49 protein-coding genes and 1 pseudogene (1 of these 50 cut by a window edge) are annotated in these 57,671 nt (G+C 36.6%); 25 read left to right on the top strand and 25 right to left on the bottom strand.

The features are described 5' to 3' along the window. Positions 1–99 precede the first annotated feature (99 nt). Positions 100–1,914, top strand: coding sequence for a pyruvate oxidase (spxB, locus tag LDX54_RS09535; protein WP_265667274.1), 1,815 nt, complete (start codon positions 100–102; stop codon positions 1,912–1,914). Positions 1,915–1,959: 45 nt separating this feature from the next. Here the strand turns inward: spxB and LDX54_RS09530 are convergent, their stop codons facing one another. Next, the gene (locus LDX54_RS09530) at positions 1,960–2,640 is read right to left on the bottom strand and encodes a GntR family transcriptional regulator (protein WP_265667275.1); all 681 of its coding nucleotides are present in this window, start codon (positions 2,638–2,640) and stop codon (positions 1,960–1,962) included. A gap of 116 nt (positions 2,641–2,756) precedes the next feature. Here LDX54_RS09530 and LDX54_RS09525 point away from each other — a divergent pair, with 116 nt between their 5' ends. The 6 genes from LDX54_RS09525 to LDX54_RS09500 all read left to right on the top strand — a co-directional run bounded on the left by LDX54_RS09525 (position 2,757) and on the right by LDX54_RS09500 (position 11,244). Beyond that, positions 2,757–4,067 carry a PTS sugar transporter subunit IIC gene (locus tag LDX54_RS09525; protein WP_265667276.1) on the top strand — a complete coding sequence of 437 codons (1,311 nt, stop codon included), beginning with the start codon at positions 2,757–2,759 and terminating at the stop codon, positions 4,065–4,067. A gap of 49 nt (positions 4,068–4,116) precedes the next feature. Then, positions 4,117–5,562 (top strand): glycoside hydrolase family 1 protein, encoded by a 1,446-nt coding sequence (locus tag LDX54_RS09520; protein WP_265667638.1) that lies wholly within the window; start codon positions 4,117–4,119, stop codon positions 5,560–5,562. Continuing rightward, positions 5,559–6,626, top strand: coding sequence for a mannonate dehydratase (locus LDX54_RS09515; protein WP_265667277.1), 1,068 nt, complete (start codon positions 5,559–5,561; stop codon positions 6,624–6,626). The genes LDX54_RS09520 and LDX54_RS09515 overlap by 4 nt, the downstream gene beginning before the upstream one ends. Positions 6,627–6,629: 3 nt before the next feature. Then, positions 6,630–8,084 carry a gluconokinase gene (locus LDX54_RS09510; RefSeq protein WP_265667278.1) on the top strand — a complete coding sequence of 485 codons (1,455 nt, stop codon included), beginning with the start codon at positions 6,630–6,632 and terminating at the stop codon, positions 8,082–8,084. 126 nt (positions 8,085–8,210) lie between these two features. Next, a complete protein-coding gene (gndA, locus tag LDX54_RS09505) occupies positions 8,211–9,596 on the top strand; it encodes an NADP-dependent phosphogluconate dehydrogenase (RefSeq protein WP_265667279.1) in 1,386 nt (461 codons plus the stop codon). A 91-nt stretch (positions 9,597–9,687) separates the two neighbouring features. Further along, positions 9,688–11,244 carry a ClC family H(+)/Cl(-) exchange transporter gene (locus LDX54_RS09500; protein WP_265667280.1) on the top strand — a complete coding sequence of 519 codons (1,557 nt, stop codon included), beginning with the start codon at positions 9,688–9,690 and terminating at the stop codon, positions 11,242–11,244. A gap of 234 nt (positions 11,245–11,478) precedes the next feature. Here LDX54_RS09500 and LDX54_RS09495 read toward each other — a convergent pair whose 3' ends face one another. From LDX54_RS09495 to LDX54_RS09465, 7 genes and pseudogenes are all read right to left on the bottom strand, one after another. Continuing rightward, complete coding sequence (locus tag LDX54_RS09495; RefSeq protein WP_265667281.1) at positions 11,479–12,111, bottom strand: ABC transporter ATP-binding protein; 633 nt, start codon at positions 12,109–12,111, stop codon at positions 11,479–11,481. After that, entirely contained in the window at positions 12,108–14,201 is a 2,094-nt protein-coding gene (locus tag LDX54_RS09490; RefSeq protein WP_265667282.1) for a hypothetical protein, read from the bottom strand. The genes LDX54_RS09495 and LDX54_RS09490 overlap by 4 nt, the downstream gene beginning before the upstream one ends. A 333-nt stretch (positions 14,202–14,534) precedes the next feature. Then, a pseudogene (locus tag LDX54_RS09485) lies at positions 14,535–15,795 on the bottom strand (MFS transporter). Between the two features lie 223 nt (positions 15,796–16,018). Continuing rightward, positions 16,019–16,309 carry a hypothetical protein gene (locus LDX54_RS09480; protein ID WP_265667283.1) on the bottom strand — a complete coding sequence of 97 codons (291 nt, stop codon included), beginning with the start codon at positions 16,307–16,309 and terminating at the stop codon, positions 16,019–16,021. 147 nt (positions 16,310–16,456) lie between these two features. Beyond that, positions 16,457–17,767 (bottom strand): NCS2 family permease, encoded by a 1,311-nt coding sequence (locus LDX54_RS09475; RefSeq protein ID WP_046325743.1) that lies wholly within the window; start codon positions 17,765–17,767, stop codon positions 16,457–16,459. A 138-nt stretch (positions 17,768–17,905) separates the two neighbouring features. Then, entirely contained in the window at positions 17,906–19,351 is a 1,446-nt protein-coding gene (locus LDX54_RS09470) for a DASS family sodium-coupled anion symporter (protein WP_265667284.1), read from the bottom strand. Between the two features lie 101 nt (positions 19,352–19,452). Next, on the bottom strand, positions 19,453–20,760 hold the full coding sequence (locus LDX54_RS09465) for an NCS2 family permease (RefSeq protein ID WP_110446840.1): 1,308 nt from the start codon (positions 20,758–20,760) through the stop codon (positions 19,453–19,455). A 225-nt stretch (positions 20,761–20,985) separates the two neighbouring features. Between LDX54_RS09465 and LDX54_RS09460 the strand changes: the two genes are divergently transcribed. Next, on the top strand, positions 20,986–21,777 hold the full coding sequence (locus tag LDX54_RS09460) for a Cof-type HAD-IIB family hydrolase (protein WP_265667285.1): 792 nt from the start codon (positions 20,986–20,988) through the stop codon (positions 21,775–21,777). 6 nt (positions 21,778–21,783) lie between these two features. Here the strand turns inward: LDX54_RS09460 and LDX54_RS09455 are convergent, their stop codons facing one another. From LDX54_RS09455 to LDX54_RS09435, 5 genes are all read right to left on the bottom strand, one after another. Next, the gene (locus tag LDX54_RS09455) at positions 21,784–22,635 is read right to left on the bottom strand and encodes an amino acid ABC transporter substrate-binding protein (RefSeq protein ID WP_265667286.1); all 852 of its coding nucleotides are present in this window, start codon (positions 22,633–22,635) and stop codon (positions 21,784–21,786) included. Then, the gene (locus LDX54_RS09450; protein ID WP_265667287.1) at positions 22,636–23,289 is read right to left on the bottom strand and encodes an amino acid ABC transporter ATP-binding protein; all 654 of its coding nucleotides are present in this window, start codon (positions 23,287–23,289) and stop codon (positions 22,636–22,638) included. 15 nt (positions 23,290–23,304) lie between these two features. Beyond that, positions 23,305–23,946, bottom strand: a complete 642-nt coding sequence (locus LDX54_RS09445) for an amino acid ABC transporter permease (protein ID WP_265667288.1) — start codon at positions 23,944–23,946, stop codon at positions 23,305–23,307. A 307-nt stretch (positions 23,947–24,253) separates the two neighbouring features. Further along, positions 24,254–24,937, bottom strand: a complete 684-nt coding sequence (locus tag LDX54_RS09440; RefSeq protein ID WP_265667289.1) for a deoxynucleoside kinase — start codon at positions 24,935–24,937, stop codon at positions 24,254–24,256. Between the two features lie 12 nt (positions 24,938–24,949). Beyond that, positions 24,950–25,600 carry a deoxynucleoside kinase gene (locus LDX54_RS09435; protein ID WP_265667290.1) on the bottom strand — a complete coding sequence of 217 codons (651 nt, stop codon included), beginning with the start codon at positions 25,598–25,600 and terminating at the stop codon, positions 24,950–24,952. A 693-nt stretch (positions 25,601–26,293) separates the two neighbouring features. Here LDX54_RS09435 and LDX54_RS09430 point away from each other — a divergent pair. Continuing rightward, positions 26,294–27,934, top strand: coding sequence for an ABC transporter ATP-binding protein (locus tag LDX54_RS09430; RefSeq protein WP_265667291.1), 1,641 nt, complete (start codon positions 26,294–26,296; stop codon positions 27,932–27,934). A 94-nt stretch (positions 27,935–28,028) separates the two neighbouring features. Further along, positions 28,029–28,445: a hypothetical protein gene (locus LDX54_RS09425; RefSeq protein ID WP_143444032.1), complete on the top strand. Its 417-nt coding sequence runs from the start codon at positions 28,029–28,031 to the stop codon at positions 28,443–28,445. Positions 28,446–29,198: 753 nt separating this feature from the next. Here the strand turns inward: LDX54_RS09425 and LDX54_RS09420 are convergent. The 6 genes from LDX54_RS09420 to LDX54_RS09395 form a co-directional block, all read right to left on the bottom strand. Continuing rightward, positions 29,199–29,720, bottom strand: a complete 522-nt coding sequence (locus LDX54_RS09420) for an Asp23/Gls24 family envelope stress response protein (protein ID WP_265667292.1) — start codon at positions 29,718–29,720, stop codon at positions 29,199–29,201. Positions 29,721–29,743: 23 nt separating this feature from the next. Beyond that, positions 29,744–29,926 carry a DUF2273 domain-containing protein gene (locus LDX54_RS09415; protein ID WP_265667293.1) on the bottom strand — a complete coding sequence of 61 codons (183 nt, stop codon included), beginning with the start codon at positions 29,924–29,926 and terminating at the stop codon, positions 29,744–29,746. Between the two features lie 11 nt (positions 29,927–29,937). Further along, on the bottom strand, positions 29,938–30,492 hold the full coding sequence (gene amaP / locus LDX54_RS09410; RefSeq protein WP_147444118.1) for an alkaline shock response membrane anchor protein AmaP: 555 nt from the start codon (positions 30,490–30,492) through the stop codon (positions 29,938–29,940). Positions 30,493–30,649: 157 nt separating this feature from the next. After that, a complete protein-coding gene (locus LDX54_RS09405; protein WP_265667294.1) occupies positions 30,650–31,375 on the bottom strand; it encodes a glucosamine-6-phosphate deaminase in 726 nt (241 codons plus the stop codon). A gap of 163 nt (positions 31,376–31,538) precedes the next feature. Next, positions 31,539–33,884 (bottom strand): ABC transporter ATP-binding protein/permease, encoded by a 2,346-nt coding sequence (locus tag LDX54_RS09400; protein ID WP_265667295.1) that lies wholly within the window; start codon positions 33,882–33,884, stop codon positions 31,539–31,541. A gap of 85 nt (positions 33,885–33,969) precedes the next feature. Further along, complete coding sequence (locus tag LDX54_RS09395; protein WP_265667296.1) at positions 33,970–35,058, bottom strand: YdcF family protein; 1,089 nt, start codon at positions 35,056–35,058, stop codon at positions 33,970–33,972. A gap of 230 nt (positions 35,059–35,288) precedes the next feature. Between LDX54_RS09395 and LDX54_RS09390 the strand changes: the two genes are divergently transcribed. Beyond that, entirely contained in the window at positions 35,289–35,966 is a 678-nt protein-coding gene (locus LDX54_RS09390) for a type II CAAX endopeptidase family protein (protein WP_046325727.1), read from the top strand. A 69-nt stretch (positions 35,967–36,035) separates the two neighbouring features. On the opposite strand, the gene LDX54_RS09385 is transcribed toward LDX54_RS09390, so the two are convergent. From LDX54_RS09385 to cbpB, 3 genes are all read right to left on the bottom strand, one after another. Beyond that, positions 36,036–37,916 (bottom strand): heavy metal translocating P-type ATPase, encoded by a 1,881-nt coding sequence (locus LDX54_RS09385; RefSeq protein WP_265667297.1) that lies wholly within the window; start codon positions 37,914–37,916, stop codon positions 36,036–36,038. A 118-nt stretch (positions 37,917–38,034) separates the two neighbouring features. Then, the gene (locus LDX54_RS09380) at positions 38,035–38,607 is read right to left on the bottom strand and encodes a hypothetical protein (protein ID WP_265667298.1); all 573 of its coding nucleotides are present in this window, start codon (positions 38,605–38,607) and stop codon (positions 38,035–38,037) included. 283 nt (positions 38,608–38,890) lie between these two features. After that, on the bottom strand, positions 38,891–39,376 hold the full coding sequence (gene cbpB, locus LDX54_RS09375) for a cyclic-di-AMP-binding protein CbpB (RefSeq protein ID WP_122038201.1): 486 nt from the start codon (positions 39,374–39,376) through the stop codon (positions 38,891–38,893). A gap of 568 nt (positions 39,377–39,944) precedes the next feature. On the opposite strand from cbpB, the gene LDX54_RS09370 reads away from it, so the two are divergent. The 8 genes from LDX54_RS09370 to LDX54_RS09335 all read left to right on the top strand — a co-directional run bounded on the left by LDX54_RS09370 (position 39,945) and on the right by LDX54_RS09335 (position 46,800). Further along, the gene (locus LDX54_RS09370) at positions 39,945–40,265 is read left to right on the top strand and encodes a hypothetical protein (protein WP_265667299.1); all 321 of its coding nucleotides are present in this window, start codon (positions 39,945–39,947) and stop codon (positions 40,263–40,265) included. Between the two features lie 122 nt (positions 40,266–40,387). Continuing rightward, entirely contained in the window at positions 40,388–40,540 is a 153-nt protein-coding gene (locus LDX54_RS09365) for a teichoic acid D-Ala incorporation-associated protein DltX (protein ID WP_046325722.1), read from the top strand. 13 nt (positions 40,541–40,553) lie between these two features. Then, positions 40,554–42,068 carry a D-alanine--poly(phosphoribitol) ligase subunit DltA gene (gene dltA / locus LDX54_RS09360; RefSeq protein WP_265667300.1) on the top strand — a complete coding sequence of 505 codons (1,515 nt, stop codon included), beginning with the start codon at positions 40,554–40,556 and terminating at the stop codon, positions 42,066–42,068. Then, the gene (gene dltB / locus LDX54_RS09355) at positions 42,068–43,312 is read left to right on the top strand and encodes a D-alanyl-lipoteichoic acid biosynthesis protein DltB (protein WP_122026675.1); all 1,245 of its coding nucleotides are present in this window, start codon (positions 42,068–42,070) and stop codon (positions 43,310–43,312) included. The genes dltA and dltB overlap by 1 nt, the downstream gene beginning before the upstream one ends. Positions 43,313–43,342: 30 nt before the next feature. Next, on the top strand, positions 43,343–43,582 hold the full coding sequence (gene dltC, locus LDX54_RS09350) for a D-alanine--poly(phosphoribitol) ligase subunit DltC (RefSeq protein WP_046325719.1): 240 nt from the start codon (positions 43,343–43,345) through the stop codon (positions 43,580–43,582). Then, entirely contained in the window at positions 43,575–44,882 is a 1,308-nt protein-coding gene (dltD, locus tag LDX54_RS09345) for a D-alanyl-lipoteichoic acid biosynthesis protein DltD (protein WP_122026674.1), read from the top strand. The genes dltC and dltD overlap by 8 nt, the downstream gene beginning before the upstream one ends. Then, the gene (locus tag LDX54_RS09340; protein WP_122026673.1) at positions 44,882–45,856 is read left to right on the top strand and encodes a serine hydrolase domain-containing protein; all 975 of its coding nucleotides are present in this window, start codon (positions 44,882–44,884) and stop codon (positions 45,854–45,856) included. The genes dltD and LDX54_RS09340 overlap by 1 nt, the downstream gene beginning before the upstream one ends. 236 nt (positions 45,857–46,092) lie before the next feature. Further along, the gene (locus LDX54_RS09335) at positions 46,093–46,800 is read left to right on the top strand and encodes a DUF975 family protein (protein WP_110446821.1); all 708 of its coding nucleotides are present in this window, start codon (positions 46,093–46,095) and stop codon (positions 46,798–46,800) included. Positions 46,801–46,866: 66 nt separating this feature from the next. On the opposite strand, the gene LDX54_RS09330 is transcribed toward LDX54_RS09335, so the two are convergent. Next, positions 46,867–47,100 carry a hypothetical protein gene (locus LDX54_RS09330; RefSeq protein ID WP_046325715.1) on the bottom strand — a complete coding sequence of 78 codons (234 nt, stop codon included), beginning with the start codon at positions 47,098–47,100 and terminating at the stop codon, positions 46,867–46,869. A 147-nt stretch (positions 47,101–47,247) separates the two neighbouring features. Here LDX54_RS09330 and LDX54_RS09325 point away from each other — a divergent pair, with 147 nt between their 5' ends. From LDX54_RS09325 to LDX54_RS09305, 5 genes are all read left to right on the top strand, one after another. Then, positions 47,248–48,543 carry a PTS sugar transporter subunit IIC gene (locus LDX54_RS09325; protein WP_122026723.1) on the top strand — a complete coding sequence of 432 codons (1,296 nt, stop codon included), beginning with the start codon at positions 47,248–47,250 and terminating at the stop codon, positions 48,541–48,543. Between the two features lie 3 nt (positions 48,544–48,546). After that, complete coding sequence (locus LDX54_RS09320) at positions 48,547–49,413, top strand: alpha/beta hydrolase (RefSeq protein ID WP_046325713.1); 867 nt, start codon at positions 48,547–48,549, stop codon at positions 49,411–49,413. Continuing rightward, positions 49,413–51,944: an AAA family ATPase gene (locus tag LDX54_RS09315; RefSeq protein ID WP_122026672.1), complete on the top strand. Its 2,532-nt coding sequence runs from the start codon at positions 49,413–49,415 to the stop codon at positions 51,942–51,944. The genes LDX54_RS09320 and LDX54_RS09315 overlap by 1 nt, the downstream gene beginning before the upstream one ends. A gap of 204 nt (positions 51,945–52,148) precedes the next feature. Beyond that, the gene (locus LDX54_RS09310) at positions 52,149–54,245 is read left to right on the top strand and encodes an ATP-dependent Clp protease ATP-binding subunit (RefSeq protein WP_122026671.1); all 2,097 of its coding nucleotides are present in this window, start codon (positions 52,149–52,151) and stop codon (positions 54,243–54,245) included. A 306-nt stretch (positions 54,246–54,551) separates the two neighbouring features. After that, complete coding sequence (locus LDX54_RS09305; RefSeq protein WP_265667302.1) at positions 54,552–55,574, top strand: branched-chain amino acid aminotransferase; 1,023 nt, start codon at positions 54,552–54,554, stop codon at positions 55,572–55,574. Between the two features lie 267 nt (positions 55,575–55,841). Here the strand turns inward: LDX54_RS09305 and LDX54_RS09300 are convergent, their stop codons facing one another. Together LDX54_RS09300 and LDX54_RS09295 are read right to left on the bottom strand one after the other, a co-directional pair. After that, positions 55,842–56,450: a hypothetical protein gene (locus LDX54_RS09300; protein WP_265667303.1), complete on the bottom strand. Its 609-nt coding sequence runs from the start codon at positions 56,448–56,450 to the stop codon at positions 55,842–55,844. Between the two features lie 65 nt (positions 56,451–56,515). Further along, on the bottom strand, positions 56,516–57,073 hold the full coding sequence (locus LDX54_RS09295; RefSeq protein WP_265667304.1) for a TetR/AcrR family transcriptional regulator: 558 nt from the start codon (positions 57,071–57,073) through the stop codon (positions 56,516–56,518). Between the two features lie 99 nt (positions 57,074–57,172). Here LDX54_RS09295 and LDX54_RS09290 point away from each other — a divergent pair, with 99 nt between their 5' ends. Then, positions 57,173–57,671: the 5' portion of a sulfite exporter TauE/SafE family protein gene (locus LDX54_RS09290; RefSeq protein ID WP_265667305.1), read on the top strand. 251 nt of this gene lie beyond the right edge of the window; only the first 499 of its 750 coding nucleotides appear in the window; the start codon lies at positions 57,173–57,175; the stop codon falls past the right edge of the window.

The raw sequence follows: 57,671 nt of genomic DNA, 5'->3' as shown, positions 1-57,671 counted from the left end.
TGTTGTGCTAATAACTAATTTTGCTTACTTGAAATTGTGAAATTATATGTTTTAATACAATATGTAAGTAAACATGTATTTAAGGAGATGCACTTTAAAATGGCAAAAATTAATGGCGCAAATGCCATGCTCCAAGTTTTGTTGGACTGGCATATTGATCATATTTATGGTTTTCCGGGTGGCTCATTTGACTCAACAATGAACGCTATCCACGACTTTAAGGGTAAGTTGAAGTATATTGAAGTTCGGCACGAAGAGGCTGGTGCTTTGGCTGCTTCAGCTGAATATAAATATACTGGCAAGGTCGGTGTATGCTTCGGTTCAGCCGGCCCTGGTGCTGTTCACTTGATGAACGGCTTGTACGATGCAAAATACGACAAAGTTCCTATGGTAGCTATTGTAGCTAACGTTCCAACTGGTCGTCAGGATATGGACTTCTTCCAAGCTTTTGACGAGAAGCCTTGGTTTGATCCGGTTGCTGTTTGGAACCACCAAATTAAGCGTGCAGAGCAAATCCCTTCAATGATGGATGAAGCAATTCGCCAAGCTTATGCTAAGAAGGGTCCAGCTGTCTTAATTCTTCCTAAGGATTTTGGCTGGGACAAGATTGATGACAATTACCGTGTAAATTACAATGCAATGAAAGCTGTTCCAAACTATGCAGCTCCTAAGAAAGATGAAGTTGAAGCAGCTGTTAAGCTTCTTGAAGAAGCAAAGAACCCGGTTGTTTACTTTGGTCTAGGTATGAAGGGTCATGGCGATGTCTTAGAAAAATTCGCTGAAAAATTCAAGACCCCATTGATGTCCTCAGTTATGGCTAAAGGTGTTGTTGAAGATAAATGCCCAGCTTACATGGGTTCAATTGGTCGTGTTGCACCTAAGCCAAGTGATGATATCCAAACTCATGCTGATGCAGTTATCTGGGTTGGTAATGACTCACCATTCTCATTATTCTTCTTTGATCCTAAGGCTAAAGTTGTCCAAATTGATGTTGACTCAGAAAAATTAGGCAAGCGTCACGCTGTTGATGTTCCAATTTTGGCTGATGGTGCTAAGACTTTACAAGCTATGATTGACGCAGGTCAAGCTCGTGAAGAATCACCACTTTACAAGGCTGCTATTGCTGACCGTCAAAACTGGGAAGAATGGGAACACAGCTTTGATGATTCAGACGAAATGCCAATTCGCCGTGAACCAATCTTTGACATTATCAATAAATATGCTGATGATGATGCACAATTTGCTATTGATGTTGGTAACATTAACATTGACTTCCAACGTTTAGTAAACTTGCATGATGACCAAACTTGGGCAACTTCAGGCTTGTACGCAACTATGGGCTTTGGTTCACCAGCTGCACTTGCTGCAGCAACTGCTCACCCAGAGCGTGAAGTTTGGAACTTAAGTGGTGACGGTGGCTTTGCCATGATGAACCAAGAGTTGTTGACTCAAGCTCGTTACAATATGCACATTATGAACGTTGTCTTCACTAATGATACTTTAGGTTACATTGAAGCTGAACAAGTTGATGAATCACACCAACCATTATCAGGTGTTATTCTGCCAAACAACGACTGGGCTAAAGTTGCTGAAGGTATGAATGTAAAAGGTGTAACTGTACGTACTAAGAAAGAATTCGAAGACGCAGTTAAAGAATTCAAGGAAATGGATGGACCAATGTTAGTTGACATTAAGTTCACTCATGATATGCCTTACTCAACTGAATTGAATACTCTTGATGACCCAGAATTTGTTAAGAAGTATCAAGCTGAAGGCTTGAAACCATTTAGTTACTTTGCTGACAAGTATGGCTTAGTAGAAGATGCTGCTTCAGGTGCTTCAGAAGCTGAAGAAGAACCTGAGCCAGAGCCTGAACCAGAACCTGACACAACTTCAGGTGCTTCAGCTCACTAATTAAGTGTAAAACCTTAAAAAAGAACGTCCAATAGGGCGTTCTTTTTATTTGGTCAAATTTGTAAAATAGTCAGGATAAGCACTGATAAGCTCTTCTTCTTCTTTAAACATCATACTAAGATGATTTTCAATTTCATGAGTACCTAAAGGAATATCTTTATTAATAACTGTATTAAAAATTGATTCATGTTGCTCAATTATAGTAGACCATTGTAGATCCTCAACTGATAAACGTAAATATCTGAATCTTTCTAGTTGAACATTTAGAGTTTGCATCCAATTCCAAATGTCTTCTTTATCAACGGCAGTATAAAAAGATTTATGAAATTCATTATCAAAATGAAAAAAATTTCTTTTGTCTTGCTGATTTTCTTTTACTTTAGCGAAATCCAATATTTTAGCTAGTTTATTTTTAAGATCGTCATCGTCTTTATTAATTGCCATAGCGACTATTTTCTTTTCAATAAGTTTTCTAACAAACATTGCATCTTCAGCTTGTTTCAGATCTATTTTAGAGATATAAGTTCCACTCTGAGGTATAACTTTAACTAAATTTTGATCTTTAAACTTGATAATTGCTTCACGAATGGGAGTCCTACCAATACCTAAAGTATCAATAATCTTATTTAAAGTTATTTTTTCTCCTGGCTTTAATTCCAATGTGACAATCATTTCTTTTAATTTATCATATGCGATTGTTTGCATGTTTCTAATATCTGGCAACATATTTTTCTCCTTAAAGCATATATATTAGTATACAACTTCTGTTGACTTTTACGAAAGCTGCATACTATAATGAAAGCGTAATCAAATATACTAATATATCAGTTGGAGGGAGTAAAATGAAAAAAGGACAAAAATTTGTCTCATCAATGAATAAATTTGCTGCTGTCATAAATGGCAACAAATATATATCATCCATAAAAGATGCATTCTATTCATTGATTCCGATTATTATTACTGGCGCGTTTGCAACTTTATTTTCCAGTATGGTCTTTGATGATAAACAAGGCTTGGCTCAAATAAATGGACTGCACTGGCTGGTTAATTTGCAACCCATTGCGAATGGTATTAATTATGCCACATTAAGTTTCTTTACAATTTATGCTGTATTCATTATCGGTATTGAAATGGGTAAGAAAAACAATTTAAAGGGCTATTTCCCGGGGATCATTGCTTTAATGAGCTATGTTTCAGTTAATCCTAGTGTTTATAATTTTATTACGGCTAAGAAACAGACGATTCAGGTAACAGATGTTTTTGCGAAACAGTATACTGATACAAAAGGATTGTTTTTAGGAATGTTAATTGCAATCCTTTCTGTACAACTTTATGCTTGGTTGAGTAAGCAAAAAGCACTGCAATTGAAAATGCCGGATAGTGTACCATCTAATGTTTCCAGAAGCTTTTCTGCTTTATTCCCAACAATGATTACAGTAGCTATAATTTCTGCTGTTGGAGTAATAATTACCCTAATCACACATATGTCTTTGTTTGATATTATTTACAGTTTGGTACAAAAGCCATTGCAAAATGTAGTTCAGGGACTACCCGGTATCCTACTGTTAATGCTAGTGGCACAGTTATTCTGGATAATAGGTATTCATGGTAATCAAATGATTAAACCGATTCGTGAACCGCTATTAATTGCCGCAATTGCAGCTAATACAGAAGCACATGCAGCTGGTAAACCATTGCCTAATATTATTACTATGCCATTTTGGGATATGTATATGAGCATGGGTGGCTCAGGTGTCACAATTGGTTTATTGATAGCCATATTTTTAGTCACAAAGAAAAGGGCTGATATTAAAGCTATTGCGAAATTGTCATTAGCACCTGGTATTTTTAATATTAATGAACCAGTTATCTTTGGCTTGCCGATTGTACTAAATCCTATCCTTGCTATTCCATTTATTGTTACTCCATTAGTAACTGGTACAATTGGCTATTTCGCAACGGCAACGGGCTTTGCTGCTAGAGCATATGTTTATACTCCATGGCCAACACCACCATTAATTAGCGGGTTTTTGGCAACTGGTGGTAATTGGGGCGCAGTGATTACCCAAGCTGTATGTATTGTTGTTGCAGTTTTAATTTACTTACCATTTGTTAAAATTTCTGAAACCCAAAAACCTTCAGTAGAAAATTAATTTGTTGAAAGGTTGAATAATTATTCAGCCTTTTTTGTATTAAAGGAGTATAAAAATGAAAATACCTGAAAATTTTAATTTAGGTGCAGCCTCATCTGCTTGGCAAACAGAAGGATGGAGTGGAAAAAAAGATGGCCAGGACTCATACCTTGATGATTGGTTTAAAAACGAATACTTCGTTTGGCATGATGGCAAAGGACCGGATGTAGCAACTGATTTTATGAATCGTTATCAAGAAGACATAGATTTAATGAAAAAAATCGGCTTAAATTCATACAGAACTTCGGTTAATTGGTCAAGGTTCTTTACAGATTATGACAATCTTACTGTTGATGAAGAATATGCTAAACATATTGACGATGTAATAAATGCTTTGATAAAAGCTAACGTTAGGCCGATGATAGCTATTGAGCACTATGATGTACCCCAATATTTACAGAATAAGTACGGTGGCTGGAATTCACGAAAAGTCGTAGATCTATATGTAAAATATGCCAAAATTTTGTTTGAACGATATGGTGATCGAGTAAAAGACTGGTTTACTTTCAACGAGCCGATAGTACCCCAAACCAGGATTTATTTAGATGCTGTGAGATACCCACATATAGTTGATCCTCAGCAATGGATGCAGTGGAATTATCATAAGGTGCTTGCTACGGCGAAAACAGTAGCAATTTATCATCAAATGAACCAAGGTGGCAAGATCGGTGTTATTCATAATTGGGAATTTGCATACCCAAGATCAAAAACATATGATCCAGATGTTTTAGCAGCACACAGGTTTGATTTGCTTAATAACAGAATTTTTGTAGATCCATTAGTTAAGGGTAGTTATTCTCAAGAATTAATAGCACTTTTAAAAGAAAATAATATTATGTTTAGATATCATTCAGAGGATCAGCAACTCATTAAAAATAATACTATTGACTATATTGGCTTAAATCTGTATAAACCAGCCAGGGTCAAGCAGCGCGAATACGAGTGGAATAATAATTCACCATTTAGTATTAAAAAATATTACAGTGATTTCGATCTACCGGGTAGAAAATATAACGCTTCTCGGGGATGGGAAATCTATCCTCCGATGATGTACGATCTTGCAATGATCATGAAAACGGATTACCACAATTTTCCATGGTTTATTAGTGAAAATGGAATGGGGATAGAAAATGAGCAAAAATATAAGAACTCTGATGGAATAATTCAAGATGACTATAGAATTAATTACATCCGGGAAAATCTTTATTGGCTAATAAAAGCGGTTAATGATGGCGCAAACTGTCAAGGATATATGTTGTGGGCATTTACAGATAATGTATCTCCTATGAATGCGTTTAAAAACAGGTATGGTTTAGTAGAAATTGATCTAGAAAATAATCTAAAAAGAAGAATGAAAAAGTCGGGATATTGGTATGCAGATCTTATTTCAAAGAGGACGTTGCCTGATGATAGCGCATATTATTATAAATCAACCTTTGAGGAGAATAAACAATGAAATTAAGCTTTAGATGGTTTGGTACAAACGCTGATTCAGTAAGCCTAAAGCAAATACGACAAATTCCAGGAGTTCACCAAGTGGTTGCCACGCTTTATGATATTCCTGTTGGAGAAACTTGGCCTCTATCAAAAATTTTAAATTTAAAAAAAGAAATAATTGCTGCGGGATTAAAAATGGACGTGATCGAGTCAGTTAATGTACATGAAGACATAAAACTGGGATTACCTTCAAGAGCAAAATATATCAAAAATTATCAAGAAACAATTCGTAATCTGGCAAAAGCTGGTGTTAAAGTTATTTGCTATAACTTTATGCCAATATTTGACTGGACAAGGACTTCTTTAGATTATAAACTGCCAGATGGATCGACTGCTTTAGCTTTTCAAAGAGAATTAGTTCAAGAAAATCCACAGGAACTGATTAAAAAAGTGGAGTCCAATAATAACGGCTTTGTGATGCCAGGATGGGAACCAGAAAGGCTGGCAAAAATAAAAGAATTGTTTTCTGCATATGCTGGCAAAACAAGTGCTGACTTGGCAGATAATCTGAAATATTTTTTGCAGCAAATTATTCCAGTGTGTGAAGAAGTAGGAATAAAAATGGCAATTCATCCAGATGATCCAGCCCAGGATATTTTTGGTTTACCTAGAATTTGTAAAAGCGAAAATGATTTGGAACGAATTGTTTCAATGGTCGATAGTCCGGCGAATGCTTTAACTATTTGTTGTGGCAGCTTGGCCTCTAATCCTCAAAATAACGTACCACATATTTTAGAAAAATTTGTTAGAAAAAATAGAGTAGCCTTTGTTCATGCTCGCAATATTAAATTTACTTCTAAGTACGATTTTCATGAAACATCTCATTTATCAGAAGATGGTGACTTAGATATGTATAAGTTGATGAAAATATTAGTTGATAATAATTTTACCGGCTACATCAGGCCGGATCATGGGCGAGCAATCTGGGATGAGAAAGCTATGCCAGGTTACGGCTTATTTGACCGAGCATTAGCTGAAGAATATTTATACGGATTAATAGAAGGGATCAAGAAGAGTAAGTAAAAAATGTCCATTGTAATAGGTGTAGATATTGGGACAACAAGTACAAAAACCATCGCTTTTGATGAACTGGGTCATATAATTTATCAAACTAGCTATGATTATCCATTGATTACTGAAGAAACAGGTCAGGCGGAGGAAAGACCTCAAGATATTTTAAGAGCGGTTAAGCTGGGCTTAACAGAGGTACAAAGTAAAATTGCTATTGTTGAACTTAAAGGGATAGGCTTTTCCTCTGCTATGCATACTTTAATTTTAATTGATAAAAATAATCATCCTCTGACTAATGTCTATACTTGGGCAGATAATAGAGCAACGGATACTTTTAAAAAAGATATTATCAAAGACGACTTGTTTGATCTGACAAAAAATACCGGTGCACCATTACATCCTATGCTCCCTTTAGGTAAATTGTTATGGCTTAAAGAAAAGAATAAAAAGTTATGGGAGAAGACTGCTTTTATTGTTGATATTAAAAGCTATATTTTGTATCAGTTTTCGCAGCACTACTATGTTGACTTTGCAACTGCGAATTCCTCGGGGCTTTTTAATACCTATACTAAAAATTGGGATGATAATATCCTGCAATATTTAAATATAAAAAAGGAACAGCTCCCTCAGTTAGTAGACACAACTTTTCAAGTGCCCAATTTTGAAAGTAGCATTAAAGTACCCCTTGTAATTGGCGGTTCTGATGGGACTCTGGCAAATTTAAGCAATCCGCAAATTGACGAACGATTTTATACGGTTAGCTGTGGGACTTCTGCGGCCGTCAGAACTAATATTGATAGATTGAAGCTTTGTCAAAATCGTAAATTATTTACATATTATCAGTATCAAAATAATTGGGTGGTTGGTGCACCCACTAATAATGCTGGGGATGTGTGGCAGTGGCTAAAAGACAAGATTTTTAATTTAGCTACTTTTGAGGAACTAAATGATTTAGCCGAAAAAAGCCCTGTGGGTGCTAAAGGGCTATTCTTTGTGCCTTATATTTTTGGTGAACGTGCACCAATTTGGAATCCTGATGCTTCTGGCGGCTTTATGGGATTAACTGCAATTCATACAAATAAAGATTTAGCCAGAGCAGTATTGGAAGGGGAGCTTTATAATATAAATTTGATCATAAAGGAACTCAATCAATTTAATGGGCAAAAGCCTGATGCTCTGGTATTAGTCGGAGGGATGGCTAAAAATCAATTCTTTGATCAGTTATTGGCAGACATAACGGGATACAAAGTTTATGTGCCCGAATCAGTTGAGGCATCTGCTTTAGGGGCTGCCATCTTGGCGATGATAAGCTTAAAAATAATTGCTTCACCACTAATGATTCAAAAAGAATTGAAAATAGCAAAAGTTTTTCACGTTAATTCCCATAATCATGGCATTTATGTGGCCTTAGAAAAGAAGTGGAACAAAGTGAGGCAATTAATGACAGAAGAATGGTTAGCGGTTGAATGACCATTAAATTTACAGTTTTTGGTAAAAGATGATATTAGGTCTGGTAAATGAAGCAAGTTGTGCGCAAACACGCTAAAACAGGTATACTAGTAATTAAGAAAAAATTTAAATGATGGAGGACTATAAATGCAACAGTTCGGTGTTATAGGCTTATCAGTAATGGGTAAGAACCTTGCTTTGAATGTGAGAAATAACGGCTTTTCCGTTTCCGGTTTTTCAATTGATAAGCCGGAAGTAGATGCTTTTGCTAAATATGAAGATGATAAATTAAAGCCAACATACTCTTGGGAAGAATTTGTTGATTCTTTAGAGAAGCCACGAAAGATTTTAATTCAAATTGCGGCTGGTAAACCGGTTGATGAAACTTTACAAAAATTACTGCCACTACTAGATAAAGGCGACATTTTGCTTGATGGTGGTAATTCGAACTTTCATGACACTAATCGGCGCTATCATGAAATGGAACAACACGGTATTCACTTTATTGGTATGGGTGTTTCTGGTGGAGAAGAGGGTGCTTTAAAAGGTCCCGCATTGATGCCAGGCGGTGATGAAGATGCCTATAAAAAGGTTGCACCAATATTAGAAGCAATTGCAGCTAAGAATTCCGCAGGCCATCCATGTGTCAGCTTTATTGGACCTGAAGGCAGTGGTCACTATGTCAAGATGGTCCACAATGGTATCGAATACGGCATTATGCAGGAATTTTCCGAAGTTTACGATATTTTGCGTAAGGTTGCGGGCAAAACAAATGATGAAATGTCAGCCATTTTCGCACACTGGAATGAAGGAGTAGTTCAAGCTTATTTAAGTGAGATTACCGCTGAAGTGCTAAAGCAAAAGGATAATTTGACCCCTGACCATGTAATTGATCATATCTTAAACGTTGCTTCTTATAAAGGTACTGGTAACTGGATGCTTGAAGATGGTGTACATCTGGGTGCTCCAATCAGCGTTATTGCAGAAGCTGTAATTAGCCGTTTTATGTCTAAAGCGACTACGCGCGAGGGTAAAGAAATAACATGGAGTGGTGATGTACCAGCAGATTTGATTGATAATCTTGGTCAAGCTTTACAACTAAGCCAAGCTGTAGCTTATGCTCAAGGTTTCCAACAACTGAAAATGGCCGCTGATGCCTATAACTGGGACTTGCGCTATCCAGCAATTGCTCAATCATGGGAAGCAGGTTGTATTATTCGCTCAGCAATGTTAAAAGACATTGAAAAGGCATTTTCTGAAGGTAAGAAACTTGATAACATGTTCCAAGATCCATATTTCAAGGACTTAATGAATAAGAATATCGCTGCTTTGCGTGCAGTGATTGAACTCGCCACTAGAGCAGGTATTCCTACTCCGACATTGAGCGCATCACTGAATTACTTGGAATCAATTTTTAATCCAAGTTTACCAGCAAACTTAATTCAAGGACAACGTGATTACTTTGGCGCTCATACTTACTTTAGAAATGACCGTGAAGGCGTTTATCACACTGAATGGTATGAGGAAAAATAAGTTGTTACACGTGTAACACTAAAAACCAGTTAAAGTTAAAACTTAACTGGTTTTTTAGTAGTGCTAATTATATTGAAAAAGTAGAGGTATTATGAGGGATAAAAAAGTACAAATAAAGCTGTTGCTGGAAGCAATGCTAGTAGGTCTTGCAAGCGGGATTGTAGTGGGCTTTTTTCGCTTTGGTATTCAAAAAATGACAGAATTATGGCTTAGACTGTTTCACGTGGCACATCAAAATGCATTATGGTTTATCCCAATCATTTTGGGACTCATTTTAGTAGGCTTAATTGCTGGTTATTTTGTTAAGCAATATCCTCATGTTGGCGGCTCTGGTATACCGGAAGTAAAACTACAACTGGAAGGAAATCTAACTCTAAAGTGGTGGCCTACATTATGGCGCAAAGTTATTGGTGGTATTTTAGTTATCAGTACGGGCCTGTTTTTAGGACCTGAGGGGCCTTCTTTGCAGATCGGTTCAACTATCGGTCAAGGTGTTGGCGAGGGCACTAAAGAGTCAAAAACGAATGCTCGGGTACTGTTAGCTACTGGAGCGGCCAGCGGTTTAGCCGCAGCCTTTGGAGCGCCATTAAGTGGTGCATTATTTGTGCTTGAAGAAGTCTTTCATAACTTTTCACCACGGGTGTGGTTAAATGCACTTGCAGGTGCTCTAGTTTCAGATTTTGTAGTTTCAAATATTTTTGGTCAAAAGCCAGCACTATCTCTGGTTTATCGTCATACTTTTCCCGTTAGGCTGTATGGCTATCTGCTCATCTTGGGCTTAATTTTGGGCTTACTAGGTCATTTTTATAAAACTGGCTTATTTAAAGTGAAAAAGTTATATGCGAAAATTACTTTTTTACCAAGTTGGTTATACGGACTAATACCTCTTACTTTATTAATACCAATCGCTTATTTTTACCCTTTAATTACTGGCCCGGGTAATCGCTTAATATTAGCGTTACCGCAGATTATTAAACAAAGCAGTTGGAAAATAGTTGGGTTACTCTTATTTTTCTTTGTTGTTAGAATTGTGTTTTCTATTATCTCTTACGATTCAGGACTACCAAGTGGTATTTTCTTACCGATATTGACAATGGGTGCAGTAATTGGTGCCAGCTACGGTCTTGTTTTGGTGCAATTACATTTATTGCCAGCAAAATTTGTAATCAATCTGGTTATTTTCGCAATGGCTGGCTATTTCGCCGCCGTAATTAGGGCTCCTTTTACCGCCATCATCCTTATTACGGAAATGGTTGGGTCTTTGCTTCATTTAATGCCGCTAGCTGTGGTAGCTTTTGTTGCATTACTGGTTGATGAACTGCTCAATGGTGATCCCATTTACGGTACGCTTGCTCGCGCAATGTCTGTAAAAAATAAAAAACATTCAGCGGTAGTTTCCGGCAAAACTGACCAGCTAACTGTGCCCATTTATGAAGACAGCCAGCTTGCAGGAAAAGAAATCATGCAGATCAAGTGGCCTAAGCATACTTTAGTTAAAGCAATATATCGTGATGGCAAGTATGTAATTCCTAACGGTCAATCGGTAATTAAAGCCGGTGATTCTCTGGTTCTAACTCTTGATGCAGGCCGTCGCGGTCAGGTATTTAGTCAAATCAAGCAAATGCAAAGAGTCCGATATGATGGCTAGCAAGTTGTTTTAACCGTATTCTGTATTACTTATAATTTAAAAAAGCTAATAAATCACAAAAATACCCCAAATTTGTCCTAAATTTGGGGGTCATATTATTTTTTGTGATTTGTCTGCTTTTGGCATTTTGGCCCTATATTTTGTGTCAATATTAGCAATCTCAACCAATATAATTTGATAAACAGTTCTAAAAAGGGCGAAATAAGATTCTAGTTAGTGTGTACTTGCGATTGTCTAGCCTAAGCTGATTATGCGGTGGCATTTCTGTGCCACACGCTTATCATGAGTAACAATCACTACGGTCTTGCCTGCATCATTGAGTTCGCCCAACAGCTTGATAATTTCATCTCTATTTTGATCATCTAAAGACCCCGTAGGCTCATCGGCCAAAACCAGTTCGCTAGGTTTAACCACAGCGCGCGCAATAGCTACACGCTGTTGCTGGCCGCCTGATAGTTCATAAATTTTGTTATGCAGACTGTTTCCAAGGCCCACCTTTTGCAAGGCTGCGGCGATTAGGTTCTGTTTAGCAGTCTTAGTTTGGTGAACGTATTTGAGCGCAAGCAACAAGTTTTCTGCAACAGTGGCTTCCTCAACTAAAGCAAAATTTTGAAAGAGATAGCTGATTTTCATCCGGATGATTTTCTGAGCTAATGCACTGTTGGGTTTGACGTTAACCTTATCCTCAAAATGGTATTCTCCGCTATCAACTGCATCAATCAAGCCCAGTATGTTAAGCAGCGTGCTCTTGCCCGCCCCGCTGGGCCCTACAACAGCAATCATCTCGCCTTTTTGGATGGTCATGTTAAAGTGCTCAAAAATCACCTTAGAGCCAAATTTCTTGGTCACATCCTTTAATTCAATCATGATAGTCCCCCCTTAAGCAAAAATGGCAAATCATGTCCTTCGGTTTTCCTGACAATCACATTAAGGACTGCCAGTTCAGTCAGAATTAACACCAGTGCTAGTAGCAAGATTGGCCAGGCAACCTGGGTAATCATTAACGCACCTAATTCGCCTAAGCTCAGCATTGTAAAAAGTAATATCTCTGTCTGGTAGCGGTCAAACATGTGGTAGCCCAATAGACGCTCAACTGCATGTTTCTTCTGCCGACTAGAGATAACATAAAGACATAGGAAAGTTGCTGCAAATAAGTTAATCACGAAAGCAAATAGCAGGATAAGAATGATTGATCGCAATCCCCGATAGGTTGCATCCAAGCTCGTTGCCAGAATCTTATTCATGGTGACAAACTTCAACCGTAATCTTTTCACTTCTGGGCTACGGGCTAGCTGCCGCATTTGCGTCCTAGATTGTTCATTATTTTCTATTTTGATTGGGCTCGCCTTGTCAGTATTACCCAGTGCCAGCGCTTGCCCCTCGTTTAGGTGCTTTTCTTGTACAACTTCGATAATGGGATTTACAAATCGTTTTTGCTGGCGGACATTATACGTAATCGGCTGCAGATGTTCACTATAATATTCGATGTTGATTTTTATCTGCTCAGGTTTAAGCTTTTTTTGCTGCTTGCTGGATAAGTCATTGTAGCGGTAACTCTGTAGCAAGTATTTCATTTCTTTAGCATGTCGTTGGTACCCAACCGGTACCAAAAAATCTGGTGAAGTTTCCAGATGCTTTTGCACCTGGGGTAGTTTAGCATTAATAAAATTACGGTTAACCGCCATCAGTTCGTATTTTTCATTGTTCAATTGAGGCGAATGCACTGGCAGAATGTCTTTAGCAGCATAAACGTCACTATTAACATAATATACGCCCTTGTTCTGCGCCATTTTGCTAAACCATTTAGTCAGGCTGCTAGTAGCCTGACGCTCATTACTAGTAAATTGCGTGCTAACGGATTCAAGTGTTAGCAAATTACCTTCTTTGGACCAATCCTGTTGCAATTGGTAGTCAGCTATAGCATTAGTTAAAGCACCCGATATATTAATCAGCAGGATTACCGAGACAACGGTTAGCAACACTTTCAATCCGAGTGCCCAGATAACCCCCGCACCTAAGTGCAACTTGCCTTTTAAAAGGTCTGCGATCGACAAGTGTTTGATCATGACATAGGTGAAAATATTGACTACCAAATATAAAACAGTAATAATCGTCTGTCCAACAATACAACTGGCTAAAAAGCCTTGTGGCAGATAGGAAAAAAATACCAAGCTAAGAAGATCCAAAAGGATGGCAGTAATTACGATCGTAACCAATCCAGGTCTAATCAGATCCGTCAAAATATCACCGTTTTTCCACCCATTCAATTTCTTGACACCAATTGTGCCTGCTTGAGCCACTGGATAATACGAATTGACAAGAACGAAAACCACTCCCACGAAAATAAGGAGCACCCCCATAATCATTAGTCCTCTGGTTAAGTACTCAATCTTCATTCCCGCTGTTGGTGTGAGTAATTTGGAGCGTGACACACCGTAAAATTGTGCCAGTTTCTCAATTACCGTAGCCTTAGACGATTTTCCCGGTATAATCGTATAAACCCCATCAACAACTTGCTTGCCCTTGAAGTAACGTTCCATATCCTGCACGATCACCCGATTATTCTTTGTGAATACCGGAATACGTCCTCTTTGGTGTACATCATGAGTTTCATAGCTTGCATAAAAATCTAATCGGTTACCAAAACTTAGGTGACTGAGACGAAAAGAACTAGCAGGAAAAGTTGAACTACTAGCGATCAAAGATTTTTCTACGGTATTATTTTCGCCCTTGCTTGTCAAAATTATTGACAGATCATCGTGTCGTGCTAAATACCTGAAAAAGGCTAATTGATCATTTGGAGCAACCGGACTGTTTTGCAGGTACACCTGGAAAGAATTACCGGTCTGTCCCATTCGTGCGACCTGATCATAGTCCTTTGATTGATAAAAATTGACAATCATTAAGTAAGCCAGGCAGGTAATAATGGCTAAGCAGGTCGTTACCGTCTTCTTCATGGCTAACCCCTCTATTAATAAAAAAGGTGTAGTCAATTTTCACTAACTACACCAAAAATTATGTTACTAAACTAAACTAGTATACTTTCCACCAATAAGCTCACACATTTTTGTTAACTTATGGGACTTTATTATACCTATAATATACATTAAATTAATCATCTATGCAAGCGCTATCAAAAATAATGCTATTTTCTTTACACACTCTAAAGGGCAAAAATTATGCAAAGATTGTAATAACAAAAAAGAACGGGAGAATTAATCATTCTGGCTGGTTATATTTTTTGCAGTCAAAGGTAACGCCAAATGATATTTATGAGATTATTGCCCAGTTTATTTTATTTTCTTTTGGTATTTTGGCGCAGTTTCTGGCGCCCAAATTAGGCAAATGAAGAAAGCGGCGAGAAGAACACATGCGCAAACCAGCATTGCTAAAGCAGGACCCCCGCTTTCTGTTAGAATTGGCAATAAAAATGTACCAGCGGCTGCATCAATACGACTGATTGTGATACAGGTTCCTACGCCACTAGCCTGTACTTTAGTATCAAATAATTCGGTAGGATAGGGGTAATCAAGTACTAGGCCGGAGGACAAAATCACTGCAAAAATTGAAAAGATCACTATTTTAACTACGGAAGAAACATGTGGCATTAATGCTAAAGTACCTATTAATATTGCAGATAATAAAAAAATTACTGATTAAAAAGAAGCGACGGCTGAGATGGTTAAACAAGTAAATTCCCAAGAATATTCCAACCAGCATGCTGATATTGTATAGATCTCCTGAAATTTTAGGATTACTGATGTTCATGCTTTGTAATAAAATAGGCAAGAAAATACTAATCCCAAAAAACGCAAAGGTTTGGTACGCGTAAAAGCTGCCCCCTACTAAAGTGCTGCGTAAATATTTTTTACTGAAAAGAATGGTCCATGAAGTTTGCCCAGATTTTTTAGGACGTTTAAAGTGGCGAGAAACACCCCATTTACGGCCTAGTATTCTGCCGATTAGTCTATTAGCTGCTTTAATTTTACCTTTACTGGCTAACCATCCAGGAGATGGTGGTAATGGAAATAAGCTGCGAAAAAGTGCAGTAAATAATGCCGGGACAGCGCCTGCTGCTAAAATGATTTGCCAGGTGTGGGCGCCATAGCCTTCAAGATAAGTCCCAATTAAATACGAAGCAATAAACCCTAAAACCCAGTAGACTAATAAGTGACTCTGGCGCTTGCTATTATCTTCACCTTTAGGTAGCCATTCTGTTAATAGAGCATTTCCAGCTGTATAATCAATTGCCATCATTAGCCCGATACCGATTCTAATTAAAAATGTTAAAGAAAGGCTGGTTGTCAGCGGATGAAGAAGCGAAAGAACGGCTAGCACATACATATTGCTCATCAGTAATTGACTGCGGCCGATTTTATCAGATATACGACCAATAAGGGCACTGCTAGAAAGGCCAATCAAGCCGCCAGCTCCAATTAATCCAGTCCACATGTCACTAATTTGAATGTACTTGGCAGCGTTACTCATAGCCACACCCGTTATTCCTAGTGCAAAGCCACAGGTAAATTGGCCTAGGGCAATTGATGTCATTACACGCAAGTGCACTTTTGAAAGAGGCGCTTTTTATAATCTTTTTTAATTAATTTTTTCTTTTTTTCTTTCATAATAATAGACTGAAAATTCATTCTCCAATCTATTTAACTACTTCTTTTCACTACTTAAGGGAATAACCGCTACTTAACATAACAAATTTTGCTGGTTCGTGCAAAAAAGGCCAGGTAAAATGATTAAAGAAGAAATTGATAGCTAAAATTTATTTTTGAAAAAACACGCTGAATAGTACCAAAACCAAGGCTGCTAAAAGCCAGATACTGGAATTTACTGCTGCTTTTGCTATGCCTTTATTTTCGACATTAATATGATTGATCAAATATTCAAAGGCAAAAATTAAGAGACTGAATGTGACTAGCCACAAAATGGCGCAGAGCCTGCCAGTAATGGAATAAGGGAAAAAGCCAGAATTAAAGCTAGTTAGTAAAGCAATAAAAAAGAAAGTAATAGTACCAGTGTAATGATTGATTGATTTTTCTTTAGTATTATGCAAAATAATTCCCTCCCATTAGTGGTAATTTAAAATTTTATTTTCGAATTCTAGTATTAAATAACTAAAAAGTAAAGTGGGATTTATGAATGATTGCAAACAAAAAATCACCTCAAACTGAGGTGATCTTTTGTAATTAAACTAATATCTTTACATATTTGTAATCAAGAAAAAGATAACAAATATTACTAATAGGATATACATCATTGGTGAAACTTTTTTGGCTTGTTTAGAAGCAATCATGGTAATTGGGTAGGCTATCATGCCGAGTGCCAAGCCGTCAGAAATACTGTAAGTCAATGGCATACCAACTACTGTTAAAAATGCTGGGAAAGCAATCTCAAATTTGTCCCAATTGATTTTTTTCAGATTTCCGGCCATGAGTACGCCAACGATAATTAGTGCTGGTGCAGTAACAGTGGTGGGAATAACCGCCAGAAGTGGACTGAAAATCATTGATATTAGGAAGAAAATTCCTACGAAAATTGCCGTTAAACCAGTACGTCCGCCCATGGCAATTCCTGCACTTGATTCTACAGAAGTTCCCAGTGGCGCAGTACCTAAGACGGCCCCCTCGACCATTGCTAAAGAGTCGGAAACGAAAGCTTTTCCAATTCGTGGAATCTTACCATTTTGATCTACCATGCCTGCTTGTTCAGTCATTCCAATCAATGTACCTGCTGTATCAAAGAACGTAACAAGTAGGAACGTTAAAACTACCATGAATAGTTGTGGGGTATTAATATCTTTTAAGTGAAATACAGCTTGACCAAATGTCGGAGCAATACTTGGAGCACTCGCAATAATACCTTTTGGCACAGCAACTTGGCCAATAATAACCCCAAAGACAGCTGTAATGACCATACCAATAAAAATTGATCCGGGTACATTCATTGCCATTAAGATTACGGTGAGGGTCAAGCCAAAAAGAGTAATCCAGACAGCTGGTGAATTAAACTTGCCTAAAGTAACTAAATTGGAATCACTATTGACAATTAACTTACCATTTTGCAGGCCGATAAAGGCGATAAATAAGCCGATACCAGCAGAAATAGCATATTTCAGATCTTGTGGAATAGCATCAACTACTATTTCACGCAGCTTCAAAACTGTTATTAAAATAAATAAAATAGATGCAACTAAAACAGCAGCTAAGGCAGTTTGCCAGTTAATATGCATTCCTCCGCAGACATTGTAAGCGAAAAAGGCTGCGCTACCTAATGTTGGGGCTAGAGCAACGGGGTAATTAGCTACTAGACCCATAATGAAGCAGCCAATTGCAATCGAAATTGCAGTAACTGTAAATGCTGCCCCTTTATCAATACCGGCTGCGTGCAAAATGTTTGGGTTAACAAAAAGGATGTAGGAGAGACTGACAAACGTGGTTAATGCAGCTATTAATTCACGTTTAACAGTGGTATGAGCATCGTTTAAATGAAAGACTTTATCTAGTGTCGTCATTTTTCCTCCTAAAAATATTAAAATTATAAAGAACTAATATATCTAGTATATAACTTATTGGGAGTAAATGGACCATGTAATGCAAAATTATTTCCCAGGAAATAAAAAAGCAAACCTATCAAGATTTGCTTTGCATAATTACCACATACCGATTAGTTTCATCCAAGCTAATCCGATAATGCCATAAATTAAGATATAAAAAATACCAAATATAAAACTCAATTTCCACCACTCATCTTGTTTTACATAACCAGAAGAAGCTAAGACTGATGCAGCAGGACTGGAATAATGGGTAGTAGAGCCCATGATTGCAGAAAATTGAGCTAAAAATTGTGCTGCCAGTAATTTAGGTGCACCGGCAGAAATTGCTACAGTTAATAATGGCAGATACATTGCTGAATTATGAGCTGTAGCACTGGCAAATAAGTAGTGGGTATAGAACAAGACCAATGCTAGAACTACTAAAACTATTAACCAGTTGAGGCCTTTCATTGCACTAGAAATGCTACTTGATATCCAGCCAATCAAGCCAAACTGAGTAAGCTTTTCAGCCATGAATACTAAAATTGACAGCCAAATCAAGATATTCCAGGCACCAGTTTCACTTAGCAAGTCTTTAGGTGTTAATACACCAGTAAGTAACAAAAGGGAAACGGAAATGAAGGCAATTAATGTAGCATCAATTCCTAAAGTGCTGGAAAGCATCCAGAGCACTAAAGTGATTGCAAAAATAGCTGCCATTAATTTTTCAGATAACGTAAGCTTTCCCATTTTTGCTAATTCCCCGTCGGCCCATTCTTTGGCGTTAGGAGTTTCTTTAATTTCCGGTGGATAAAGTTTGTAAACAAAATATGGCACCACAATTAGACAAATTGCTGCAGGTACAATGCTGGCCATAAGCCACGGCATCCAGCTAAGAGTTACGCCGGCCTTACCGGCTAGTGCAACGGCGATTAAGTTAGGCGCACATGCGGTCATAAATAATGACGAAGTTATGATATTAACTTGAAATTCCGTAAAAGTTAGGTAAGCTCCCATCTTTCTACGTGAAGGATCATTAGGTTTTGATCCAAAAGTATTGGCTAAAGATTGAATTAATGGATATACTACACCACCTGCTCTTGCACCATTTGAAGGAGTTGCAGGGGATACTATTAAATCGATAGCTCCTATTGCGTAACCTAAACCTAGGGACTTATGACCAAACCACTTAACAAAATACAAAGCAATTCTTTGCCCCAAGCCGGTTTTTACGATACCTCGCGAAATCATAAAAGCCATAACTATAAGCCAGGCAGATGAATTAGCAAATGCATTAATGGCTCCTTTTTCGATTACTTTTCCGTTAACAATTTTGTCTGCAAGTGGTGCAAGCCCAAGACAAATGGTTAAAGTAAAGCCAATTAAAGTGACGCCACTGATTGCTATTGGCAATGTGATACAGCCGATAATTGTTCCAATAAATATTGCCAGCATATGCCAGGCTTGAACTGATACTCCGGCTGGACGAATTGGCGTCGTAAACCAGAATATAAGGCCAAACAATAGTGGCAATATAAATTTTTTGTAATCTATTGTTTTCATAAAAACCTCTTTCAAAATAAAAAAGCAAATATATGAGTGCGATTTACATCAATATATTTGCTTAGTTTATCATATTATATTTTTTTAACAATTAGTAAGTCTTAAAAATTTAAAACCCATAAGAAAACAATAAAGACGAAGAAAAGAATCCACATCATTGGTGTAACTTCTTTAACCCTCTTAGCAGCAACCATGCATATAGGATAGGTTATTAAGCCTAAAGCCAAACCGTCGGATATTGAATAGGTTAAAGGCATACCAATTAAAATTAGAAAAGCAGGAACTGCAATTTCCATCTTGTCCCATTGAATATGTGCTGTGTTTTGTGCCATCAGAACACCAACAATAATTAAGGCTGGCGCTGTAACATGTGTAGTAAACAAGCCTAACAGGGGACTGAATATCATTGATATTAAGAAGAAAATAGCCACAAAGACAGCAGTTAAACCAGTCCGGCCGCCAACAGCAATACCGGCACTTGATTCAACAAAAGCACCGACTGGTGAAGTTCCTAAAACGGAGCCAACCATCATAGCAGTTGAATCTGATGCCAGAGCTTTACCTACGCGGGGCATTTTGTTGTCTTTCATAAAGCCAGCTTGTTGGGCTAAGCCAATTAAAGTACCGGCAGTGTCAAAGAAAGTTACTAAAAGGAAGGTAAGTACCACAACCCACATTTGTAGAGTGTTAATATCTTTAACATGGAAAATTGCTTGGCCAAATGATGGGGCAATACTTGGTGCTACTGAAACTATTTTAGTTGGTAAAGGGATTTGTCCTGTAACTACACCAAAAATAGCTGCCAGGATCATACCAATAAAAATAGCTCCCGGTACATTTAAAATCATTAAAACAACAGTAACAATAAGGCCGAAAATGGTAATCCAGACAGCCGGATCATGAAGTGAACCCAAGCCGACCAGTGTTGATTTGTTTGCTACAATTAAACCACCATCTTGCATTCCCAAAAATGCGATGAACAGGCCGATTCCGGAAGAAATAGCGAATTTTAAGTCAGCAGGGATAGCATTGATAATCTTTTCCCTTAACTTAAACATAGTAATTAAAATGAAGATAATAGAGGCCACAAAGACAGCGGCTAAGGCTGTTTCCCATGAAACATGCATACCTACACAAACGGTATAAGCAAAAAACGCATTAATACCAAGGGCAGGAGCCTCTCCAATAGGATAGTTAGCAACGATCCCCATAATAGCAGTACCTAAAGCACTGGCTAAAGCAGTGGCTGTAAAAACTGCCCCTTTATCCATGCCACTGGCTCCCAAGACACTTGGGTTAACAAATAAAATGTATGACATGCTGATAAAAGTTGTTAACCCAGCAAGAAATTCAATTTTAACATTGGTTTTGTATTTATCGAGTTGAAAATAACTCTTTATAAAATTCATCTAACCTCTCCCAAATATATTGTTCGTGTTTTAAATCAAACTAACGACTATTCTAGTTTACCATTCATTTAAAATAATGCAAACACGAATAATACTAGCTATAATTAGGCAAAATAAGCATAATTTATTAATAGTTACATTTATGAACAAATTGACCTGTTAATACTTTAATCGGTAAAATGAGGGTAAAACTGTATTAATTTATGAAACTCGATAGGAGAAAAAATGGGAAATTTAATTTTTTCAGATATAGATGGTACTTTAATTAACTCAAAACAAGAAGTTACACCTAAAACTAAAATGGCTATTCGGAAGCAAATTATTAAGGGTAATGTTTTTGTGCCAGTTTCTGCCCGCATGCCCAAGGCAATTATGTCAGTTGTCGGTGAAATTACTAAAGCATGTCCAATGGTTGCATATAATGGAGCTTTGGTTTTGGATGAAATGGGTCACACGCTTGATTCACGTTCCATGCCTTCTGCAAAAGCTGCAGAAATATGCACCTATATTGAACATAAAAATAATGGTGTGGTTTGGAATGTCTACAGCGGTAACAACTGGTATTATTTCCCAGGTAATAATGATGAATTAGTTAAGAACGAGGAAAAAATAGTTAAATTCAAGGCACAGCCAAGTTCAATTGCTGAAATCAACCAACTTGAAAATGTTCATAAAATTTTGCTGATGGGCACGCCCGATTTATTAGATGCTACGCAAAAAGACTTACAACAACTTTATCCCGAATTTTACATCGTAAAATCAGCTGCAAATTTATTGGAAGTTGTTGTTAAGGGCGTTTCTAAGGGTCAGGGTGTAAAAGTAATTGCTCAGGCCTTGGGCGCAGACTTAAAAGAATGCTGGGCATTTGGCGACAATTATAATGATGAAAAAATGCTGCAATCAGTGGGTCACCCTGTAGTAATGGGGAATGCACCGGAGGACCTAAAGAGAAAATTTACAACTACTTTAGACAACAATCATGATGGCATAGCAGCAGTCCTTGACAAAATAAATTAATAGAGCTTAGTTCGTTTCAAGCAAGGGAGATCGTGCTTTATTACCGAACCATTTGTGATTAATTCTTGTGAGAGTACCGTTTCGTGCCAGTTTTTCTAGTGCTTGATTGATTTTGCGCTTCATGGTTACGTCACTTTTTCTCATGCCGACACCAAATTCTTCTTTAGGGAAGGGACTATCGATTTCGGTAAAATTTTCCGGATGCTTTTGCTTAGAAATGTAATAGTCTGCATAAGAACTGTCGATTAAAAGACCGTCAATCCTGCCAGCAGTTAAATCTATAAAAGCATTGGTAAAGGAATCATAGAGAATTGGCTCATGATTTTTAATATGGTTTTTAAAAACTTTAGGGTATTTCATTACATCGTTATAGCCAGAAGAGCCGGTTTGAACTCCTAAAGTCTTATTTTTCATTGCAGCAATAGTATTAATTTTATTCTTTTTGAGGCTTACTAACACTTGTGAAGTATACAAATAAGTTTTACTAAAATTAACTTTGGCCTTACGTTCTGGATTCTTGCTAAAACCATTCCATATCAGATCGATTGTGCCGTTTTTAAGCTCTGTAGTATTCATAGACCAGTCAATAGTTTGAAAGCTGACATTGATGCCATATTGCTTAAATACTGCATTAGCTAGATCAACGTCATAACCAATTAACTGACCATTTTTTTGCCTAAAATCCATGGGCACAAAAGTATCATCTACACCAACTGTAACATACCCACGCTGCTTGATATGGGACCAATTATCAACTTCGTTAGCTTTTCTATTAATTGACACACCACTGCAGCCAGAAACAAAGAAGATAGAACAGACGAGCGTTATTGCAAGAATTAAGAGGCGCTTAGTTTTCACTTATATTACCTTCTTATCATCTAGGGCTTGGACTTTGAATACTTGATCAGCAACTTGACTGGCGAATTCCATGTCATGGGTCACAATAATTTGCGTCATTTTGTTATTGCTTTTAAGTTTTAAAATTATTTCTCCGACTTTTGTTCTTAAATCTGGGTCCAAAGCAGAGGTGGGCTCATCATAACATAAAATATGGGGTTCCATTGCCAGTGCCCGTACAATAGCTACCCTTTGCTGTTGGCCGCCAGAAAGCTGATAGGGATAAAGATCCTCTTTACCAGTTAAATCCAGTTGCTGCAATAACTTTTGTGCGTGAGTTTGCGCCTGCTCTGCGTTTTCTTTTAAAACTAAAGTTGGTGCCAAAGTAATGTTTTCAATTACAGTTAAATTAGGAAAAAGTTCGTAGTTTTGAAAAACGACTCCAATAATATGACTTTTGCTATCAGGAGCAGCTGGGTCGAATTTTTGCCCATCCCATAAGAATTCACCTGCATCAATTTTTTCCAAACCACTTAAGCAGCGCAATAAAGTGGTTTTTCCCGCTCCCGAAGGTCCTACAATGGCTAAAATCTGTTGGTCAGGAATAGTGAGGTTTAATTTGTTTAAGATAGTGCGTGAGCCAAATTTTTTGGTAATGTTTTTAAGTTCTAGCATATTGTTTCCTTTAATTTACTTCCACTTTGCAAAATTGCGTTCAATTTTCTTTAGCAAAAATGATGCTATACCAGTCAATAGTAAATAGATTATCCCAACTATTACTAAAGGAATCAGTGTTACGTCTCTGGCAGTAGCAACATTGCCGGCACGTAAAAGTTCACCTAGACCGATGACATAAACAAGCGAAGTATCCTTAACCAGGTTGATAACTTCGTTTCCGATTGAGGGTATGACAATTTTACTAACTTGCGGAATTATAATATGTGTCAAAGTTTGCCAGTAATTTAGCCTCAAAACCCGTGCGCTTTCATATTGTCCTACTGGAATTGACTGAAAGCCCCCACGGAAAATTTCTGCGAAATAGGCTGTGTAGTTTAAGACAAAAGCAAAAAGCGCTGCATCGTAGCGTTGAAAAATTATTCCGACTATGGGTAAGCCATAAAAAATAAAAATTAATTGTAACAAGAGTGGGGTACCCCGCATAATCCAGATATAAAATTTTAGAATTAACCGTAGAGGCTTAAAATGTGACAGTAAGCCTAAACTAACTATGACTCCTAAGGGAATCGAAGCAATTAAAGTCCAAAAGAATAAAATTAGTGTCATTTTTGCGCCTGCAAAGAGAGAGGGCATAATTGAAAGGATATAATTCATTTTTCTCCTTCTTACAAAGTTAATTTAATAGGGCGGGTAAAATTAGCACAAGTGGAGCTAATAAAAACTATATAAATTAATTAAATAAATATGTGAAAAATATATGATTCAATAATAACATAGTTTTTTGATTTTTTATTTGAGTAAGTAACAAATTATTTAAATTGTCATCCAGCTATCTAATTGCTAGAGCTCACTGTTAAAGCTTTTACTATAAATTAAACAGTACTTTAAAATAGCAATAGGCAACATAAAAAGGCCATTAACACATAGTTCTAATGACCTTTTGATAATAATTTATTTATTGTTAATCTATTTGAATATTTGTAGGCTTATCCCATGATTCAGGTAATTTACCCATTTCTTTTAATTTGGCAACAATTTGATCAAGTACAACTTCTCTTGCCTGCTTATCAGTCATAAAGTCTAGTTTGTCACCATCTATCTCCATTTTGGGTGAGTAGTCATACTTTTCATACCAAGGTTTATAGTAGCGTAAAAGCCGCTTATAATAATCTTCCAGTGTTGCATCATAGCTCAATTGTTCATAAGGTCGACCACGTTTTTGAATTCTTTTAATCATGGTATCGTATGAAACTTTAATATGAACCAGCAAGTCTGGATTTTTCTTAGGCATATGTTTGAGCTCACTCATCATATTATTAAGCAGTTCGTAATAGGTAGCTACTTCTTCTTTGGTGGCCCGACCAATATCTGCGTTCATCTGAAAGAAAAGGGCGTCTTCATAGATTGAACGATCAAGAACGTTGTTATCATCAGTCAATGCATCCTTGATACTACGAAAACGAGTGTTTAGGAAAAATACCTGAAGTAAAAATGCATACTTTTTAGGATCGGCATAAAAAAGTGGCAATACAGGATTGTTATCGACACTCTCATAAAATGGTTTGGTTCCTAAATACTTAGCTAAAATACTGGTTAAACTGGATTTACCGGCTCCAATTGGCCCGCTTAAAACAATAACTGTCATCACGTTCCTTCTCTATTCTAAATTGCCTATTGCGTGCAACTTATTATCAATTTGACTTAAAACTTCTTTTTTGGCATCTTCATCGCAGATAAAATCGTATTTATCTCCATCAATTTCAATTTTAGGAGAGGCATCATATTTTTCATACCACGGTTCATAATACTTAATTAGCCGTGCGTAGTAGTCTTTTAAACTGGGATCTGTGCTGATTTGTTCAAATGAACGGCCCCGCTTTTTAATGCGTTTAAGCATTGTATCAAGGGAAACATGAATGTAAATTAGTAAATCTGGCTTTTTGCTGGGATTACCTGGGGTATCTTCCATCATGTTTTCGAGTAAGCTGTCGTATATCTTAAATTCAGTAGGGTCAGCTACTTTACTGTCCGCGTTCATTTTGAAAAAGAGTGCATCTTCATAAATTGAACGGTCTGATACACTATTTTTTTCACGAATTGCCTGGTTGATTTGTGCTAAACGGTGGTTAAGCAGATAGATATTAAGCAAAAAAGTATAACGCTTCATGTCTTGGTAATATAAAGGAAGAACAGGATTATTATCAACTCCCTCATAAAAGGCTTGTGTACCTAAGTGCTCAGCTAAAATACTGGTTAAACTGGATTTACCGGCTCCAATTGGCCCACTTAAAACAATAACTTGGATCACGTTCTTTCATAAATACAATATATAGATTCTTATTTAGTTTAATACGAGATATAGTGGTATACAAGCAAAAAGTAAATTAAAATTTTAATCAAAAAGTCAAGTGATTTTGTATAATACAGAATAAAAAATTAAGTATTCAAGTAAATAATTTATTACAAAATTAGATGTTACACGTGAAACCAAAAAATCTGACTGATAAATCTTAATTAATTATTTTACTGAGGATTGATGCCGATATCATTCGGTGTTAAGCCCTTTTATTCTGTACTTTGATTCTTTCGATTCTGTGATAAATAAAGTAGTCAATAATTGCTCGTTTTGATTGCATTAAGTATAATAAGTGATTTTGCAATTATAGAACGAATTATTTTTTAAAAGCTCGAAAAAGTTGCAGTTGATATTTATATACTGCTGCTATGTGAAAATTCTAAGAATGAAAATTAAAAAGAAATTGTTTTAATGTTAAAAAAGATATAAGATAGTAATTAAATTATAAAATTATTAGTAAATGATGGAAGTAAGAGGGCATAACTGATATCTTGAAAAGATTTTTATCTTTAGATAGTACAACTCCTGCTGTAAGTACCAGTTAAGAGTCTTTTGAAGAAGTAATGCAAAAACCATATTATTCTATTAAACCAAAATCATTTTAGTATTAACTCTAAAAATAGGGATTTAGACAGGAAGTAAATCATGGACGATACTATAACAAAATTTTCGCTTTGGACCTACATTAAACGTAATTCAGGCATGTATGTCATTCTAGCCATTTTCTATTTTGGCCGGAATTTAGCACAAACTGCTGCCAGCATTTTTAAAGGTAATGCACTTACTGCTTTGACTCAGCATAATTTAAACGGCTTTATTGTTGATACAGGTTTAAACTTGCTTAGCTGGGGCTTTTTTCTGATTTTCTTTTTTTGTAGTTCACGGTATTCTGCTGTAATCATCAAGGCCGTCGATAATTCCATTAGGAACGCATTAGCCCATATAATTGGTCGCCAAGAGTATGAAGATTTCAACAAGCACACGGAAGCTGACTATGTTTCCTGGTTTACTAACGATATTAATCAAATTAATCATGATGGCTTTTTCAGTTTAGAGCAAACATTTAGCAGTGCACTCTTAGGCATTATTGCCAGTGTCATCCTGTTTTCTTACCATCCACTCTTATTTGTAACCACTTTGGTTTTTGCTGTTGTTATGATTTTATTTCCCCGTCTTTTTAAGAAAAAGTTGGAACAACTGTCGCAAAAACAAAGCAGGCAAAATGAAGTATTAACGGCAAAAGCAACCGATGCTCTTGAAGGTTTTGTCAATCTGCTCACGCTTGGTCAGCAAAAATTGCTCAATAAAATAGTTCTTGCGGCATCAGATAAGACTGGACAGGCTCGGGTTAATTACATTACGGAAATGTCATTCTCTAATTCACTGATTAACCTGATAAGTATATCTGCTCAAACTATTTTAACCGTTGAATCCGGATATCTAGCCTTTCACAACCAACTTCCTATCGGTGCTATTTTAGTTGTTGGTTCAATGTCCGGTAACGTTTTTGGCAGCTTGACAGAAATCAGTATTGAGCTAACTTCAATTCGGGCAGTTCAACCTATTTTTGACAAATATAATAAATTAGCTAATATGCAGGAAAAAACAGGGGACAAGGATGTTGCTCCTTTGACCCAGCAAATTGCATTTAGCGATCTTTCGTTCAGCTACCCCAATAGTGATAGACCGATTTTAACGAATGTTGCCGGCAGCATTAAGCGAGGCGAACGGGTAGCTATTGTTGGTCCATCAGGCTGCGGTAAGTCGACCCTGGTAAAATTAATTGGTGGTTTATTAACCGGCTACCAAGGATCACTTACCTGGGATGACAATGAATACCGTGAGCTTAGTCTGCGGTCGCTACATAAACAGATCGCTTATATTGACCAGTCAGCCTATATTTTTGATGGCAGCCTGCGTTATAACATCACTTTAGATCGTGAGACAACTGAAGAAGAGCTGAAGACTGCGATTAAACGTGCAGATTTGGAAAAATTTGTCGCTGACAGCGCCAGCGGGCTTGACACTGTTTTAAAACACGCCGGTAACAATATTTCAGGTGGGCAAAAGCAGCGAATTGCACTGGCAAGGCAGCTGCTGGGTAACCCGCAGGTTATTTTGGCCGATGAAATTACTTCCGCAATTGATGAAAAGGACGGACAAAAAATCGAACAGAGCTTGCTCAATTTGAACGATATCACTCTAGTCTACATTTCCCATCACTTGCGACCTGAAATTAAAAGGCAGTTTGATCAAGTAATCGAATTAGGAAAAATAGAATGTTGAGTATTTTATTGAACAATTAAATAAGCGGCAAAATTGATGGCTTCTTAGGAGATATAATGTTTCCAAGCACCGCCTTTTAAATGGAATGATAAAAATGAATGATGAACAATTTTTTAAGTTAAGAAAGATACTAGATCTTTTTAAAAATCAAGCTCCGACAGCTATTATTGAAGAGAATGTAAATAGCGTTGAAAATTATAAGGCAGAATCTGCTGATGAGTATAATAGAGCAAAAAGATATCTTGGCGAAAATAATAACTCGTTTAAATCCTTTCATGTAAGTGTGGATTCAGCAAAAGATTTCTTGTGTTTATTGAATTTGCTGGGTGCAATACATGCAAATTTTAATATACGTTCAAAGCCTTTTATAATTGAAGGAGAAGAAAGCAGTAAGTCGCTAAAAAAAGAGAACGACTATTTTAACAATTGGATGGAGTGTTTTTCAAACTATGAATTTATGATAGTTAATTTCGATGAAACTGCTTTAGACCAGGATCAATATTACGGTTAATTTCATTAATTCATAAAAGGCAGTAGAGTTATGAAATGACCCCCAAATTTAGGACAAATTTGGAGGCTATTTCTATGACTAAATTATCTAAACAAGATAAAATTAAAATCAAACTAAAAGGACTAACTCCGATTGAATATCGGCAATTAGTCGTTAGATAACAACTAATAAAGTGTCCAAATTTTAGGGTTAACATCAAAAGTGGTTCACTCTTTTAAATTAAGTGATTACTGTTATTTAGGAATAAGGCAATCTTTGCTATAATTAAATTTGAATTGATAGCAAATTGTTTTGAGGGCGGTTGGCTGTTTCACTTGAAAGGAGAGGGTGCCTATGGCACGAAATCTTTTAGGAAGGTGTTCAGCAAGTGAGCGTATTCCATGCGCTAGAATTAGCGCTGACCTTTGCCTCGTTTATTATTGTCTTGTTGACCTATATCGACAAGCACAGGTAAACAAAAAGACCGTCCCAACAAAAACTTTGACAATTATGGGATTGGTCTTTTTTGATTAATCACTAAATAAGTCAACCGCCTTTAAAGCGGACGCTTGAAATTCAGAGAAGAGGTCTTGCTTTGCAAGGCTTCTTTTTCTCTATAGATATATTTTAGCATGATTAAACTGGTCTTGCACAAGAATTTGATTAAGTTATCTGGGTTATCCCTAATTTTTCTCTATACGGTTTGAATGTTATCCGAAGTTAACAACTAAAAAAGTGTCCAAATTTTAGGGTTAACATCAAAAATTATGCTTATTATTTAACTCTAGATTCTTTAGATCCCTTTTTCTTTTCTTCAGCTTTATCTTGAACCTTGTCTTTTTGATCGCTGATTTTATCCTTAGTGTCATTAGCAGCACCAGTGATACGGTCCTGTAAGCTGACAGAATCTTTTTCGTGTTGCTCTTTAGTTTTAATGTCAACTACTGTAACGTTGACTTCAACTGTATCAAGACCAGTCATTTCTTTGACTTTTTCTTGGATCTTTTCTTTAATTTGATCATATAGCTTGGTAATGTCTACGCCATATTCTGCAACGATCTCAATATCAACGGCTACCTGCTTTTTGCCTACTTCAACATTTACGCCTGAAGTGACGTCATCGCTATTAACAATTTTATCGGCAATATTTGAGAAAAAGCCGCCGTTAACTGTTAAAAGACCTTTAATGTCAGATAAGGCAATACCCACGATTTTTTGAATTACCTTTGAATCATATTTTAAATCGCCTTTAACTTCAGGCTTTGAACTACTTTGATTTGAACTTGATTGTACCATATTGTATATACTCCTTATATAAATTATTTATTCTGCAACATTTTTTTGAATACCGGCCAGTAATGACCAACTAAAAAGCCGCAGATTAACATTACGATGACGAAAATAGTTTTGAAAAATCCCAGTACCAAAAAGCAAAATGCCAGTAACACGCCAATTACGGCACCGCTTATTTCTGGGAGGTATTTTTTATATTCTTCTTTCATTTTGACCTCCTTTATTGAACGCGCCTTTCAGGTTTATCTCCTTTGTGATAATTGATAAACTTGATGTTAATTTTTGGTTTTTGCTCAATTCCTAGCAATTGCTTCAGATTCTTTTTTAATTCTTCAAGATAGTCGTTAAGCAGGGCAGCAATGTTTTCACCAGGACCCAAGTCACCGCCGATTTTAATTTTAATTCGGCGTTTTGTTAACTTGGAACTAACCTTTGCATTATTTAAATAAGGTAAATCGGCAAGTGAATTCATTACATAGCCATTAATGGCCTTGGAAGTAACCTTAACTTGACCATCACTTTTATGAATTAAATTAAAGTTTCTTTGGACTGGCCAAAATAGGATGACAATTAAACTAACAATTAGTATTATAAAAACAATTATACTAATACCAATTAAATACCAGGCAAATATCGGGTTAAGAGTACCTAAATGAGGTAATTTAATCTTTAAATACTTTTGCCAAAAACTACTGGTTTCCCATATTAAGTAACAAGGCACAGGTAATAGTAATAACATGCCTAATACCAATAGCCACTTTTTACTCCTCTTCAACTTATCACCATCCTCTCAGGGTTCATCTTAATAATAATACTGATTATTTTAACAGACTAATAATATGCACCATATGTATACAATAATAGTTCGTAAAATTGCGCACAAAAAGAGCGGTGTTTTAATCCACCGCCCTTTTTAGCTTAATATCAGTTAATTACTTATTGTATGTTGAACTTAATTTACTTGCTGCAGCCTGGTCAACAATAAGAGTGACATTTTGATGTTGTTGCAAAACTGAAGCTGGTACGTCTTCTGTTACTGGACCTTCAACCATCTTTTGTACAGCATCAGCCTTATTATCGCCAAAAGCCATAATTACTATTTCTTTGGCAGACATTATATTTGCAATGCCCATGCAGATAGCTGATTTAGGGACTTCGTCAATGTTGTTGAAGAAGCGAGAATTAGCTTCAATAGTATTCTCAGTTAGCTGTACTTCGTGGGTAATAGAATCAAATGAAGTTCCAGGCTCATTAAAAGCAATGTGACCGTTTTGTCCTAATCCTAATAATTGAAGATCAATTGGATTTTCTGCAATTATTCTGTTGTAGTCAGCTGAAGCACCTTCGGGATCCTTAATGGCTTTGATGCCATCAGGAACATAAGAGTGTTTAAAAGGCTTTTTATCAAACAAGTTTTTTTGCATAAAATAATGATAACTTTGGTCATTATCGGGAGTTAAGCCAACATATTCATCAAGGTTAATACTAATTAAATTGCTGTTATCCAAATCACTTTCGGTCCATTGCTGGTATAAAGTAACAGGAGTTGAGCCGGTTGCCAAACCGATTACCTTAGTGCCATTAGCAATACTATCTTTAAATAAGTCAAAAGCCTTCCTACTGCCACTGGCTTTATCTTCTGTGATAATAATTTTCATTTTTATTTACGCCTCCATATTAGTTAAGTTAATTATAAATTGGTATATTCCAATTTGTCAACAGGATGCGACAATAGATATTACTTTAAAATTATGCAAAAAAGAGCTTACCTATATTTGTTTCACATGTAACAAATATTGGGTAAACTCTAAAATACTGTTTTTATTCACTTCTTAGTGCAATTGCTGCATCTTTCTTAGCTGCCATCCGCGCTGGCAAATGACCGCCAATCATAGTTAAAATGGTTGAAATAATGATTAATATCAGGGCATGAGTAGGGTTAAGCTGTGCTACATTGCTTAAGTCAGTAATGGAGTAAAGAAGACTATTAATAGGGAAGACCAGCAACCAAGCAATAAATACACCTAAAACCCCGGAAAAAACACCCAAAATAAATGTTTCGGCATCGAATACCCTGGTGATGTCTTTTTTACGGGCACCCAGTGCCTTTAAGATTCCTATTTCTTTAGTTCTTTCTAAAACAGAAGTATAAGTTAAAATACCAATCATAATCATTGATGTGACTAAAGAGATTGCGGCAAAGGCAACTAAGACCGTAGTAATACCATTAAGCAAGCCGCCAGTCATCGAAGTAACAGCGCTTGACATATCAGTATAGATAATCTTATCTTTTTTCTTTTTACCACGATTCCATTTATCTAAGTAATCAAGCACTTTATCTTTGGCATCAAAGTCATTGGGATAAATCATCATACTAGTCGGTATGGTGGAACCACCAATTGACTGTAACATTTGTTTCTTTTCCTGAGAATTCATACTTTGACCAGTCATGACATTTTGAGTGGTCTTTTTCTGGGCTTTTACTATCTCTGAAGCTTTATTTTTATTGATAATATTTTGTGTTAACTGGTCACTGTAGGCAATTCCTGCTGACAAAAGTGCCATAGAATTTTGGTCTTTTGGCTTGATGACGCCTACAATCCGCAGTTTGGTTTTGCTATTATCGTACATAGAATTACTGATTTTTTGCGGAATAAACATACCTGTCGGTAATTTCTGATAATAGTCGTTGTTGGCGACAATTTTGAAGGTTTTACCAACAAATTTGGGATATTTTATTTTTTGACCAGCTTTAACTTTGAAACCTAGGTTTTTAATAATATTAATATTTAACTTGTTTTCATTATCTGTTACTAAGACTAAATCGGTAGCTTTATGTGGCCACGCTCCAGACAAAAGTTGATAATTTTCTTTCAGGAAATTACTTTTACCAGAATTAAGTGTAGTAGGAAATACTGATGAGCCTAACCCAGTAGCACTAATTGCTTGCATCCGCATCTGGGCAGCTGCTTGAGAACTGTCTGAACTAGCAGAAATGGGGGAGAATTGGACTCGCTTAATTTTATTATCATTACGTGTTAGTAAATTTAAGTTGATTCCACGCTGATAGGAAATATTGTTAGCATAATCAGGATTTATTTTTTTAATGTAATTAACATACTTTTGACTAATTTTATTTTGATGAGTCGATTCTTGCAGTCTATCTTTTTCAACAGTTAAATAGCCCCGATTTTTGACATTCTTATCAGATTCGTTACGGTCTTCGATACTTGAAGCATCGGTGGCGGTTTGATTGATGGTAACGGGATATTTGGCTAGTGCCTTACTCATCGTTGTATCAATCTGCTTTTGAAAGCCGTTGGATAAGGCTAAAACAACTGCGATAGATATAATTCCGATACTTGACGCAAAGGCTGTTAAAGTTGTTCTGCCTTTTTTAGTCATAATATTGGTAAAACTTAACTTGATGGCGTTCCAATACGACATTTTTGTCCGTTTCAGCTTAAAAGTATCTTTTTCTTTTTCCGGATTAAAGGGATTGGAATCATTTAAAATTTTACCATCCTGAAAGTTGACGATTCGAGTGGCATATTCCTGAGCAAGATTAGGATTATGTGTAACCATAACTACTAAGCGGTCTTTTGACAGTTTTTTAATCAGCTTCATAATTTGCTCAGATGTTTCAGTGTCAAGAGCACCAGTCGGTTCGTCGCACAGTAAGATATCAGGATCATTAGCCAAAGCCCGCGCAATTGCGACACGCTGCATTTGACCACCAGATAATTGATTGGGATTTTTAGAAATATGGTCCTTTAAGCCAACTTGGGTTAAAGCATCTACTGCTCGCTTATGACGCTCAGAAGCGGAAACTCCGGATAAATTCATGCCCAATTCGACGTTAGCAATAATTGATAAATGCGAAATTAAGTTATAATTTTGGAAAACAAAGCCGACAGAATTATTTCTGTAGGCGTCCCAGTCTGTTTCCTTAAAATTTTTAGTGGATTTACCGTTAATAATTAAGTCTCCACTGTCATAGCGATCAAGTCCACCAATGACATTTAATAACGTGGTTTTACCAGACCCACTAGGTCCCAAAATTGCGACAAATTCTTGGTTACGAAATGATATGGAAACATCATCAAGTGCATGTGTAACTGTATCACCGACATGATATGACTTACGTAAATCTTTTAATTGTAACATGCCTTTTTCTCTTTCTTTTAATAATTAATTAATAACAGATAGTTTAACATTTATGAAAGAGTAAAGCCAAAAGAAGATGACCATTTTAATGAATAAGTCCAGTTAAATCAAATAAAGCATAAATAATGAAGAATAATACAATTAATAAAATGGCAATAATATGCCGTTTCTTGTTTAAAAGTAAAACTGCAGCAAATTCACGCACGATTGCATTGGGCAGAAAGTAAAAACGAGTATAGCAGCCTACGCCGTTGGCATTAAGTCCGGCAGCTTTAGCGTAAAGAGAAGCCCTAAAAATGTGATAATTATTACTGAAAAATTTTGCTCTATAATTTTTACTGCCAAAATCTTTTGCGGCAATCTCAGCCGAAAATTTCATGTTTTGGTAGGTATTCTTGGAGTTATCTTCTAGTAATATATCACTAGGCTCAATTCCACGAGCGATTGCATACTCGGTCATTGCCTGTGCTTCAGCAACTTTTTCGTCTCCACCTTTACCACCGGACATGATAAACTTAGGCTTTTTTCTTCCTTTAGTAACCTGTTTTTGGGCATACTCAATTGCACGATTGATACGACTAGCTAAAAGTGGTGTAACTGTTTCACCTTGCGACAGGCCGGCGCCCAAAACAATTAAATAGTCTTGGTTATACTGTCTTGGTACAATTTGATAGAAAGTCAAATTTACTAAAAAGTTATAAGCAACAAAAAGCAGATAATCGAAAACAGCTGTTGGTGCATATAAGAGAATTCTGACCCAAGACGGCATGTTTTTAAACGGACCAATTAGTGCAATTAACCACACGACAATTATCCCGATACCAATAAAGAGTGTTAATAAGTTTGATAGTGTGTGACTTTCGCGTTTCCAGACAATATATGCATTCCACAAGAAAAACAGCCAGGAAAAGGCAGCCATCAGAGTAATTGCGGCTACAAATAAAACTACTAGAATTTCATAAGTTAAAATGAGCGGCCTTAAGCTCGTAGATAGAATCATTACTGTAAGCCAAACACCGAAGGTTAACAAAAAAACTGTGAAAAGAATACCATTAAGTAATCTCCGAGGTTCTTTTAACCAGGAAACCAAAAAAACAGTGAGTGTTGCCAACATAATAAGTGAAAGAATTATAAAAGATCGGTTCTGGTTTAGAATCTCAAAAAATCTAATCATAATAACCTGCCTTTGCTCTAGAGATAAGTCTATTATAATAAATATGTTTAAAAAGTCCTAGTAAATTAAAGTATGCTAGAATAAGAAAGTTATTTCCCAGGAAATAATTACCGGCCTTATTATGATATCTGAGCCATAACATCAAATAAAGACTGGTTATATTGATACTGAGATACTAGATAAATTAGTTATGGCTTTGCTTTTATTTTGGTCAGAAAGGAGCTAAGTGAATGAAAAAGTTTTTCTATTTTCTAGGAAATCTAATTACAATAGTGCTTGCTTTTATACTTTATACGATTGTACAACAGTTTTATTTTTATCCTTACAAGTTAAGAAAATCATTGGGCTTAGGAAATATTCCTTTTGTGGTGCTGACTGCCATAATTACAATCATAGCTTTGCTATTAGTATTTTACTTTTATTGCCTGCAGTTAAGGCGTAGTAACGAGCAAAATTATAATAGTAAACCACACTGGCAGATTAGAAAAGTATTGCTCTCTCTTTTAGGGGCAATAATGCTCATTTTTGTCAGTGCAACTATTCAATTGGCTCTAGGTTTTAATACTAATCAGACTTCTACTAATCAAAATCTTCTTGACCAAATTTCTTATCAGGCAGGTTACTTTTTCCCCGTAATGGTTATAATTGTGGGACCAATATTTGAGGAAATTATTTTTCGCGGACTATTCTTTAATACTTTTTTCAATAAAAACACAAGTAGTAACAAATGGTTGGGCATACTTTTAAGTGGACTTATTTTTGGTTACGCTCATGATCCCGGACTAACCAAATATCTGCTCGTTTATTGGGCCTTAGGTTGTGTATTAGCATGGGTTTACACTACTAGCAAGGATTTACGCTATTCGATTTTATCCCATATGATTTTTAATTCCTTAGGATTCCTATAAATAAAGCCTGATAAATTACGTCTCGTCTAAAACGCTGATTTATCAGGCTTTTTTAAATAGGAAAATTTCTTAATTAGTAGTTTTACTGATTCCTGTTTGTTCTGGGTTTGTAGGCGTAGTTTTAGCTAAAAGCGCCAAGCTAATTGAAATCATATCTACTACTTCCTGTAAAATGGCACCCCAAAAAGCGGGAATAGCACCGGTAAAGGCAATTAATTCAATTATAATTACTATTGTGATAGCTGTTAATACATCAATATTAGCGACTTTCATCGTATGCTTAGAAATAGCTACGGCATCGTTAATTTTAGATAAATCATTTACCATAATAATAGCATCTGCACTTTCGCTGGCTGCCGAGGCTCCCTTGGCTCCCATTGCAATGCCAACATCAGCAGCAGATAGACTAGGTGCGTCATTAATTCCGTCACCAGTCATCACAACTGGTCGATTTTCTTTCTTTACATTTTTAATCGCAGCTATTTTTTCTGCTGGTAATAATTCATAGCGAATATCTTTTACATTAAGCGCCTTGCCAATTTTAGTTGCAACATCTTTATGATCTCCTGTCAACATCATAATATGAGCATTGCTTTGGCGCCGTAAACGCTTAATAGTCTGCGCACTTTCAGGCCTAACTTGGTCTTTAAATGTAATATAGCCAGCGTATTTATTATCGATTGAGATATAAATAGCTGTAGCATTGGTTTCCTGCACTTTTTGCAAATTATCTTCTGGTTTTATGTAGCTCAGCTTGCCCACTTTGACTAAATGGTTTTCAACGATTCCGCTAACGCCTTGACCAGTTGATTCTTTAATTTGTGTAGCGGGTTTTAAGAGTTTGTTATCCGCTACCCTAACTAGTGAATTGGCAATAATATGGCTTGATTGTTGTTCGACACTAGTGGCGTAGCTTTGCAGAGTTTCTGCACTATAACTGCTATTATCAGCGGGAATGATTTCATCAATTACCAGTTGATTTTCCGTTAAAGTACCAGTTTTATCAAAGGCAAAAGTTTTAGCTGATGCTAGTTTCTCTAAAGTAGGACCAGATTTGACAATAATATGGTGTTTAGACATGGAACTCATGCCGGATACCAATGCCACAGGTGCTGCTATTAATAATGGGCAGGGCGAAGCAACAACCATAACTTCTGCGAAATTAATTGGATTACCGGAATGAATCCAAGCGGCGATTCCTATTACCAAGGAAATAATAGTGAAAGGAACAGCATAGCGATCAGCCATTTTGACAAATTTAGCCGGTTGCGCTTGCGAAGATTTAACTAATGAAACGATAGTTTGATATTCTGAATCACTGGCTTTTTTAGTAACAGCCATTTCAACAGCAACATTGCCATTAATTGAACCGGACATTAATTGATCCCCGGGGTTTTTGGCAACTGGCACCGACTCACCGGTTAAAGAAGATTGATCAAAACTGGATTCACCTTTAATAACTTTCCCATCTACAGGTACCTGTTCACCAGGCTTAATTAGAATGTGATCGCCAATTGCTAATTGTTCTACATTTACCGATATAATTTTTTGATTACTGATTTTGTTGGCAATAGTAGGAGAATTATTTAAAAGTGAACGAAGTTCTTTATCCGCTTGACCAGTGGCGTAATCTTCTAAAGCTTGCCCGCCAGTCATCATCACTAGAATCATCCATTCAGCCCAAATGTCACCAATTAGAATAGTAGAAACGACTGCTATTACAGCTAAAATATCAACGCCGTAACGCCCCGATTTAAAGTCGCCAACTATTTCAGTGATCAAGGAATATGCCATTATAATACCGACTAAATCCATTAAAATAGTTTGGATCGGGAACTGCAGACTTCCCAGTTGAAAAAGACTTTTTGTTTTTAAGCCAAACTGACAAATAAGAGCTATTATTCCGATAGCTAAAACACAAAAAAACTTCCATTGACGTTTAAAACTCATGCATTATGCCTCCTACAAAAAGAAATATAATTATATTTTAGCACTAATTTAGACTTATTCTAAATTAGTGCTAAATTTTAGGTAAAAAAAAGACCAGTCATCTGACTGCTCCTTCTAATTAGTGCTTTTTTAACTTAATGATCTTATTTGCTTGATTTTCCGCTTTAATTGACTTGGGTGTGTCTTTTGTTGGGTGCTTTTTAACTTTAAAAGCCTTGTATTCATCTTTAGCTGGATGAATGTGGAAAATTTTAGTCCGTCCTAATGAGTCAATCAAATCGGAGGAAGACATTGTAATAAAGTCATCATTATCACCATAATCATCAGTTTCTGCAAAATACTGATTAATCTTCGCAATTCCCTTTTCTGAAAAGTGTTCTTCTTTGGCTAAATCAAGGAGAAGAGCGTGTAAGCGCGAAGCTGACACTAATTCATGCTGCAAAATTATAAAAATCCACGAAAAATTGGAATCTATTGATTTAAGCCGCTTATTTATTTTATCTTTGTAAAAAGCATCAGTAATTTTAGCAGCATCATCCATACTATCTGGACTCTCTGTCAAATTTTTTAGTTGAGAAACCAACTCAGCTTTGTCTTTTAGTGATAGCTCTTGATCATTTGGGTAAGTCCAATTTTTTATAATTGCGCTTATCAAAAATGTCAATTGCGCAGAAATTGTTTTACTTGCCATATTAGTGCTCTTCTTTTCTAATTATTCAAGAAATATCTATTAATTTTTAATAACTAATTTAGCAAAGCGTTATTTAATTTTTTTAAGATTAAAGATGTTAATATTGTAATTTCGTATATGTTTAAAAAATAACACAAAATTAAAATCGAATTTTTACATTGTATTAACTAAATAGCTGGATTACCAAATAAAACCTAGATTTCCCTAGCTAATTATATTATAGCTTAATTTGAAATAAAGTACACTAAAAATGTAATAAATAATTATAAATTTACAGTATATCTCATAATTGCTTATTTTTAGTAATAGGAGTAACTTTATATTCCTTTTCAAAGTTGTGCGCTATGTAATTAAATGCTTTAATCCATTCGCGTCTTGTCAATAGTCCTTGAAAAACGCCATAGTCATCAACAACGGGTAAAAAGGCATTGTCAACTAGTAAATGAAGTTGCGTTTCCAGGGTAGTTTGCACAAAGTTGATTTTGTCAAACTTGGTTTGCATGACATCACGCACTTTTAATTGATTTAATGGTTCAAGAGAAATGTCGTCCGTTTCCATCATTTTATCTGTAATCATTGCTAAGCTCAGTAGGCCAACAACGCGGCTTTGGCGGTCAAGGACTGGAATTTTTGAGTATTTTACGCGAGTCAAGATCATAAAGGCGTGGTACAAAGGATTGTCGTCTTCGACAAATGCAATACGGGAAGCAGGGATAATGAATGAACCTGATTTTTCTTCCAGTAAGTGTTTTATTGTGGGTGAGAACATTAAATATAAACCTCTCATATTAATAAGTAATAAATAACTAAATTAATCCTATAACAAAGAAAAAAGGCTCGCAAGGTGTGCGAGCCTGTTAGTTTTCATCTACTTTGAAGGAGTAAGAATGAATGAAATAAAAAAGTGGGAGTATGTAGTAAGCATTGCTACTGCTTACTACATTTAAAATGATATCTCTAAATTATGAAGTTAAGGTAGAAAATCTCTTATAAAAGAGTAAAGAATTTCTTTAGAACTGTTTAAGAGTATAGAAAAACTCACGTAACGCACGTGAGTCGAAAGGGATAGATATGAAAATGACCTGTAAAGTCATTTCGGTTTTTTCATTATTATACTTGGAGGAGTATGAATGAAAAACAAAAAGTTGAGTATGATATAAAAAAGATCTATATCTTTCCTATATCACAATTATAGTATAACTATAAAATGTGAAAAAAGTATGACGAAAATGGCAAAATACAAATTTTGGTTGCTACAAAATTGTTTGTTACAAAACTCATTGTTATAATTAGGTTTACTTTATTTGAAAGGGATAATTGAGATTTTAAGGAGAAAAATGGGTAGACAAGATTATCGTAAAAAAATCACTTTCTGGTTACGCTTTTCTGGGTGGCTTTGTTTACTTCCGGCAAGCATCTGGCTGCGGCTATACCAATTAATTGGTCAAGGCGCATTGGCATACACGATTTTAGGGGAACTAATTTTTACACTTTTATTTGCTGCTTATATTTTAACTACAGCAGAGAGTGAGCGCTGGTTAAAGCCAACTAATCTTTTTATCTTATTAGTAATTACTATACTATTTGGTTCATTCATAATTTTAATTCCGCTTTGTTTTGCTTATAATGATTGTCGCAAGCTAAACGACGAACGATAAACGGTTGAAATGGGAAAATATTTAAATTTGGTAAAAATTTGAGGTGGATTTTTGGGTGACAAAACTTTAGTAGTACTATATTCGATAGTACATTTTATTAATATTGAGAAAGATATGAAATTATGGCTAAAAAAGAGAAAAATGATTCACGTGGAAAACGTATTGGGAAGTTCATTTTAACGACAGTTATCTATTGTGTCATTTTAATGGTGTTGATTTATTTATATCAATATAGTGGGCTGACTTCTGTTCACTTTATTTATAACGAATTTTAAGCTGGTACAAATCATGATTGAAAATGTAATTAAAAAAATTGATGAAGTTGCCCAAAAAGAACCTGAACGCATTGCCTATGATTATTTAGGTCAAACTAATACCTACGGTGATCTCAAAAAACGCTCAGATGAATGGGCTCATAAAATTACTGGTTTAGGACTTTCAGCGCAAAGTCCCGTTATGGTCTGGGGCGGTCAGGACTTTGAAATGGTTGCCAGCTTCTTGGGCTGTGTTAAATCAGGTCATGCCTATATCCCCATTGCCAGTTACTCTAATGCAGAACGGATAGTTATGATTCAAGAAGTTTCTCAGTCTGAAGCAATTTTAGCAATTGATGATCTGCCTGAAATTGACTTACCACCTATTAAGGTTGTACATCCTCAAGATGTAGAAAAGGGAAATTATGAACCCGATCCTGCCAACTTTGTCCAAGGTGATGCTAACTTTTACATTATTTTTACTTCAGGCACCAGTGGGAAACCTAAAGGCGTGCAGATTAGTCATAATAACCTGCTTAGCTTTATCAATTGGGAAATGACGGACTTTGATCTGCCCGAGCATCCCGCATTTTTGTCACAAGCACCGTATTCATTTGATCTTTCAGTGATGAGTCTTTATCCAGCTTTAGTTGGAGCAGGAAAGTTAGTGGCTTTGCCGCATGAAGTAACACAAAATTTTGCTCAATTATTTCAGACTCTGCCTCAATTACAATTTAACGTTTGGGTTTCAACCCCGTCATTTGCGCAAATGTGTTTTTTGGATAAAACTTTTACTGCTGCTTATCACCCAAGCTTGTCGCACTTTTTGTTCTGTGGTGAAGAATTGCCCCACAATGAAGTAGTAATGCTAAAAAAGAAATTTCCTCAGGCACGCATTTTTAACACCTATGGACCTACCGAAACAACAGTTGCAGTCACTCAAGTAGAAATTACAGATGCAGTTTTAAAGAAATATGACCGCTTGCCAATTGGCAAGGTTAAAGCCGACACCAAAATAACTATTGACAAAACTAAGGGTGATCAGCCTGATGAAGGCGAGATTATTATTACTGGCCCAAGTACATCTAAGGGTTATATGAATAATCCGGAGAAGACTGCTAAGGCTTTCTTTAAAAACCCAGCTGACCAATATCTGAGTCACCGTTCAGGTGATGAGGGCTTCTTTGACCACGACATGCTCTTTTATCGAGGCAGGATTGACTTCCAGATCAAATTTAACGGCTACCGCATTGAACTGGAAGAAATCAACCATTATATCGGTATGAATAAACTGGTTGATCACGGCGTAGCCGCACCTAAATATAATCAGGATCATACGGTTAAGCAAATTGTTGCCGAAATTAAGCTGAAAGATGGCGTTAAAGAACAATATTCCGAAGCAGAAATTACCAAGATGATTCGGAATGATTTAGCTAAAGATCTGATGCCATATATGATTCCGCAACGTTATGTTTACCGTGAAACATTACCAGTCTCCCAAAATGGCAAAGTTGATATTAAGGCCGTCATTAAGGAGGTCAACGAGTAGTGAACTTTAACTTCATTAACTTACAGCCATACTCTAATCCGCATTACTTTGTGTATTTGATGATTGGTTTAATTCCCATTATTATCGGGCTGTATTGGGGTCACCGCTTCAAAATCTATGAAGTTGTGTTCTCGTTAGTTTTTTTATTTCTCATTTTTGATGGTGAAAAATGGCAACAGGGCGTTAGCCTGATCATCTATATTCTGTTTCAGCTCCTGGTTTCCTATGGCTATCTCTATTATCGCAGGCGTAAAAATAGTCAGAATAAAACCTGGGTCTTTTACCTAGCGGTGATTTTAGCAATTGTGCCTCTGATTTTAGTGAAAGTGCAGACTGCTTTTCCGCAAGCTAAAATTCCGGGGGTCTTGGCCTTTCTGGGTATTTCCTACCTTACGTTCAAGACCGTTCAGGTTGTGATGGAAGTGCGCGATGGCGCTATTAAAGAACTTAATCTGGGAACGTATTTGCGCTTTCTCTTGTTCTTTCCCACCATTTCTTCCGGACCAATTGATCGCTACCGCAGATTTGCCAAAGAATGTGACACGGTGCCAAAGCGTGAGCAATATCTAAACGATTTAGAGCTGGCAACCCGCTATTTATTTCAAGGATTCTTATATAAATTTGTTCTGGGCTGGTTCTTTGGTACCTACTGGCTGCCGCGAATTACCCGAGCAGCAATGATAACAGGTACGGCTAATGGCGGTTTAAAACTTTCCTGGTGGTTAGTGGCTTATATGTACTGCTACAGCATGTATTTGTTCTTTGACTTTGCCGGCTATTCTTTATTTGCCGTGTCAATTTCCTACTTTATGGGTATTCACACCCCAATGAACTTTAATAAGCCGTTTATTTCACAAAATATTAAAGAATTCTGGAACCGCTGGCACATGACTTTGTCCTTTTGGTTTCGCGACTACATCTATATGCGGTTTACCTTCTTTGCTATGAAGAAAAAGCTGTTCAAGAATCCGGTCAGACTATCTCAAGCAGCTTATCTGTTATTATTCTTAGTGATGGGCTTCTGGCATGGACTAACCTGGTATTATATTGTTTATGGGTTGTTTCATGCTGTGGCCATCATCATCAATGATTGCTGGCTGCGGTTTAAGAAGAAGCACAAAGACAAATTGCCATCTAATAAATACACAAAATGGCTGGCAATTTTTGTAACTTTTAATGTAGTGTGTTTTAGTTTCCTGATATTCTCAGGTTTTCTCAGTCAATTATGGTTTGGCTGGAAGTAAGCAAGAATTTTATCTAAGGAGTTTTTTACAATGGATACCAAAAAAGAAGTTTTAGCAATTTTACAAGATTTAACTGGTGAAGATTTAGCAGACAGAATGGATGAAAATATTTTTGCCAACGGTTTAATGGATTCAATGGCTAGTGTCCAAATGTTGTTAAATTTACAGGAAAAATTTCAAATTGATGTACCAGTTTCTGAATTTGATAGAAACGAATGGGATACGCCTAATAAAATTGTGGCAAAGGTGGAAAATTTAGAAAATGAGTAACAAACGCCGGCTGTGGCAGATTTTTGGCCCAGTACTCTGCGCCGCCATCTTGTTACTGGTTATCTTTTTAATGCCGTGGGAGCGGACTTTTTCGCCAGGTGCTATTTATCAAGCTGCTAATTCCCAGACTACGACCATTTTTAAAGGCTCTTTAATGAAACAGGATGCCTTTAAAGATGACTATGTGCCTTTTTATGGCTCAAGTGAACTGTCACGGCTTGACCCGCTGCACCCGAGTGTAATTGCGCAAAAATATCACCGCGATTACCGGCCGTTTTTATTAGGTGGGCCAGGTAGCCAATCTTTGGCACACTTCTTAGAGATGCAGGGCACATCAAAACAGCTTAAGGGCAAAAAAGCCGTGGTGATTGTTTCTCCGCAGTGGTTTACCAAGAAAGGGCAAAATCCAGATGCTTTTGCCTTGTATTATTCACCGCTGCAGGCCTGCAATTTTCTGTTAGGGATTAAAAAAGATACACCGACAAACCGCTATGCGGCTAAACGCTTCTTGCAGATGCCGGAAGTGAAAGGCGTTATTAAGCTGGGAATGAAAAGAGTTGCCCGCGGGGAAAAGCTGACCGGTTTTCAGCGTTTCTACTTGGAGAACCAGCGGCGCATACTTAACAATGAAGACAAGTTCTTTAGTACCTTTCAATTACGTGACCGGATCAAAAGGATCAATAAGCAGGCTAAACTTTTGCCGGCTACTTATTCAGTCAAGGCCTTAGACCAAGTGGCAAGTGAGCAGGCAGAACTTAACACTAATTCGAATAGCTTTGGTATTAATAACCGCTTTTTTAAGCGGCGCTTGAATAAACGTTTATTGGTTAAATTGAAGGGCAGTCAGCGCCACTTTAACTACACTAAATCAGTAGAATACAGTGATTTTGAACTGATGCTGCACCAGTTTGCCAAGCAACATACCAATGTGTTGTTCATTATCCCGCCGATTAATGAAAAGTGGTCTAATTATACGGGCTTGTCACAAACGATGTATCAAAAGGCCGTTTCCAAGATTAAGTACCAGCTGGCCAGCCAAGGCTTTGATAACGTCACCGATTTGTCTAAGCGCGGCGGTGAACAGTATTTTATGGAAGATACGATTCACCTGGGCTGGCGCGGCTGGGTAGCAGTCGACCGGGCAGTAAAACCGTTTATGGCGCAAGCAAATGTGCCGCATAACTATAATATTCATAACTATTTTTATAGTAAAAAGTGGCAAAAAAAGCCGTACCAGATTAGTTTAACAGATGAAAATCCGGTAAATGGCACTGCAAAAGAATCTTTAAAAGGAAAATAGTGCGCCAGCAAATTGATGCTCTCAGAATAAAGGGCTCAATTCTAGTCATTAAAAATGACAAAATAATGCTTAACTATGCTTTAGGCAATAACACTGACACTAGTTATCTAATTAATTCAGTACAAAAATCAATGACTGCCGCAATTATCATGCACCTGGTGCAGGAGGGCAAGTTAAGTCTGCAGGATAAATTAAGTAAATTTTATCCGCAAGTTGCTGGGGCAAAGAAGGTTAGGCTGAAGAACCTGCTGGCAATGACCGCTGGTCTTGATCTTAAATCAGGGGCAAGACTGGGACAAAAGCATTTTGTTTCGGATCAAGATAATATCCGACATGATGCTGCTAACACTGTTTTTGAGCCCGCCTTGTTAAATAAGTGGCATTATAGCTCGTTAAATTATGTTTACTTGTGCGGCATTATGAGTAAAATAACGGGTCAAAGCTATGAGCAGTTATTCCGCGACACCTATGTCAGACCATTAAAGTTGCAACAAACAGAATTTTTGTGGTCAAAGCCAGGCAAAATTATTGCCAGTCATTTAGTACCAGGCATGATTTATCGCAAAGGCCGCTATGATGTAGTTAAGCATAAAGCAGCCCTCAGGGATGCTCATAGTGAGTTAGGCGCAGGGTCAGTAGTAATGTCAAATCATGATTTGGCTAAAGTAATACGGTATCTGCTGACTGGTAGTTTACTAACCCGCAGGAGTCGCAAATTGCTTTACCAAGCGGCTCCTCCGGCCTATTATAATGGTGGCTTTTATAACAATATTAAGCTGAAAACCAAAACGGCTAATGGAGCCGGACAAGGTTATTATACTTTCATGCGTAGCACTGATAATGCCAAAACCATTCTGATTATTCAGTCTAATAAAACGCGTGAAGGTCGATTTGGCCAACTAAAAGGGCAAATAAATCAAATTATGTTGGAACTGCTTGGCCGTAAGGCTTACAGTGCAAATATAATTGGCTAAAACTTGTTTTTTGGTTAATTGCATGCTAAAATTCTGTTGTGTCGCCATAGGGAAGTAATCATTTTCTCCGGTAGCGAAAATGTAAATTTCTATATGTGGTCAGTAGTGGTGACACAAACACTGTGTGAGCTTAGTTCCGATGTTGGTGGAACTAGGCTTTTTTTGTCTTTTCTTTGCGATGTACCATTATATGAGAGTAAAATGTAATTAGTATATACTAGATAAGGAGATAAGTTATGAACAGAGCAGAACTGAAACTAGAAGCTAGAAATCAGCTTCGTCATAACTGGGGCTGGGCAGTTAGTATTGGTATCGTAATGACGCTATTTGTCGGCTTCTTTTTTGCTAGACCAGCAGTAAGTGGTTCACTTAAGACTGCGAATAATGTAAATGATGTTATGGGAACCGGCTCAATTGATTCACTGTTTAAGCCAGCGTTTTGGGCAGGACAAATAGGACCTGATACAGGTTTAACTTTTATTGGCAGCTTTTTCATGTTGAGTATGGTGATAACATTTTTACATTTTGCTCGCGGAGAAAGGTTAAGCTTTTTTAAGGGAATTTTTTCTGTTTTTACTGATGGTCGCTTTATTCCGGAATTTTTGAACTTTCTTTTTAGCTATATTTTTCAATTTTTATGGACTTTATTATTATTCATTCCTGGGATAATCAAATCCTATTCTTATGCTATGACACCATATATTGTTAATGATTTAGTGGAAAGTGGACAAGAGGTGCATGCCACAACAGCAATTACTGCAAGTCGCCAGTTAATGGCTGGTCATAAGTGGGAATTGTTCGTGCTTGATTTAAGCTTTATTGGCTGGTACCTATTGTGTATTATTACTTTAGGTATTGGGTTTATTTGGCTGATTCCTTATGAACGCACAACCAAAGCTAATTTTTATCGGCAATTGGCCGGAGAGCGGTATTTAAAAAAGTAAATTGGTAACAAACAAAAAGAGCAGGACAATAACTGTCTTGCTCTTTTTGTTTTGCTTTAAGAAAGTTTAGTATTTATTTAAATCCTCAATACTTTCCTGAAACCATTTTCCCGCATATTCAGAAGTAAAATCATCTGTTTTTTTAAGCGCATCTTTGATTTGGCTGGAACTTAAATGATCTAATAGGTACAGTTTTAATGCCTTATTAATTAGGGCATTAAAATCTGTATCATTGGTTTCTAAGTATTTATCAGTCAGTTTTGCCACTTTGTCAGTTAATTCGATTTTCTTTCTGCTCATGTTCTCGCCTCTTAAAATACAAGTTCATTATACCATTTTATTCACAACTAATAATAAAAAAGATAATGGGTAACAAAAATGGCTTGCATTAAAAAAATAGAGTATTATTTTATTTTAAATATAATAATTAAAATAAAGGTTGAAATAATGACAGAATGTACAATCAATTTTATAGCTCGCCTGCAGGAATTTTCTTTTTTTCGAGCCACAAGACGGACAATGGCGATGCTAATGCCAATTGCTGTAGTTGGCTCCTATTTTAAACTTTTAGGTGATTTGATCTTTACACCTAACGGGTTAATCTATAATATTTTCAATTTGGATAAAGTTTTATCAGATCACATTTGGTATGGCGGTTCTTTTGTCTGCCGGGGAATGGTAGAAATTACTTTTGGGGTTTTTGGCGTTTATGCCAGTTATTTTATGGCTCGTTACACCGCACGCCTTTACCATAAAGATTCAACTATGGCAGGTCTAACAGCAGTTTTGATAATGCTTTTCTGCTCATATGCTTCCAGTAGTGGACGCAATGCTCGTATGCCTTTTACCGCCAGTTTATTACAAATTAATGCTGTTTTTATTGCCTTAATTGTAGGATACTGTGTGGGCCAAATATTTCATTTATTAGGAAAGGACTTTTCTTACGTTGAATATGAGGGCACAAAAGTAATTCAAAAAAGAGCAGGGGATGCCGTTTTACCAAGCGCTGTTTCATTATTATTGGGTGTTTTTTTAGGTATTTTAATTTATGAACTACAGCTTAAATTACTTAATTCCGCCAGTTTTACTGAAATTGTTAGCAGGGTTCAGACTACTAATAATTTTGGCGAAGTGCTGTTATTGACAGCCGTAATTACTTTTTTTGATTGGCTTGGAATTGGTTATCCGTTGCGCTCCTTAGCGGGAATAGTAAATAACGCCTTTACTGCAGAGAATTTAACATATACATTAAAACACGGTAATTCTTGGAATGTGCCATATAAATATCTGGGCAGCTCACTTATTAACAGTTACGGCATAATGGGCGGTGCCAGTGTTGTTTTGGCTGTTATTGTGTTACTGCTTAGCAGAAGAGATAACAGGGAAAACGAAATAAATGCTAAAATTAACTTGTTGCCTGCTGCTTTTGGTTCAAGACTAGGATTTACAGTTGGCTTACCTTTAATGTTAAATCCTGTTTTTATCTTACCGAGCATTTTAATTCCTCTGATTAATATGACAATAGCCGTGGCAGCTATTAGTTTACACATTATCCCAGTTTGCGTTTACCAGAATTTAAAAGGGACTCCGGGACTATTGGTTTCCTTTTTTGGCACTAACGGCAATTGGGCAACACTAATTTTTACATTATTGTTGTTTTTATTAGATATCTTTTTATTGCTACCTGTAATTAAGATAAATGAAAAAGTTGAATTAAGAATTAAAAAGCAGGAGATGAAATAGCAGATGCAAAAAAATCCTAACTATAAATGGTTGCTCCTGATTATTATTATTTTAATTATGCTTGCTGTTCCCAGCTTCTTTTGGATGAAAAAAGATAATAAATCACGAGCAGAACTCAGTAAATCGCTTCTCTCGCCTGTAATTATGGTCCCGGGTTCAAGTGCTACCACCGAGCGCTTTAACCAGTTAATTGATGAACTTAATAAAACGACACTTAACAGACATAGTGTAATAAAAATTAGAGTTTCACGTGAAGCAAAATTGACTTACACTGGCTCTATAGGTAAAAATGACTTGGAGCCCTTTATTATTATTGGTTTTGATAACAATAAAGACGGCTATTCCAATATTAAAAAACAAGCTAAGTGGCTAAATGTTGCATTTGAATCGTTAATCCAAAATTATAAGTTCAATAATTTTAAGGCGTTTGGTCATTCTAACGGCGGTTTGATTTGGACTTACTGGCTGGAGCACTATTATTCTGAGTATTCAAATGATATCAAAATCAAGAAATTAATGACTTTAGGTACGCCATATAATTTTACTGAAAATAATATTAATAATAGAACGCAAATGCTGGCTGATTTTATTAAAAAACGTTCAGCACTGCCAACCTATTTAAAGGTTTATTCTCTTTCTGGTGGCAAAAATTACGAATCTGATGGTATTGTACCTGAATCAAGTGTAGCTGCAGGTAAATTTATTTTTCAAAATCAAGTAAAAAACTATACTGCAATAACAGTTACGGGTGAAAAGGCAGATCATTCTGATTTGCCGCAGAACAAGCAAGTAATTCAGGCCATAAGACAGTACTTATTAAAGAAGCCAGAAAAGCCGTTAAAGCCGGCTAAAAGAAGGGGCAATCACTAATGAAATATCAAAAGCAGCCGACCAAAATTGAAGTAATTGGTGGTAAAGTTAATAACTTAAAAAACATCAACGTTGATATTCCCCTGCATAAATTTGTAGCGATATCGGGGTTAAGCGGATCTGGCAAATCAAGCTTAGCGATGGGAATCTTGTACTCAGAGGGTGCAAGACGTTATCTTGATTCCTTGGCAGCTTATACCAGAAGACGTATTAGTCAAGTTGGTCGTGCACAGGTTGACGAAGTAAAACATATTCCTTCAGCTTTAGCTCTAAGGCAAAGGCCTGCTGTGCCCGGAGTTCGTTCCACGGTAGGTACAATTACAGAAGTTTTTAACATCTTACGGTTGATTTTTTCCCGTTTAGGTTCACCTGTATGCCCCAACGGTCACCGAGTACCAGCAACGATTAAAATAGCTGAAGCCATGGATCTAACGGGGGCAGCTATGGGACGATTAACTTGTCCTACATGTGGGAGACAATTTTATGCTTTTAGTGCAGAAGACTTTGCGTTTAATTCTGATGGTGCGTGTCAAAAATGCCAAGGACTGGGAACTGTTGAAGAAATTGATGATAGCAAAATCATTGCAGATGAGAATTTATCTCTTGAAAATGGAGCAGTGGCAACTTGGCAAATTCCCGGACGAAATTGGATGTGGCGTATTGCCCGGGAACTAGGGGTACGGACCGATATTCCATATAAAGAGCTGAATGCTAAAGAAAAAGAAATTGTACTTCATGGAAAAGAGCGGAAAGTCCCGATTGATTTGCCAACTTCAACTGGTCGCGTATATCATCTAGATGCGCTATATGAGAATGCTTATAATGCGGTAGCTAATTCACGCAAAACTACTAAGTCTGAACGCGGACTGCAAAGAATTAACTCCTTTTATAAATTCAGTACCTGTCCCCGCTGCCAAGGCTATCGCATTGATCCAAGTCGCTGGCAGCAGTTAGTTGCTGGAAAAAGTATTGTAGCAGCTGAACAATTAACTTTGGGTGAACTGAGCCACTATATGAGTGAGATTTTAGCTTCCCTGCCGCAAGATATGCAGGAATTGGCGGAAAATTTAACTGGTGAATTGATGCATCAAGTCAAGCCCCTGCTAAAATTAGGCTTAGACTATCTGAGTTTAGATAGACAGGCTGCCAGTCTGTCTACGGGGGAACTGCAACGAATTCAGCTTGGTAGAACTTTGCGTACGGAAACCACTGGGGTGCTTTACGTTTTAGATGAACCATCTGTTGGTTTGCACCCTGATAATGTGGCTGGACTGATTGATATATTTCATGAACTGGTTAATCAAGGAAACTCTTTAGTTGTAGTTGATCATGAAACTGCAATCATTAAGGCAGCCGATTGGGTAATTGAAATTGGTCCTGGTTCAGGCAGCCGGGGTGGTGAGATTATTTCCCAGGGAATACCTAGTGAGATTGAGCAAAGTGAACAGTCTCTAATTGGTCCTTACTTAACTGGTAAGGCACCACTCCTAGTTCGTCACAGGGCCAAAACTGACCAAATTTTTAAACACGGTAAGGTTGAATTTGATGTTACTGAACGTTTTAATTTAAAGAATATTCACGCGCAAATTCCACTCAATCGCTTAACTTCCGTTACCGGCTTTTCTGGCGCTGGTAAGACTACCCTAATTCTCGATTCCCTCATTCCTGCACTTAAAGCACAAAAAAATCTTAAAAATGGTCCTGATTGGGTAAAAAATTTAAAAAATGATGCTATTAAAAATGTAATTAGTGTTGACTCTACACCTGTTGGTAAAAATCAACGTTCGACTGTTGCAACTTATACTGATATTATGGATAATTTGCGTAAACTCTTTGCCAAGCAGCCATTAGCAAAAAAATTAAAATACCGTGCGTCTCATTTTTCTTACAATAACAAAGAGGGTGCCTGTCCGGCATGTAACGGAACCGGTGTAATTTCACTTGACATCCAATATCTACCAGATATGGTTGAAACGTGCTCTGTATGTGGCGGTCACCGTTTTAACCAAGCTGTTTTACAAGTAAAATGGCATAACTTAAGTATTGCGGATGTCTTAGATTATTCCGTTGATGATGCGCTAGACAAAGAACTTTTTAAAAATGAACCAAAAATCAATAAAACAATTACAACTTTGCATGATATGGGTCTAGGATATTTGCACTTGGGAGAATCTACTCCAGCTTTATCAGGAGGAGAAGCACAACGCTTGAAACTAACCAGTCATATCCATCAAAGACAAAAAGGGACACTATTTGTTTTTGATGAACCGACCGTTGGCTTACATCCACAAGATGTCAGAACCCTTTTGCATGTTTTTCAAAAATTACTTGAGCAAAAAGGAACTATTATTACAATCACACACGATTTAGATATTATGGCTAACAGTGATTATATGATTGATATGGGACCAAAAGGTGGGCTGCAAGGTGGGAAAATTATTGCAAGTGGCACTCCTGTGGATATTTCGCAAAAATCTAATAGTTTAACTGGTAAATATTTACGAAAACAATTTAAATTGTATCAAAAATAGCAGTGAAAAGTCTTAAAAGAAGCATTAGTGCTTTTATAGCAAGACTTTTTTCTTTTGTGGAAAAAACGGGAAAATTGTGGAAAAAGCAATCATAATTTTTGCCTTCTGTGGATAACCTGCTATAATATTATATGTAAGTAATTAGCAGTCGAACCGATCGAGTGCTAATCACAAATTTATAACCTATCAAAGGGGTGTTTGCATATGGCATATTTTGATAACGATTTTGACGATTTATTTAACGAACTAAACAATTCATTCTTTAACAATACTAACGACAACGGTGGTGCTATTCCTATTCACTACTCCAGTAGTATGAATATTTCTCCACAAGATTTGAATCAAAGTGGACAAGTGAGACAAAAACAAGGTCAAAAGCCAATTGGTGTTGATCTGGTTGAACAAGCTAAGAAGAATAAGTACGATCCTGTAATTGGGCGTGACGAACAAATTCAAGAAGTAATTGAAATTTTAAGTCGGCGCAAGAAGAATAATCCTGTGTTAATTGGACCTGCCGGGGTTGGTAAAACAGCTATTGTAGAAGGCTTGGCACAAAAGATTGCTGCAGGCGATGTTCCTGATAAAATGAAGGACAAGCATATTATCGCAATTAATATTAATGATATGGTTGCCGGATCAAGCTTGCGTGGCAGTTTTGAAGAGCGCCTTAAGAAAGTGATTGACGAAGCAAAAAAGAATCCGAATATTATCTTGTTCATTGATGAATTGCATAATATAGTTGGAGCCGGTTCTACTGATTCTGAGAATAATAACGGTGATGCCGCTAATATTTTAAAACCGGCTTTAGCTAGTGGTGATTTAAACTTAATTGGTGCAACGACTACAAGTGAGTATCGCAGAATTGAAAATGATGCGGCACTCGCACGTCGGTTCCAACCAGTACAAGTTCCGGAACCATCAGCAGACGTTACCGTTAAAATCTTGGAAGGATTAAAGGATAAATATGAGTCTTTCCATCACGTAAAATATAATGACAGTGCTTTGAAACTCGCAGTTGAATTGTCACAACGTTATATTCAGGGACGTTATTTACCTGACAAGGCCATTGACTTAATGGATGAGGCAGGTGCTAAAAAGGGTCTTGATACAATTCCCAGCGATGAAGCAACTTTAAAGAAACGGATTAAAAAGCTTGAAAGTGAGAAAGAAGCAGCTGTCAAAAAAGAAGATTATAGTAGAGCAAACGAGTTGAAAAAACAAGTCGAAGACTTGCGTGATAAGGCTAATCACGTGGATGACGCTGCCACTCCACATGTTACTGATGAAGATATCTACGCTTTAATCGAAGCTAAGACTAAGATTCCAATGAGTGAATTACATGCAAGTGCAGGACAAAAGAACCTTGACTTGGCTGAGAAATTAAAGAAAGTAGTTATTGATCAGGATAATGCTGTTGACATCATTACAGATGCGATTGCCCGTAAACAAGTTTTCAAAGACAATGATCGTCCCACTGGTACGTTCTTGCTAACTGGACCTACTGGTGTAGGTAAGACGGAATTAGCTAAACAATTAGCTATTCAGCTATTTGGTGGTGAAAATCATCTTATTAGACTGGATATGTCTGAATATCAAGATCAGATGGCAGTTAATAAATTGATCGGTTCGGCACCGGGCTATGTTGGTTATGGTGAAGGCGGCCAATTAACTGAAAAAGTTCGTCATCAACCATACAGTTTGATTTTGTTTGATGAAATTGAAAAAGCTAATCCACAAGTATTCAATGCTTTGCTTCAGATCATGGACGATGGGCGCTTAACTGATGCTCAGGGCAGAACAGTTTCCTTTAAGGACACAATTTTAATCATGACTTCTAATGCAGGCTACTCTGACCAATTATTAAAAGACGGCAAAGTTGATCATGATAAGCTGATTAAAGCTCTTGAGGCCTACTTCAGACCAGAATTTTTGAATAGACTTGATGCTATTGTTCCGTTTAATTCATTGACCAAAGATGATATGAATAAGATTATTGATATCTATTTGAATAAAATGGCACATGTTTTGGCTAAAAAAGGTGTTAAGGTTGAAGTCTCTGATGAAGCTAAAACCTACTTAGCAGATAAGGGTTATGATAAGAAATTTGGTGCAAGACCTCTACGTAGAGTCGTTGAACAAGATTTAGAAACGCCAATTGCCAAGTTATTAATGAAAAAACCTGACACTAAAACAGTTAAGTTTACAGCAGATGATAAACATGTTTACCTAAATGATGCCGCAATTTTGGACATTTCGGCAAAAACTGATACTGAAACTAAAGATAGTGCAAAACAAGACTAATTTTAAAAACGAGAGTCATCCTATGAAAGTGATGTAAACCCTGAAATTAAGATAAATTGGGGAGTCATATTGCAATGAAGGGATGGCTCTTTTTTTAAATATATTCGTTTCACGTGAAACTAGATGCACATACAAAATTTTGCTTTTGTTTTATTATTAGAAGTTCAAATTATTTTATTGGACAATAGAGAAGTTTTACTATTGACAATAAAAAGAATTTAGTTTAAATTAGTTAACAATTAAATTAATATTAAAAGCTAAAGAGAAATTTTTAGCTTATGTAGTTTTTTATAGGGGACAGTTCAAATGAAACAACGAGTAGAAGACCTAGATTGGAAAAATCTGGGATTTAAGTATCGAGATCTGCCTTATCGCTATGAGGCAAAACATAAAGATGGTGAATGGCAGGAAGGGAAACTGACTGAAGATTCAACCATGACATTTTCTGAAGGTGCAGAAGTCCTGCACTATGGTCAGGAAATTTTTGAGGGCTTAAAGGCCTATCGTAGAAAAGACGGTAAAATCAACCTGTTTAGACCTGATCAAAATGCACACCGCTTTACCCTTTCAGCAAAGCGGTTAGCCATGCCGCCTTTCCCTGAAGATAGGTTTGTTGCTGCAGTAAAGCAAGTTGTTAAGGCTAACGAAGAGTTTGTACCACCATATGACAGTGGTGCGACCCTGTATTTACGGCCACTTATGGTGGGAACATCAAAAGTTTTAGGTGTTGAAGCAGCCAGCGAATATACCTTCCGCATTTTTGCGGTTCCAGTTGGCGCATATATTAAAGGATTGAACCCTGCAGATTACATTGTTAGTGAATACGACCGTGCCGCATATGCCGGTACTGGTCAAGCAAAGACATCAGGTAACTATGCCAGCAGCTTGCTTCCGTCCGTTGAAGCACACAAGAACGGCTTTGCCGATTGTCTTTACTTGGATCCACGTGAACATAAATATATTGATGAATTTGGTGGTGCTAACTTCTACGGCATTACCCAAGAAGGTCAATTTGTCACACCAAAATCACAATCGATTTTGGTTTCTATTACTAAGCGCTCACTTTTGGAAGTCGCTAAGTGGCAAGGCCTAAACCCGGTTGAACGTCAAATCACTTTGGAAGAAGCGTTCAACATGAAAGAAGCTGGTGCTATGGGTACAGCTGCTGTAATTTCACCCGTAGGTTCAATTACCTATAAGGGTGAGAAGCACGTTATCTACAGTGAAACAGAAACTGGACCGGTAACGACTAAGCTTTATAATGAATTAGTTGATATTCAGTATGGTAATAAAAAAGGCCCAGAGGGTTGGGTCCAAACAGTAGAATAAGTTTAAATATCGGGAACATAAGAGTCTGGGAAAAAATTATCTCTTCCCAAACCAACAAAAAAGCATTGAGTTTTGATATGACTCATAAATTTGGGGGTCATATCATTTTACGACTCAGTGCTTTTTTCATATACATTCTGCTCGGTATTGATATTATTTATTTACCAAACTCAAATAGGTCAGAGACCAATCGTCATGTATCAAAATTATACCACAGGTCAGACTGCTTTAGTATCCAATTTAGACTTTGTTATTCACCAGAATCTTTTAATCTGTCGAAATAATTTTTAGATTCTTAAAGAAGCCTTCAGTACCAATATCAACAAAAAGGCCGACACTACCTTGGGCTTTTGAACCATGTTTAAGGCTCGAGACCTTTAAAATAGGGTTGCTGTTGTTATTTAAGTAAAACTTTCCAGTTTCATCTTTTATTTCTGCTTTGATGGTGATCCATTGATTGAGCCCGATATCTGCTGAATTTTCATATTTAGTAATCTTATTATCGCGAAAGTATTTAAAAGTATGATGTGGATACGAAAAGTATTGAACAGCATGGCGCTTTCTTATTGGATCTTTTGTATGACCATTTGTGGGTCTGATATAGAAAGATTCAAAAGCCGAATTATCTTTATTAATTCGAAAAGCAATTCCAATAAAGCCACGTGCATAGTCTGGAGCATCCGGCAATAGTCGACTTAAAACTTGCACCTCTATGATACCATTATGAAAATTACAATTAGCTAATTTAGTAAATGTATTTTCATCAGGCTTTGCGAGTTTTTTAGCTTTTATCACACGAAGAATGGGCTCTTCCTTTAGGTCAACAGTATTAGCTTGTGTATTAACATTGATAAACTCGCTATGATTAAAATTCAATTTTCCCTCCCAGTATTAAAAACTATTATTGAACAAATATCTAAAATAAAGATAACATATATAATTTAATTTGCAATAACGCAAAGACTTTGCTCCAGCAATTTGCGAAAACTTTTATCGGCTGGTAACGATTTATCCGCAAACCAACCTGTTCCAACGTTGACAATATCTCCTATTGCTAAATCTCTAATGCACCTGCTTGCCAGTAATTGCTTTTTAGGATCAGTAAACTCAGTTGCTATCATTTGATTAAAGATAGATTTAAGTTCATTAAAAGCTGCAGTAGTTTCAGGAAACATATTGGTACGCGGCATTTTCAAAACAAATTGTGTTAAATGAAAATGATTAAGAGCTATTTGGCGAAACTCCATTGCAAAATCAATAATTGCTGTCATGCCGGCTTTACCAAATAAATTTCGTCGCAGCTGATCTGTCATTAAATTAATTAACCAAGCAACTATGGCATAATTCAGTGCTAACTGATTGGGAAAGTAATTATATAAAGCCTGTGATTGGGTACCAAATTCTCTGGCAATGGTCGCAAAATTATTTTCTTTTTTGTTTTCAATTAATTTAATGCTAGTTTTTATAATTAATTCTTTGGATAAAATTTGACGTGGCATACTAAACTTCCTATTTGCTTGACTTTTACAATGCGTAAATTATAATTACATATTGTAACTATAACACAAGATATGGTAAATATTAAGGGGTCAAGCATCATGAATATTTTTTTATTGGGACTAATAGGGTTAGTAATAGGAACCTTTGTTATTCTTTTTGGTGGTGGTGGCGCAGCCATTTACCTGGCAATTTTGACCGGTTTGTTTGGCCTCAATGCAGCGACAGCTTCTTCAACTTCACTAGTGACTGCTTTACCTTCATTAATTATCGGTGCAATTAGTTATTACCATCAAAGACAAATTAATATTAGAGTGGGTAATCAAATGTTAATGACGGCAATTCCGGCTGTAATAATCGGAGCACTGGTCTCAAAATATATTCCCGCTAAAATTTATAAGTGGCTAATAGGAATTGTCTTAGTAGTGCTTGGCATTAATATGTTATTTAAGAAAAAAGCACAAACCGCAGAAACAGTTAAGAAAACGCAGTTTGCCAGAATGGAAGCTGGAATTTATGGTATTTTGGGCGGCTTAATGGTTGGCGTAGCCGGCATGAGCGGTGGTGCTGTTATTATCGGTGGTTTATTTTTGCTGGGGT

The organism is Lactobacillus sp. IBH004 (genome assembly GCF_026185255.2).
Lineage (GTDB): Bacteria > Bacillota > Bacilli > Lactobacillales > Lactobacillaceae > Lactobacillus > Lactobacillus melliventris.
This window is presented reverse-complemented; position numbering and strand designations above follow the sequence as displayed.

What these genes read in the sequence shown, in the direction of transcription:
- LDX54_RS09330 (WP_046325715.1), bottom strand. Translation starts at nt 47,100, where the DNA reads ATGAGCAGAAAGAAAATCGAATTAACTGACAAAGTGGCAAAACTGACT.
- LDX54_RS09470 (WP_265667284.1), bottom strand. Translation starts at nt 19,351, where the DNA reads ATGAAAACAATAGATTACAAAAAATTTATATTGCCACTATTGTTTGGC.
- LDX54_RS09500 (WP_265667280.1), top strand. Translation starts at nt 9,688, where the DNA reads ATGAGGGATAAAAAAGTACAAATAAAGCTGTTGCTGGAAGCAATGCTA.
- LDX54_RS09525 (WP_265667276.1), top strand. Translation starts at nt 2,757, where the DNA reads ATGAAAAAAGGACAAAAATTTGTCTCATCAATGAATAAATTTGCTGCT.
- dltA (WP_265667300.1), top strand. Translation starts at nt 40,554, where the DNA reads ATGATTGAAAATGTAATTAAAAAAATTGATGAAGTTGCCCAAAAAGAA.
- LDX54_RS09390 (WP_046325727.1), top strand. Translation starts at nt 35,289, where the DNA reads ATGAAAAAGTTTTTCTATTTTCTAGGAAATCTAATTACAATAGTGCTT.
- LDX54_RS09310 (WP_122026671.1), top strand. Translation starts at nt 52,149, where the DNA reads ATGGCATATTTTGATAACGATTTTGACGATTTATTTAACGAACTAAAC.
- LDX54_RS09405 (WP_265667294.1), bottom strand. Translation starts at nt 31,375, where the DNA reads ATGAAAATTATTATCACAGAAGATAAAGCCAGTGGCAGTAGGAAGGCT.
- LDX54_RS09430 (WP_265667291.1), top strand. Translation starts at nt 26,294, where the DNA reads ATGGACGATACTATAACAAAATTTTCGCTTTGGACCTACATTAAACGT.
- LDX54_RS09465 (WP_110446840.1), bottom strand. Translation starts at nt 20,760, where the DNA reads ATGAATTTTATAAAGAGTTATTTTCAACTCGATAAATACAAAACCAAT.
- LDX54_RS09315 (WP_122026672.1), top strand. Translation starts at nt 49,413, where the DNA reads ATGAAATATCAAAAGCAGCCGACCAAAATTGAAGTAATTGGTGGTAAA.
- LDX54_RS09365 (WP_046325722.1), top strand. Translation starts at nt 40,388, where the DNA reads ATGGCTAAAAAAGAGAAAAATGATTCACGTGGAAAACGTATTGGGAAG.
- LDX54_RS09490 (WP_265667282.1), bottom strand. Translation starts at nt 14,201, where the DNA reads ATGAAGAAGACGGTAACGACCTGCTTAGCCATTATTACCTGCCTGGCT.
- LDX54_RS09380 (WP_265667298.1), bottom strand. Translation starts at nt 38,607, where the DNA reads ATGGCAAGTAAAACAATTTCTGCGCAATTGACATTTTTGATAAGCGCA.
- LDX54_RS09400 (WP_265667295.1), bottom strand. Translation starts at nt 33,884, where the DNA reads ATGTTACAATTAAAAGATTTACGTAAGTCATATCATGTCGGTGATACA.
- LDX54_RS09475 (WP_046325743.1), bottom strand. Translation starts at nt 17,767, where the DNA reads ATGACGACACTAGATAAAGTCTTTCATTTAAACGATGCTCATACCACT.
- LDX54_RS09515 (WP_265667277.1), top strand. Translation starts at nt 5,559, where the DNA reads ATGAAATTAAGCTTTAGATGGTTTGGTACAAACGCTGATTCAGTAAGC.
- LDX54_RS09385 (WP_265667297.1), bottom strand. Translation starts at nt 37,916, where the DNA reads ATGAGTTTTAAACGTCAATGGAAGTTTTTTTGTGTTTTAGCTATCGGA.
- LDX54_RS09305 (WP_265667302.1), top strand. Translation starts at nt 54,552, where the DNA reads ATGAAACAACGAGTAGAAGACCTAGATTGGAAAAATCTGGGATTTAAG.
- dltD (WP_122026674.1), top strand. Translation starts at nt 43,575, where the DNA reads ATGAGTAACAAACGCCGGCTGTGGCAGATTTTTGGCCCAGTACTCTGC.
- gndA (WP_265667279.1), top strand. Translation starts at nt 8,211, where the DNA reads ATGCAACAGTTCGGTGTTATAGGCTTATCAGTAATGGGTAAGAACCTT.
- LDX54_RS09510 (WP_265667278.1), top strand. Translation starts at nt 6,630, where the DNA reads ATGTCCATTGTAATAGGTGTAGATATTGGGACAACAAGTACAAAAACC.
- LDX54_RS09495 (WP_265667281.1), bottom strand. Translation starts at nt 12,111, where the DNA reads ATGATTGAATTAAAGGATGTGACCAAGAAATTTGGCTCTAAGGTGATT.
- dltC (WP_046325719.1), top strand. Translation starts at nt 43,343, where the DNA reads ATGGATACCAAAAAAGAAGTTTTAGCAATTTTACAAGATTTAACTGGT.
- LDX54_RS09425 (WP_143444032.1), top strand. Translation starts at nt 28,029, where the DNA reads ATGAATGATGAACAATTTTTTAAGTTAAGAAAGATACTAGATCTTTTT.
- LDX54_RS09320 (WP_046325713.1), top strand. Translation starts at nt 48,547, where the DNA reads ATGCAAAAAAATCCTAACTATAAATGGTTGCTCCTGATTATTATTATT.
- LDX54_RS09395 (WP_265667296.1), bottom strand. Translation starts at nt 35,058, where the DNA reads ATGATTAGATTTTTTGAGATTCTAAACCAGAACCGATCTTTTATAATT.
- LDX54_RS09420 (WP_265667292.1), bottom strand. Translation starts at nt 29,720, where the DNA reads ATGGTACAATCAAGTTCAAATCAAAGTAGTTCAAAGCCTGAAGTTAAA.
- LDX54_RS09335 (WP_110446821.1), top strand. Translation starts at nt 46,093, where the DNA reads ATGAACAGAGCAGAACTGAAACTAGAAGCTAGAAATCAGCTTCGTCAT.
- LDX54_RS09445 (WP_265667288.1), bottom strand. Translation starts at nt 23,946, where the DNA reads ATGAATTATATCCTTTCAATTATGCCCTCTCTCTTTGCAGGCGCAAAA.
- LDX54_RS09325 (WP_122026723.1), top strand. Translation starts at nt 47,248, where the DNA reads ATGACAGAATGTACAATCAATTTTATAGCTCGCCTGCAGGAATTTTCT.
- LDX54_RS09460 (WP_265667285.1), top strand. Translation starts at nt 20,986, where the DNA reads ATGGGAAATTTAATTTTTTCAGATATAGATGGTACTTTAATTAACTCA.
- LDX54_RS09450 (WP_265667287.1), bottom strand. Translation starts at nt 23,289, where the DNA reads ATGCTAGAACTTAAAAACATTACCAAAAAATTTGGCTCACGCACTATC.
- LDX54_RS09530 (WP_265667275.1), bottom strand. Translation starts at nt 2,640, where the DNA reads ATGTTGCCAGATATTAGAAACATGCAAACAATCGCATATGATAAATTA.
- LDX54_RS09440 (WP_265667289.1), bottom strand. Translation starts at nt 24,937, where the DNA reads ATGACAGTTATTGTTTTAAGCGGGCCAATTGGAGCCGGTAAATCCAGT.
- spxB (WP_265667274.1), top strand. Translation starts at nt 100, where the DNA reads ATGGCAAAAATTAATGGCGCAAATGCCATGCTCCAAGTTTTGTTGGAC.
- cbpB (WP_122038201.1), bottom strand. Translation starts at nt 39,376, where the DNA reads ATGTTCTCACCCACAATAAAACACTTACTGGAAGAAAAATCAGGTTCA.
- LDX54_RS09295 (WP_265667304.1), bottom strand. Translation starts at nt 57,073, where the DNA reads ATGCCACGTCAAATTTTATCCAAAGAATTAATTATAAAAACTAGCATT.
- LDX54_RS09370 (WP_265667299.1), top strand. Translation starts at nt 39,945, where the DNA reads ATGGGTAGACAAGATTATCGTAAAAAAATCACTTTCTGGTTACGCTTT.
- LDX54_RS09415 (WP_265667293.1), bottom strand. Translation starts at nt 29,926, where the DNA reads ATGAAAGAAGAATATAAAAAATACCTCCCAGAAATAAGCGGTGCCGTA.